The organism is Bacillus sp. BC08 (assembly GCF_054326875.1).
This window is the reverse complement of sequence record NZ_JBTGPA010000019.1, coordinates 115,343-161,642: the sequence shown is the minus strand read 5'-3', so window position 1 is coordinate 161,642 and position 46,300 is coordinate 115,343. Positions and strand designations below refer to the sequence as shown.

Sequence of the window (46,300 nt, the reverse complement as noted above, 5' to 3'; positions counted from 1 at the left end):
GGCAGTAAGACCCCCACCTCAAAATGCAGCGAAAGCAAAGAAGTTAGGTGGGGGATCAACTGCCCATAAAAGTCCGATTGGTGAGGGCTAATAATCAGTGGGGGATGAAGAAAACCCCCACTGATTAAAGTTTCACTTTATCTCTCTTTATTAAGCCCCAATCTCTCGGTAAGTAAACGATGGCAGTAAATCGCCATCATTAACAAAATACCACCTACGCAATAACCAGCTAAAATATCAGTTGGATAATGTACATTTAAAATAACTCTGCTTAACCCAATCGATACAATGACTATTCCCATCAAAATCGTGATAACATATTTCCCAGTTACACTCTTCAAATTTGCCGCAATGATATAAGCAAGAAATCCGAATGTCATAATAGATAACATTGCATGCCCACTAGGGAAACTATACCCAAGTGCATCCAATGCTTCATTTAACGACGGACGATCTCTTTTCACAATTTCTTTTATCCCTTTATTCACAAGATGTGTTATTAAAATCCCCATTGGATACACGATCATCGCAGCATAATAACGTTTTCTCCAAAAAACAAGTAAACTTATAACGAGCGTAGTTACAATCCCAATGGCAGAGCCTAATTTTGTATAGTGTGAGAAAAATGTAAGCGAATCTTCTGTTTGTAATCCTTTTACTAATGCTCGGACATATGTATCCATCACTGTAACGCCACCCGCATGTACGCGCCAAGCAATAATGCCAAATACAGCAAGTAATAAAATGATACATACTACCTCATATTGATGCAACTTCTTTTTCAAGCGATTTCCTCCTACTATGAAAAAATGCGATTTCTATTTTAGAAACCGCATTTCCTTACTTATTTACCTTTTGTTTTTAACTCTGTCCAGTAACGATCATAGTCTTTTAGCTTATCGTCTACATCAACAAGCCATTCTGTACGATCTAATTCTTCTTTCGTTAAGAAGATCATGTGGTTTTCACGATATTCTTTACTATGAAGAGGATGAGCTTTTTCATTTGGATTACTGTATCCAATTGATTCGTAGTTTTTCACACTTACTTTCTCATCTAATAAGTAGTTCATAAACTTCTCTGCAAGCTCTTTGTTTTTCGCACCTTTTGGAATTGCTAACGTATCAGCCCAAATTGTGCCGCCTTCTTTTGGTACAACGTACTCTACATCTTTATTATCTTTTGCGATAAATGCTGCATCTCCAGACCAAACTGTTCCGATCCAAGCATCTTCTGTAATGAATTTTTGCTTAATATTATCTGTATCAAATGCTAATAAGTTTGGAAGCAGCTTCTTTAAATCATCTGCTGCTGTCTTTAACTGTGCATCGTCTTTCGTGCTGTTTGAGAAACCATGCTTCTTAAGACCCATACCTAATACTTCACGAGAATCATTTAATAAAGTTACATGCCCTTTATATTTCTCATTCCATAGGTCAGCCCAGCTTGTAGGAGCTTCTTTCACATACTTTTTATTGTATGCAATCCCTGTTACGCCCCAAGTATATACTAAAGAATATTTATTCTCTGGATCAAACGCCGGTGTTTTGAAGTTAGAAATCATATTTTCGATATTCGGGATATTCTTTTTATCTAACGGCGCTAATAAATCCATTTTCGCCATTGTTTTAACCATGTAATCAGACGGCTGAATTAAATCATACTTAGCGCCACCTGCTTGTAATTTCGCAAGCATTTCTTCGTTACTTGCATACTTATCATAGTTAATTTTCACGTTATATTTCTTTTCAAAATCTTTTAGCACTTGCTCATCAAAATTGTCAGCCCAGCTATAAATGTTTAACTCTTCTTTCTTTTCACCACAACCAGCAAGTACACCAGCAACAAGGCTAAAGCTAATTGCTGCGCCAGCTAATCTTTTCATTAATTTCATCGATTTATTACCCCCTCGTACTTTCTATATCGTTCGTATTATAAAGGAAGGTGTCCTCCAGAGTTTTCTTCACCATCTGCACCTTTGTTACGGAAGATTTCAGATAGAACCATTAATCCTACGATAGCCACAATTAAAATTGTAGAAAGTGCATTAATTTCTGGTGATACTCCGCGCTTAACCATACTGTAAATGTATAATGGCAATGTTGTTGATCCTGGTCCTGATACGAAGAAACTAATCACAAAATCATCAATTGATAATGTAAATGTTAATAATGCGGCTGAAATAACTCCTGGCGCAATTGCTGGGAACGTTACATAACGAAACGTTTGCCACGGCGTTGCTCCTAAATCATTCGCAGCCTCTTCTAAATCACGTCCCATACCAGAAAGACGTGCTGCTAAAATAACGACAACAAATGAAATACTAAATGTAATGTGCGCAATAATAATTGTTGTTTTGCCAAGCTCCATACCTAATTGACTAAATAAGATAAGTAAAGATAATCCCATTAAAATATCTGGAATTAAAATTGGTAAATACACAAGACCGTTAATAGCCCCTTCATAACGATATTTATAACGATGTAATGCAATCGCGAAAATCACACCAAGAACTGTCGTTACAATCGTCGTTACGATCGCAATCGTCATACTATTTACAAACGCATCAATAACATCTTGCTTTTGAAATAAATCTGTATACCAATGGAATGTAAAACCTTCCCATTCCGCATTAATGCGAGAATCATTGAAGGAATATACCATTAAAACCATCATTGGAAAATACAAGAATAATAAAATTAACCAAGAATAAGAAACTAAAAACTTCTTCATCTTTGCTTATTCCCCTCCGTTCCCATCATATTTATATACTTTCGTTGCACGATAATATAAGTAAATTAACAGAACAGAGAATAGAACAACAATCATAGATAACGCAGATCCAAACGGCCAGTCACGCGCTCCTAAGAATTGATTTTGAATTACGTTTCCGATTAATGCTACTTTCGATCCACCCATAACGTCTGATACAACAAACATTCCGATAGAAGAAACAAACACTAAAATAGAACCAGTAGCAATTCCTGACATTGTCATTGGTACTGTTACATTCCAAAATGCCTTTGCTGGTGTTGCTCCTAAATCATAAGCTGCTTCTAGCTTACGCTTATCAAGCTGCTCAATCGCTGCATACACCGGTAAAATCATAAATGGTAATAAAGAATAGACCATTCCGAGTATTACAGAAGGTGTATTATATAGTAAATTTAAAGGTTCACTAATAATACCTAGTTTCAATAGCAATGTGTTTACAAGACCTTGTGAACGTAAAATAACAATCCATGCGTATGAACGAACAAGGAAGTTAATCCAAAACGGGATCGTTGCCAATAATAAAAGAATGGAACGGTATTTACGATCAACAATTGTAATTGTATAAGCAAATGGATAACCAATTACTAAACAGATTACTGTTGTAATAACTGCAATCTTAACAGTTTCCCATAACGTTCCCATGTATAGTGGATCAAACACACGAGCTATATTCTCTAACGTAAATTGCATTTCCACTGTTCCGTATGCTCCGCGTTGCATAAAGGCAAATGCCAATACAAACAGAAGGGGAATTAGGAAGAAGATTAACAGCCACGCAACTGTAGGTAGTGCGAGTAATTTCCCTTTTTTCAATTTAAGGTCACCTCGTCCTCTTGCTCCCAGCCTACGTATACATTATCTCCAATGCTCCACTGCGCTGCTTCTTCAGCAGTTTGATATGCCATTAGTAATTCTGATGTTTTTTCGTCACGTACATACAGCTTTTCCATATTTCCAACAAACTCAACGTCTTCAATATGTCCAAGATGGTATTCTTTTAAAATCGGCTCTTCAACCGAACGTACCTTTACGTTTTCAGGGCGAATTGCTACATAGCCTTCCCCGTTTTTCACAATATTATTTTCACCGATAAATGTCGCAACGAACATTGTTTTCGGCTTATTGTAAATTTCTTTCGGCGTTCCAATTTGTTCAATATGTCCTTTATTCATAACGACAATACGATCACTCATGCTCATCGCTTCTTCTTGATCGTGCGTTACGTATATGAACGTAATTCCTAAATTACGTTGTAAGTTTTTCAATTCACGTTGCAAATCTTTTCTTAACTTAAAGTCTAACGCCCCAAGTGGCTCATCTAGTAATAATACACGTGGATTATTTACAATCGCTCTCGCAATTGCTACACGCTGCTGTTGTCCACCAGAAAGCTTTGCAGGTTTACGATTACGGAACTCAAGTAACTGCGTTAAACGCATTGCCTCTTCAGCACGCTCTTTCTGCTCTGCTGCCGGTACTTTCTGCATTTTCATACCGAAACAAATATTTTTCTCCACATTCATATGTGGGAATAGCGCATAATGTTGGAACACTAAGTTCATATGACGCTTATATGGTGGCAAATCGTTAATCTTTTCATCATCTAATAAAAGATTCCCTTTAGTTGGCGTTTCAAAACCTGCGATCATGCGAAGTAACGTTGTTTTCCCGCAACCACTCGGCCCTAAAATCGTTAAAAATTCCCCTTCTTTAATGTCTAAAGAAAGAGGTGGGATAATCACTTGATTTCCAAAATGTTTTTCTACTGCTTCAACTTTAATAATCTTTTTCATTTTCCCGTCCTATCTACCTTAAATTTTAATTTTTATATTCATGAATACATATTTATGTTCTATAGACTATTTTTTGTTTCGATCCAAACAAAAATGATTGTTTAGCAGCGTTCTCTTCTACTCTTTATGTAGTATGTTTGATTCATTTTCGCACGATACATGTGTCGAACAGAAAAACCCCTTCCATTGCGAAGGGGCTATTATCATACGGCTACGCCTACTGATAAACACCATCATCATTTTAACAACTTTCGTATGAATTTTAAAGCACTTTTTGTAGAAGAGTAACGAATTTTCATATCGAATGCCGTAGATTGGGCTAAAATGCTTTTATAATGTGAAAAAGTCCGAAAACTTTCTTCCCCATGATAACTACCTAATCCACTACTTCCAACACCACCAAAAGGTAAGTATGGCGTTGCAAGATGATAGACAACATCATTAATACAGCCTCCGCCATATGAAATATTACTCGTCACTTTCTTTTGTACTTCTTTATCTTCAGAAAATACATATAACGCTAATGGCTTCGGATGTTGCTGAATTGTGGTAATTACTTCTTCTATGTTGTCGTATTCTATAATTGGTAAAATCGGACCAAAAATTTCATCTTCCATAACAGTACTTTGCCATGTAACATTCGTTAACACTGTTGGTTCTATATGTAAAGTTTCTTTTTTATAGTTCCCGCCGATTACCGTTTTACCATCTTTCAAAAATGTACATAAACGTTCAAAATGACGTTCAGTCACAATTCGTACATACTTGTCGTTGTTCAGTGGATTTTTTCCATACTGCTCCGCAATCTCGTGTCGTAATGCCTCGATTAACTGTTCTTTCACCGAAGCATGCACATACATATAATCAGGTGCTACACACGTCTGCCCTGCATTTAAAAATTTCCCCCACACAATTCTTCTTGCTGTTACATCTATTTTTGCATCTTTATGTACAATACATGGGCTTTTTCCGCCAAGTTCTAACGTGAGTGGTGTCAACCGTTTCGCTGCTGCTTCCATCACAACTTTTCCAACACCGACACTACCTGTAAAGAACATATAATCAAACGGTTCCTTTAACAATTCCGTACTCTCTTCTACACCGCCTTCTACTACCGCTACAAGCTCTTCTTCGAATAATTCCTCTAACATTCTCGTAAGCACTTTGGAAACGCTCGGCGTTAGCTCTGACGGCTTTAAAACAATTGTATTTCCAGCCGCCAACGCTCCTACAAGAGGTGCAATTGCTAATTGAAACGGATAGTTCCACGGTGCAATAATAAGTGTCACACCGTACGGTTCAGGCACGACTTTCCCCTTTGATCCAAAATGAGTGAGTGCTGTTCGAACTCGCTTCGGTTTACTCCACGATGAAATATGCTTCAATTGAAAAGAAATTTCTTTTAATACATATCCAACTTCCGTTGTAAACGACTCATGAACTGACTTATTTAAATCTAATTTCAATGCCTGAAATATCTCTTCTTCAAAGCGCTGAATGCCTTCATAAAGCTTCTTCAAATTATTCTTTCTCACTTCTATACTTCTCGTATGGCCATTATAAAAATATGCCTTTTGTTTATTTACAATAGAAGAAACACTCATTCATTCACCTTCTCCCACTATTTTTATCCAATTCTTTCATTATTTATATAGACTTCATATATAATAAATTTCTATTCGTAAAGTTACATTATATATAATTTCTTCTTTTATATAAAATTCATTGCTCACAAAAAAACTACCGAAAGAAAATCTCTCGGTAGTTTTACTGTATTAACGATATAAACGAACAGCACCTGCAGAATTATCATCAGCTTGTCCTACTACTTCAAACTTCAGGCCAAGATTCGGTAAAATACGTCCTGCATCTGGAATCTGTTTATTAATATACGTTTTTGAATCATCAAACTTTGGTACGCCCGCTAAGCCATTATACTTATACGTTCCGCGTGTTGGAGATACAACTTCCCAAGCTGGCGTTTTATCGAATGAGAACGCCGCATCAGCAATTTGGAATCGTGTACTACTTGCCACTGTTGGTTTACCATTTAAAGTTCCAATAATTGCTTCTGGATGAGAATCAACTACGCCAAGGAAACCATGTCCTGGATGTAAGCCAACCCAGTTATCTGTATAAGCTGAGTCTGCATACCATACAACCATACCTGTGTTGTATTCTGGACCGCGAGCATATTTCAATGCGTTATCTGAACCAGCATAGTTTCTCCACTCTACATAATAGTTATGTTTTTTCTTCTCTGTTCCATTAGATACAGCGAATCCATCTAATTTGAACTGCGGTGTACCTTCTGCATCATCAGAGAATACTACTTTACCGTCTACATTTAGTGATGCATTATCAAGTAGGAAACCGTTTAATGCTAAACCACCATCTGTAATGTACTCAAATGTTAATTTTACTTTCTTACCTTTGAATTGGCTTAAATCGTATGATTTGTCAATCCACTTTCCATTTGTTGAATGTGCATTTCCACTATTTGCTTTCTCGCCAAGTTTTTCAATTAATGTTTTTTGGCCATCTTCTGTTACAGCATGTACTTCAAGGAAATCATACTCTGCTTCAATTTCATACAATGACTTGAAATCAAATTTCGCAGTCGTTGCATTTGTCAAATCGAATAGTGGCGTCTCCATTTTTGTATGAAGATTGTCACCTTTTGTGCTGTAGTAATACTGTTTACCAAAGGCTGGAGCAATTGTTTTTATATCTTTATCTGGTAAGTTAACACGAATCATACCTGGACGGTTAGATTTCGTAACACTTTGGTCTAAATATGTTGCTAGACCGATACCTTTATTTAATTTCTCGTAATCTACTTCTACGATATTTGCCCAGTTACCACCAATTGTTTTTTGGAAAAACTCTTTATTTTGTGGTGAGAAACTCGTTGGCGTCGTTCCTGCAATATTACCAGCCCAGCTTCCGCCACTCATAACAGACCAAGCTTGAATTGGTTCACCGTCGCCAGTATAGTCTGTATCATACTCATCTGGAAGACCTAAATCATGACCATATTCATGCGCGAATACACCAACTGCGCCATCTTCTGGTTCAATTGTGTAATCGAATGCTGCAATCTTTCCGCCCCAATATGGAACTTTCGCTTGTGTGCCTTCAATTGGGAATGGTTTTGGTCCAACTGTCCAGCGATGTGACCAAATTGCATCGTCACCTAATTTACCGCCGCCAGCTTCTTGTCCAACACCCGCATGAATAATCATTAAGTGATCGATTAAACCGTCCGGTTGTTTTTGATTTCCATCGCCATTTACATCGTATTGGTCGAATTGGTCAAACTCTGATAAATCAATACCGCTATCTACAGCAGCTTTTAATGCATCTTTTACTAGATCACGTGGTCCTTTTGGTCCTTTATTATCATGACCTGTAGCAGCATCTGCACCGTAATCAGCAGCTTTACCAGGAACTGTTAACCATTTTGTAACTGTTCCGTCTACTGTATAACTACCGCCAGATTGCTCTTCGTAATATTGTTTAAACGTTTCGATTTTGCTGCCATCCTCTAATGCGAATGGCTCATTACCGAATAACATTTTTTCATAATGTTCTTTGTTAAAATCGTCAGTATACATATAACCAGGTTCTTTATCAATATTGTTATGTTTAAAGTCAGCGTACTCTACAAGTAAAACGAGTACTTTATCTTTACGAACTTCACCGTTATATTCTTTTCCCTTTGCTGGAGAAGTTGGTACTTTACCATTTAGACCACCCTTAACTGGGCCTGTCGCTGCAGGTGTTCCTGTTGCTGGTTTGTCTAACTTTTCTTTCGTATCTGCTTTCGCATCTTTCACTTTCTTTAAAAAGTCAGATGCTTCTTTCGTAAGTGGGTCCCCATTTGATACTTCTTTCCCAGGATTTTCACCCTTCTTGTTCTCTACATATTTTTCGACAGCTTTCTTTGTTTCTGTCTCTGAAGCTTTCGAATCAATTACCCCACGGTTTTTTAGCGCATTTGCTAAACGTTCTTCTGGAATTAAATGATCATCAACTGGGCTCGTAGCTGTCTTATTCACAGGTGTTTCAGCATATGCAGACTGGCCACCCGCTCCGAATGAAAGACCTAATACAGCTGTCAAAGCGATTGATGACAAAACTTTGAATGGTTTCTTGTTCATCCCTTATTTCCTCCCCTAATAAAAAATATGTATTACAAATTGAATTTTATTAAAAATTCAATATTTTTTCAATATTTAGTCATATTATGTAATGTTTTTAATATATTTGTAAAAATTCCATAGTTAGCATACGAATATATCACAATTCAACAATGTTTTCTGAAAATATTGAAAATATTTGTCAGAAACTTTATAATCGCCATAGAGGGAATTTAATGGGGATTTTATCTTTGTTTTATCTACAAAATATTTGATAATTCACTATATAAAACACAAAATGCAATTGCATTATCATATATTCTGTAGCAGCAGTTATGACCGATAATTAGGGAGGAATTACATTTGTACAAAGATAAGACTGACGCACTGGACCAAGAATGGATTGATTTAATACTTGAAGCTCTAGACGCTGGTATCGCCCTGCAAGATATCGAACATTTTTTCCAACGTATGAAGCCATCCAGTCAGGCTCAATAGGTTTGTTCTTTTTAACGAAGTTTATGTTATAATAATGACATCATAAGACGACGACATATTGATAGAAAGGTGCGCAAATATGATTGGAGAACGTATAAAACGCCTTCGCTTACAAAAAGGTATTTCATTAACTGAACTTGCCGAAAAAGCTGGTGTTGCTAAATCTTACATTAGTTCTATAGAACGAAATTTACAAAAAAACCCTTCCATTCAGTTTCTTGAAAAAATCGCAGCAGTTCTACAAATTCCAGTTGATACTCTACTTCATGATGAAACAACAAAGGAAAATCATTTAGACTCCGAATGGACACAACTCGTTAAAGATGCGATGAGCTCAGGTGTCTCCAAAGAACAATTTCGTGAGTTTCTTGAATTTACACAATGGAAGAAAAATCAACAATAATACATATAAAAGAGTGCTTAATACGGGCACTTCTTTTTTTCTTTATAAAAAAAAGCGGGGATTCCCCGCTTTTTTTATTTATTATTTTTCTTCGCCATCTGTTTGGTTAGCATTGAATGTCCATTCTAAGTTCAATGAATCACCTTGGAATTTATTTTGATCTTTACCATCATCTTCGAATACAAATTGTACCCATAGGTAGTCTTCTGTTCCAGCTTCTAAGCCACCTTTTTCTCCCCACTCAGGAGCAAAGATATCTTTAGCAACAAGATCAGGATCAGCATTTTGTAAATCCGCTAAAGTTGTTTCATATACAGGTTCACTTTGCTTATCCCAGTTCCAAAGGAATTTCACTTTAATATGCTTACCAAAATCTTCACCGGCATTATCACCTTTTGCATCTGTAATACTATACTTTGTCGCTAATTTAACGTCTTTAATTGCTAAAGTACCACTGTTCTTTAATAAGAACTCTTTCTTAACAGAATCCCCTGGTTTTAAATCTTTAATATCTACAAGCGTTTTAGGGTTCAATGTAAGATCTAGCGTCCCAGCTGCAAATGTATTATTTGATACTTCTTTATCACTAAAGAATGCAAATGTTCCTCCACCAATTAAAGATAACCCCAATGCTGCTGATGCAACTCCCATACCTAATTTCTTTTTCAGACTCACAATCAATTCCCCCTAGCTGTTTTTTATATTTTCACCCCTTATTTTTCAATAAGGGACATAAAGAAAACTATATTAGCTTAGCTAACGTTCGTTCTCTTTTAAAAACCTTAAGTTCATTATAACGAACGATACTATATAAATACAACAATTTTTTATTAATATTTTCAGTTATTTTCATTTCTCAATATTTTTTGGAAATTTCTAAAAAATATTGAGAAATAAAGAATAACATTACTTAATTTTCCCTATCTATACTAATTATTATACTTCACCATTATGCTGCCAACTCGTTTGCTCATATCTGCTTTTTGACGTGCACTGTTAAAATAACAAGAACACGCCAAATAGGTGAGTCGCAATACTCTCTCACCTACTCAGCTTTATAACCTCTATTCAATCTAAATGTTGCTGTATTTTACTTGCTATTCTTGTTTCTTACTCTCTTCTAGCTTTTTGGCTTCCTCTTGTTTCTTCTTCTCTTCTAGTTTTTTCGCTTCTTCTTGTTTTTTCGCTTCCTCTTGTTTCTTCTTCTCTTCTAATTCCTTTTGCTTCTCAACCTCACTCACTTGTTTTGCTGTTTCATCTACTAGTAACTTCTCAAAATCTTGAATTTGTTTATCAATCGCCTGTAAATTTACTTCTTTATCAACATACTCACAGTTGTCTTTTACTATATGGAATCCAGCATTCACATACGAGAATACTTGCTTATTCGATTCAGTTGTATTTCTTTTTAACTCTTCTTGCACTTGATTATAAGGGGTTTCTATTGAGCCATATAATTTTTGTAACAATTCTCTTTCCGCAACTATTTTCTCACGCCCTTGCTTCCACGTAACAAGCGCCTGTTCTAACTCTTGCGTGGAGGTGAAGGTTACTTTTGATTTCATCCCTTCATACTCATGCAAAATAACTTCCTTATGTTGCTTAGCTTGTTCTATTAATTGATCAACAGTTTTTGGAAAAATACTTGCTGTAGAAATAGTAGCCTCTACTTTCGTTTCATGAATGAAAGCTGCTTCTGTATAAGTCATCATCTGAGAGCCTAAATAAAAAGTAATAGAACACAAACATGGCAAGATAAGCATCTTTTTGAATTTCCAAGGTGGCTTCAGCATTTTAATCTCTCCTATCGAACAACTTGTTCTTTATCAAGAACTATACCTTTATTATAATAAAGGTAATTAAAAAATGATATAAAAATTATGTTTCTTTTTACATTTCTCTTTTAACACAAAAAGAGACTACCACTTTTGATAGTCTCTTTTTGTTGTCATTATTATTTCGTTTCACCATCGCCTTGCTGTGCATCAAACGTCCAAGTCAATTGTAACTTATCGCCTTGGAATTCATTTTGATCTTTTTTATTATCAACGAATTCAAATTTCACTTTGAATTTATCAGATTTACCTGCTGAAATACCTTTTTCATCCCAGAACCAAGCAGCTAAATCATTATTTACTGCTGTAAGTGTATCGCCCTTCAATTTATCTAATGTAGTTTCTTTCACAATCGTTTCATGCTTATCTACATTTTTTAAGAATGTTACTTTAATATGTTGACCAAAATCTTCTTTATTATCTTTCTTCATATCTTCTACACTATAGTCTGTTTTTAATAGAACTTTTTTAATATCTAATGTACCTTTATTTTCTAATTTAAATTCTTTTTCAACTGTATCACCAGGCTTTAAATTCGATACATTAACAACTGTTGATGGATTTAATGATAAATCAAGCGTACCAGCCGCAAATGTATTATTTGACACTTCTTTATCACTAAAGAATGCAAATGTTCCTCCACCAACTAATGCTGCTCCTAGTACTGCTGATGCGATACCCATCCCTAATTTTTTCTTTAAAGTCATGTCCAAATCCCCCATAATATATATTTGTTAATTTCCTAGTAGGAACTTATAACTAAGATAACTAGACGGATTGTTCTACTTTTTTATCTTTCTTTTCTCCGTCGATGCTACGAATAGCGCCAAAAATAGAAATCGCGGAATAGCCAAGTAAAAAGACTCCTGGAATAATAAGAAGTAACGCTGCTCCCGCTTTTGAACTCGCATAATTCAGTCCATAACCAACGTATGGAACTGTAATATCTGCATACTTTCCGATTACATTCTCTGCAAGTACTGGTGCTAAATCTGGTCCGTTGTTATTATCACCTTTTGTTTCATACATTACTTTTCCATTTGCATCTTTCACACCGATAATACGGTGAGTGACAATTTTGTCATCTTTCTCTTTAAACGTAATAACATCACCTTTTTTATATTTAGAACCATCTTTCGTTGGCTCTATCGCAATGATTGACCCTGTCAAAAATGTTGGTTCCATCGATCCTGAAAGAACGCTCTTAAATTGATATCCCATCAATGTTGGATCCCCACCACTCGCTTTTGAAGAAATAACTACAAAAGCTAAGAAAACCATTACTGCAAATAAAACAAATGAGATAACGTTGCTAATAATCTTCCAAACGAATTTCATCATTTCTCTCCCTCTCCGTTGTTTTATATTATTTGAAGTATATAATACACATCTCGTTCTTTAACAAGAACACAACTAAATAATATAACGAACAATACATAAATGCAATAAGAAAATTTACAATTATTAGTTATTTTAAACATATAAAAAAGACTGTGACAAAGTCTCTTCACAGCCTTTTAACTAGTAATTTATTTTTCTTCTGATTTCATTCCTTTTGTATTTCGGCGTAGCACTACAAATAAAATGGCTCCCAATAATACAACGGCACCTATCCCAATACTTATTATTTTCACATTTGATTCGTTTACTTCAGGCTCAGCCGTATCTTTTTTAGGCATCGCAAAAGTAACATCTTCTTTAGAAAGAACATTTACCGTCGCAATTGTTTGATTATTTTTCGTAATATCAACTGCCCCAACTACCTCACCACGATGAATTCCTTTATGATATAAAGAATCTTTATCTAATGAGGCCGCACGGAAAATCGTCCTCACATTCTTCCCTTCATCTTTCTTAAGCATAAGCTCTGCACTTTTTTCAAGCTCGCTATCAATATCTTTATTTAAATACGTTGCCTTTTGATGCCAACTATGTTTATCTAGTACAGTTTGCTTCACAAATTGACCGAAAGAATAGTCCGCCATCTGCTTCAAATCTTCATAAATTTCAGGTCTTTGAGAAGCCATTACTACATTTATAATACGATTTCCATCCTTCTCATTTAATAAAACGAGCGTATTGCGCGCTTCATTTGTAAAACCCGTCTTACCGCCAATGCTATATGGATTTTCAAAATAAGTAGACTTGTTAAAAATAGACACCGTCTGTCTAGATGTCGTAACTGTCGTTCTTTTCGTATTCATCGCTTGCAAAATTTCAGGATACTTTTGCACACCTCTCGTAATCATAGCCATATCAAATGGTGTTGTATAATGATTCGGATCATGCAATCCATTTGGTGTGACAAAGTGACTATCTGTAGCCCCTAATTGCTTCGCTCTCTCATTCATCATATGAGCGAAATTCTCAACACTTCCGCCAATACGCTCCGCAATCGCATACGACACATCATTTGCACTCAGCACCATTAAAATCATAAGCGCAGTATTTCTATTAATCGTCTCACCAGGTTGAAACTCAATTTGATAATTACTCTTCTCTTGATCTAATGCTAATTGTGAAAACGTAAACTGATCCTCTGGCTTCGTATGCTCCATAAGTAAAATCGCCGTTAACACCTTCGTCATACTAGCTGGAAACGCGCGATGATGTGCATTTTTGTCATACAAAACATCTCCTGTTTTCGCATCAATCGCAGTTGCAAACTGACTAAAAACATTTGGTCCTTCCGCAGGTGGTGGTGCCACTTGCTCTGGATTCACTCCAACATTCGTCTCAGCACGTAACGTCATAGGTGTCAAAAAAAATAAACAAATAACGGTAATAAAAGCCAAAATTTTCTTAAAATTTACCATATGACTCTCCCTTTTCACTATACTCTCATAGCTAAAAAACTGAATCTACCAATTCATATGTAATTTGTATTAAATTGGAAGAATATTCACTGTTTTTTACTATATCATACTTTTACGATAAAGAACATAAATATACAACAAAAAATAAGAAGGAATTACTCTTTCTTATCCTTCTCATCAATCAATGAATCTATTAAATTTTGACTAGCTTCCTCAGGTGTAATCTCATCTGTCATCCCCATAAACGACCAGCCTTTAGAATCGACCCACTCAACAAACTCTTGTAAAAACTCATCATGTGTAACATCCACATCAAGAATCGAGCCATTAATCGAAATCGTTCTATTTCTAGATACACGCATCTTGAACGTTTTCCTTACCATTACAATAATTCTCCCTCTGCTTCTGAATAATTATAAAATAATCTTGTATCTCTGTTATACATGATTTTAAGTAAATTGTAAAAAGGATATATTGGCCAATTTGCATATTGCAACTAAAAATCTATCATCCTGCAAAAATAGACAACGATATGTAATTGATCATAAATGACTAAATAAATCCATATAAAAACAAAACAACTTCCATTTTATCACACCAAATACAAATGACTTTCGTACAATAGAATGGAATATACTAGAAGAAACCTTAACATGAGGAGGAACTCTATGGCGCGTTGTACGTATTGTAAAACGAAATGGAAAGTAAAAGATATATGGTCGATACTCGTGACATTTGAAAAAGATTGTCCGTATTGTTTTGGAAGGCAGTATCTATCAAAGAAAACATTGAGCGCTATGCCAGAACTGATTAGCTTACCTTTACACTTCTTATTCCCTTTTCTTGTTGATTTAAGTGACGAGGGTCCTTTGGATTGGTATCGAAACAAATAATATAACCGCTTTATTCGAAATTACTTTTCACTACATTCTCTACCTATGTATTCCTTAATATACGACTAGCACCATTCCAACTACTTTCCCTTCAAATTCAATATAAAATATTGTAAAATTTCAGTTAATTTTATATAATTACTTTAGCATACAGATTAAAGATGCTGTTACATACGCATTTTTGAAGATCCCGTAGCTCAGCAGGGAGAGCGCCACCTTGACAGGGTGGAGGTCGTGAGTTCGAGCCTCTCCGGGGTCATAAAACCTAATAGTATCAAGGCTTGATAGAGTATTCTCACAAGCTAAACTTGTGGTGATCTCTATCAGACACCATAAGTAGTCCTCTTTTTTGTTTTCATAAAACTAAGAAAGGGCTGAAAAGAAAATGCTACTTAAGTTTGTATAGTAATTAAAATTATAGTTTTTACACTCGTTGAAATCAGTAAGATAACTCTTAAGACTACTGTTTATTTAACTCAGATCCCTATCCCCCTCAGATATCCTAATTTAACGATACTCTACTTAATAATTCTATACAAAAATAAAGCAAGGATTTCTCCCTGCTTCTGTTAATTTCTTTTATTGAGAAGATTAGCCACCAATATTCTTATCTGCCATTCTATACAATTTATATCTATTTTGCCCTCTTCTTTTTTCGATTTCTAAATATTACCTCTAACACTACTACTGCGATGAATCCTACAGTTAGTTGTAAACCTGTAAACAGAAGTTTATCATTTAGAGGAATATCAGGTGCACTCCACAGTAACGCTGGAGGAATAATGATACCAATAATTACAATAATTCTCATTATCTTCCCCATTTTGTTTCTCCTATCATATCTTTAAGATTTACGTTTCTTTTTACAATTCTACTAATTTCTCACGTAGAACCAATTCACTCTCAGTCATATACCCTTTATGCATTTCCTCTACAATTTTATCATGATTAAAACATAATACTTTTTCCTCACCCAAATAGCCAACTGGGTAAGGAACACCTATATAATCGAACTCACGATTATCCGCTGAAGTAACCATTCTTCCAATAATCATCACAAATTGTTCTATATCTTCTAGCTTAACTACTGTTCCAATCGGTAAAAGTTTCATTTATTTATTCCCCCTTTTTTTATTGACTTTTTCCATAAGATTTATAACAAATGAGTTCCACACTAGAGAAAATCCAGTAAATATAAGAACAGCCAGCGAAATAACAATTTTATCTTTCCACGTTTCTCCATTTATCATAGCTAGTGTAATTAATAGTACTGCTGCAATACATATTACTATTTGTGTGACTCTACGCATTTTAACCCCATCCTCACTCTTCCTTCTTAAATTTAAATGAGAATCCTCCACCATAACCATTAGGTGCTGTTGCGGAAAATCCCGATTCTTCACCTGCACGGATTTTATAACCATATCCACCCAGTATGATTTCACCTTTAACATCTATATCATAGTCACCTAATACAGGGATATAATTAGGTATCTTAATCTTCGTAATTTCCGCTTCGTATACTTGCAAAGCTATCATGTTTTCACTTTTAAAAGAAAATCCCTCAATCCCCTGTACATAAGAAGCTACTCCTTGTTTGCTAGTAAGAGTTAATTCCTCCCCAAAACCTTTAGAAGAATTATATTTATAGGCTATAGTCTCTTCTGCAACAGCGCCTTCTATTTTTACCCCTATAATATTTCGTTGTAAAACATCTTCTTTAGCAGCCTCGATCGTATATGGTATGTTGAATTCTGCTGAACCGTTTAATGCTTTAAAGGTAAAGTTTGCATTATCAAATAACTCATGTTCGGCATTCATCACAGTTCCACTACCTTTAAGTGACACTCTACCATCACCAAAATTCGCGTCCATACTACCTTTTAAATATTCTACATTTTTTTGGGACTTCGCCTTCGCAATCATATAATTCATTTGATCTGCTTCACGGAATTTCTTAGCAGAATGTTGGAGTTCTTCTGAAATTTTATCCAATAGATTATTAACTTCAAAAATCTTTGGTTTAGCTTCATTAAACATTTGATAGAAATTCTGACTGGTTGCACCTGTCCACTGAGACGCTATGTACTCTGTTTGATTATAAAGATCTTTGTGCATATTGTCTAAAGTTTGTTTAACATCTTGTACCAACTTAGCTGACTGATCCAAACGTTCTGGAGTAATTTTTATTAAACCCATAGGCCCTTCCCCTTTTAAATATTTATATAGAATATTTTACCACAACAGAATTGTTGCAAATATGAATATTTTATATAATCTTAAAACTCCAAAGACTTCTTCTCCTCTGGGTTACCCTTACAGCACTTGTAATTATAACTTATACATTCGCGCTAACTCTATAATATCACCTAGTCCAATTCTACGAAATTATTTCTACTATAAACATCTACTATCGAATACGCATATCTACCCTATCCTTATCTTTCTAGGTAAAACTAAAGAGGTAGCTTTGGATTGCTACCTCACGAGACACAACCATCCAGTGTGATTTGCTGGAGGAACCTCAATTCAGCATCTTCCTCAGCTCTACCTGCTTGGTACTCCAACTCAATTACCTCAGTAACATTAATCCCCTCGAGGTAGACTAATTTATCAAACACATTACTAAACATGTGTAACACATCATTTTTAACTTGCTCGATATCTTCCTCAGGTGTTACCTCTCTATAGTGTGCCTGTTTGTACATTTCCCCCTCAGGTTTAAACTTATAAGCAATAGCCCAGTTTTACCTACAGTAATCCCTTCGGATATCCTAATTTAACGATACTCTACTTAGCAATTCTATACAAAAAATAAAGCAAGGATTTCTCCCTGCTTCTGTTAGCTTCTTTTATTGAGATGATTAACCACCAATATTCTCATCTGCCATTCTATACAATTTATATCTATTTTGCCCTCTTCTTTTTTCGATTTCTAAATATAACCTCTAACACTACTACTGTGGTGAATCCTACAGTTAGTTGTAAACCTGTAAACAGCAGTTTATCATTTAGAGGAATATCAGGTGCACTCCACAGTAGTACCGGAGGGATAAGTATACCTATGATTACAAGGGTTCTCATTATCTTTCCCATTTCGTTTCCCCTATCGTGTTTTTTAAATCTATATGTATTTTTCAATCTTTTTACAATTCTACTAACCTCTCACGTAAAACTAATTCACTCTCATTCAAATACCCGCTATGTATTTCCTCTACAATCTTATCATGATTAAAGCATAACACTTTTTCATCACCTAAATAACCAACCGGATAAAGAACCCCTACATAATCAAAATCACGTTTATCTGCTGAAATGACCATTCTTCCAATAATCATAACAGGTTGGTTTAGATCTTTTAGCTTTACAACTGAACCAATCGGGAAAAGCTCCATCGTCATTCTCCGTTCTTTTTAGATATATTCTTCGACTTGTTACTCAAAATTTCTAATAGATAGGAAATTCCAATACCTATTCCACCAATAATCAATGCTGCAATAGCTGTTAAAAACCTTTTTTCCATTGGCTGCGGAAAAAAGAATGAAGAAAAAAATAAAACTGCGGTAAAAATATACATCAAAATACGTCCTTGTTTAAACATGTGTGATTACTCCTTTTTTTCAGGTTTCAAGAAAAAACCTCCTCCAAAACCTTCGTATGATGCATAAAAACCTTTCTCTTGACCCATGTGAAGCTTATACCCATAAGTCCCTACTCCCAATTCTAAGCGGATTGTTATATCGTGATCACTGAAATACGGAATAATATCCGGAACATCAATTTTCTCTAAAAGCAATTCATACTTGCGCGAACTATATTCCGCACCTACCTTCGCTGTATACTCATCATAACCTACAATACTACTAAAATCGTGCATTTTTTGAGTTACAGTTATATCTTCCATATAAGGAATATCCGTTCTTACATAAGATGTTTCTTGAGCGCGTGCCTCCACTTTTCCACCAATCAAGTTACCACTAGAAGCATCTTCGCGGAGTGTTTCTTTACTATACGGAATATTTAGCTCTGCAGAACCAGTACCAAACTTTGTATTTATTTTACTATCCTTACTTAATTCAAACTCACCATTTACTACTGTACCTTCTAATTTCCCTCCAAGTCGATCTCCTTCAGCACCTTCTGCCTTACCTGTAAGATATTCGACTTTATCATTATTTTTATTAAGAATACCAGAAGCCATCGCAATAGCAACATCCATATTATCTACCTGTTCGAATTTATTAGCAGAATCAAGTAGAAACTTCTCAAGTGGCTCTAATATGATTATAAATTGTGCCATCTTAAAGGATGAATCGCGGAAATCCGTATTAAATTTCATATAGGTTGAGCCCAACCAATTACTAGAAATCATATCAATATCTCGTTTTAGTCGCTCCTGTGTTGCAGTTGCATTCGTGATAGTTGATCTAATAGTCCCTGCCACTTTTCGCAACTGTTCAGGAGTAACTTTTATATCCCCCATAGCCATTCCCCTTTTAAATATTTATATAGAATATTTTACCACAATAGGTTTTTTTCAACTATGAATATTTTATATAATCTTAAAAATCTGTATTCTGCGTATAACTACATCAGTCCATCTCACAGGCAAAACTCTAAAAGAGTTCCCCTAATAGATCCCAGCTCAGTGAAAAAGATAAATACAAATGACTACTGAGGAATATTAATTGGTTGTCCTATATAGGTTTACTACTTGGTGAAACCAAGAGAAAGACTATATAACTATTCTCTAAGAGATTATCCTTCTCTAGGTTTTAAGTATTTAAATGCATTTAAAACAAATAACTACCCGAGGTAGAACTAATTAGTTGAACTTAATAGTTTTAACTACAGAGTATCAAAATAAGCACTTTTAGAAGGAACTAACGAGGATAGTCAGCGGAGATGTAACTATAAGGGCACATGTTGAGAGAATAAATTTTATAAAATTGACTGAGAAAATAAAACTCGGGAGGTCGATTTTGTGTCTGTATAGTAACTCTGTATGGCAGTATGACACCATCCGATATGTGCACCCATCCCTATGCCTGTAATATGTGGCGCTAAGGAGGTAGGACCAAGAAGTATCCCCCTCAACAGTCACAGAAAGGTAGCTAACGAGGGCAACTACAAGTAATATACCAATTGCAACATATAATCCCGTTTCTTTTCCTAATTTAAAGTCATGGCCAAATGTTCCCAAACCCAATTCCCCTTTTACGACGCCATCTTTATCTTCGCGAATGGCACTAGCAAAGACCATTCGCATAAAACTTCTTCCATCTATCAATCCGTATCCGTAGCACAAACTAACCACATTTTATGCTCCGTACTATCTAGCACCATCCAAGTAATATCCCACGCAACATCGTAAAACCAATCTGTCCAAGGGCGGTAGCTTTCGAACACTTTTATATCTTCGTATCGATCTTGAAACATATATTGACATACATTGACCGCTAATTGCTTTGCGATAACTGGTCGTTCCTTAAATCCTTCATATGCCCCGCCCCACAAAATTTGAGCGGCAATGCTTCCATCAAGCATGACTGCCAGTTGCTCTTTAAAACGAAACTTATATTTTTCTGACGTATGTATTTTTAATTCCTCTAAGTCTTTGATTATATCTAAAGAGTTGAAGATTCTTCTAAAGAAGTGTTCGTTTCCCTCTTTCGAATGTGGTATTTCTTTGAAAAAATTTTCGTTATGTACTTTAAAACAGCTTATAACCGCTCCGCCATTTACGTTTTGCTCCTTGAATGTATGTATGAGTTGCTCAACAGATGAGTCATTCGCTTCTATTTTTTCAAACGTTCCCTCTTTCCATCTCATAACGCCCACTACTCTCTATTAAAAATTTGTTTCTTCATTATAAATAGCAAAATAAAAGCCAGCAACTTTAAGGTTGCTGGCCTATCTATTATTCATATTCGATAAAACAATAACAATTGCTCCAAGCATATAATGCCCCGCTACCATCCACGTACTCCGATCAAAGATCATAAGTGATAACCAAAGCGATATATTAATAGCAGCAAATAATACATATAAAATGAAGTCTCTCTTTTGTAGCGCCTCTCGATTCATCAAAATATAAATTGCACCGATTGGCGGAAGGATGAAGCAAAGGAAAAAAACAAACATTTTTCTTAACGACCATGGATATGAAGTTACTGTCTGCATATAAGTCTCCTTTTCACTTTATAATACATGTAACATCGGTCTTACTACTCTATATTCGTCACTATAAGGCTTCTTTATGATTAAAGGTGAGTGAGGTTCTCCCTCTTCTTCTATCATTGTGAATACTTCTGTTTTTTCTTGTAATGTGTTGGATTCACTGTTTTTAGTAGGTTTTTTACTTGTTTCGATTTTCTTCGTTACTTCTCCGAGCCTTTGTCCAATTTTTTCAGCTTCGGCAGGTTCATTCGTAACGTAGTATTCCTGATCCTCCCATACTAACATGGGTGGCACTGGTTCGCGTTTGTTACATATTATATAAGTAATACTAGCTATAAGTAGTAGACATGTTAATAAAAAGAAGATAGTTTTTTTGTTCATATAGTATGCTCCCTATCTATCATTTTATTAAATTATATAATATCGATTATATGTAGTAAATGGATTTAGTGGGAATTTTCGGATTTTATACAAAAAAGAAAAACCTTACTCAAGTAAGGTTCATTCTATAGTGACTGATTTATTAAAACGATCATTACGATGATCGCTATAAACATAACGACTAAACAGCCGATCATTTTATAAAAGCCTCTTTTCGTTAGCGTCCCACCTTGAACGTCTTTCCGAATAAATAAGAATACGGCTAAAAATAATACAAGTCCAATGCCAAAAGCATACATCATTTGCATATGTTAATCTTCCTTTCTCTCTTCCATCTTAATATCTTTTCGATAAAACAACAAATGAGATAAAAACTGTACTCATCGTAAGTGCCATTAATATGTTTAATAGTTCAACCGCAGATAGTGTAATTACTTGTAGATTTAAACCGAAAGAGAAAAGAAGATAATATGCTGTTAATGCAAAAAAGCTGAAGAACATTCCTTTATAACGAATAAGTTTCATCCGCTCATCTTTTTCTTTAAATTGTGGGTGTAAGTAACTTAAGCAGAAGCACATTATCATCATCGCAAGTACTGTATAAGTTGGAGCCGGTGGTGCGGAATGTGTCATTATGCCTGCTAATACCATAGTTCCACTCATAAATAGAAAGATAATTCCCATGATAACGAAGTACTTTTGTGAATAGTTCATCTTTATTCCCCCTCTTCTTTTCCTTCATAAATAAATACATGTTCTATCGTTGTCTGAAATGTTTTCGCTATTTCAAATGCTAACGGAAGTGATGGATCATATTTTCCTTTTTCAATTGAAATGATGGTTTGTCTGGAAACTCCAAGTTTCTCAGCCAATTTTTCTTGAGATAGTCCAAATTTTTTTCGGTATTCGACCATTTTATTTTCCAAGGAAACTTCTCCCTCCTCCCTTATAGCGAGTATATGTGTAAAGCAAGCTTTACGTCAAGTTTCCTTTACATTCGTTTTATTCATTTTTCGTTCTATTTATATAGAAGAAACTTTTTCATTTTTAGCAAGTCTATTTTGAAATAAAACGCGGAACACTGTAAATAACCGTTACTATATCTCCTCCTCTCTTTTTTTAAAATTTAATATCTCCCTATTTGTTTTATCCTTTTAAAATATTTCATTTATCTCTTTATTCCACGAAATACGTTATTGGTTTTACCGTGTTTTTCGTCATATTTATAGAAACTAACTGTTTATGAAGCATTTTTTATGTTTAGCAACTTTTTTTGTAGAAATCCTTCACTTTCCTTTCGATATTTAACACTATCTAAATAAAGTTTACGATAAATTCATAATTTTTTATTTTTTATACTATATTCCGTTATATTGTTGTATAATATCAATGAAAGCGCTTATTATTTCAATATACATAATTCGAACTCATTTTTATCGAAACATTCTAACTATTATACTTATATTTACATGCAACAATTTTAGTTATCCGTATAGGTATACCAAATATATCCACACCATTTTTCTGTAAAATTACTTTATAACATGAAAGATTAACTTGGGTGATAAGTTATTGTGAATGTTTTTTTACAAAACAGATAAGTAATAGTGTTTGGTATTATGTAAATTATTGTAATAACATAAGAGTAAAGAAAACATTTACATTGATTATTGGTTCATCAATTATTGAAAAGAGCAAAATGCACCTTTTTGTATGGAAAAAGGATTATATGCATTGGGAGGTTTAAACAAATGACGAGGAAGAATACAACGACAAACCCTTGGGCCAAGTTCCACGGTCCGAACCTTGGTTATGTTATTGAGCAGTATGATCTTTACGTAACTGGAGCAGGTTCTGTTGATCCGGAATTACAAGAGCTTTTTGAAATTTTTGGAGCTCCTTCGTTTCAAGATGATGTCGTAACAGGGGACAACACAGCAACACATTTTTCTCCTCAAAACACAGGGAACATTGAAAAAATTCTTAAAGTCGTTCAGCTTGTTGAACAGATTCGTTCTTTCGGGCATACGTTGGCTCACATCAATCCGATGGAAGATGCTGCAAATGGACAATCTCTTCTTGAGAAAGCAATGAACGAATTGAGCGATGCTGACTTGAAAGCGATTCCAGCTAAGTCAGTATGGCAAGATGCACCAGAAGGTATTCACACTGCACTTGATGTAATTCATAGATTAAAAGACGTTTATACAAAATCTTTAGCTTATGAATTTTCTCATATACAAGATAGTGAAGAACGCGCGTGGTTGCATCAAATGGTGGAATCAAATTCATTGCGTCAACCACTATCAAATAAAAAACGAACTGCTCTTTTAAAACGTTTAACAGCTGTTGAAGGTTTCGAGCAATTCTTGCATAAAACATTCGTTGGGCAAAAGCGTTTCTCTATCGAGGGCGTTGATATGCTTGTACCTGTTCTAGATGAAATTGTGCTAGAAGGTGCTAAAAGCGGCGTAGAAGATGTCATGATTGGTATGGCTCACCGCGGTCGTCTAAGCGTACTTGCACACGTATTAGAAAAACCATATAGTCACATGTTTGCTGAGTTCAAACATGCAAAAATAGAAGGCGCAGTGGCTAACTCTGGCTGGACTGGCGACGTAAAATACCATTTAGGTAGAGAACAAGTCGTTAGTAACGAAGAAGTTAGCACGCGTGTTACATTAGCAAATAACCCAAGTCACCTTGAGTTCGTTAACCCTGTTGTCGAAGGTTTCGCACGTGCGGCTCAAGAGAATCGTAAAAAATCTGGTCTTCCAGAACAAGACACTTCAAAATCATTCGTAATTTTAGTTCATGGTGATGCTGCATTCCCTGGTCAAGGTATTGTATCTGAAACGTTGAACTTAAGCAGATTGAATGCTTACCAAACGGGTGGAACGATTCATGTTATCGCAAACAATGCAGTTGGTTTTACGACTGATAGCTATGATTCTCGTTCTACGAAATATTCAAGTGACCTTGCAAAAGGTTTCGATATTCCGATTGTTCACGTGAACGCTGATGATCCAGAAGCTTGTCTTGCTGCTGCTAACCTTGCGATTCAATATCGTACATTGTTCAAAAAAGACTTCTTAATCGATTTAATTGGTTACCGCCGCTACGGTCATAACGAAATGGATGATCCAGCAGTTACGCAACCACAAGTATACAAAAAGATTAAAAACCACCCAACTGTAAGAGCGATTTATGCAGATCAATTACAAGCTGCTGGTGTTCTAAATGCAGATGAGGTTGAAACAATTACTCAGTTTATACAAGAACAATTAAAATCTGACTATGCACAAGTACCACCAGCTGATACGAGCGATGCAACAATTCATGTTAAAGTGCCAGATGTTGTTGCAAAAGGCATTCAGCCAATTGATACTGGTGTTGAGATTGACTCACTTCGTGCAATTAATGAAGGTCTACTATCTTGGCCAGAAGGCTTTAACGTATATCCAAAAGTGAAGAAAATTCTTGAGCGCCGTAAAGATGCTCTTGAAGAGAACGGTAAAATTGAATGGGCACTTGCTGAGTCATTAGCATTCGCTTCTATTTTACAAGAAGGTACGCCAATTCGTTTAACTGGTCAAGATTCACAACGTGGTACATTCGCGCACCGTCATATCGTATTACACGATACTGATACAAATGAAACATATTCACCATTACATCGCTTACCAAATATTAATGCATCCTTCTCTGTTCATAACAGTCCGTTATCAGAAGCTGCTGTTGTTGGTTACGAGTATGGTTATAACGTATTCGCTCCAGAAACTCTTGTTATGTGGGAAGCGCAATATGGTGACTTCTCAAATACTGCGCAAGCATTATTTGATCAATATGTTTCAGCTGGAAGAGCAAAATGGGGTCAAAAATCTGGTTTAGTTCTTCTATTACCACACGGTTATGAAGGTCAAGGGCCAGAGCACTCTAGTGCACGTCCAGAGCGTTTCTTACAGTTAGCTGCTGAGAATAACTGGACAGTTGCAAACTTAACGAGCGCGGCACAATACTTCCATATTTTACGTCGCCAAGCATCTATCTTAGGAACAGAAGCTGTTCGACCATTAGTATTGATGACGCCGAAGAGTTTATTACGTCACCCACTTACGCTTTCAACTGCTAGTCAGTTAAGCGAAGGACGTTTCCAGCCTGCTCTAGAGCAAGAAAACCTTGGTACAAAACCAACTAAAGTAAAACGTCTTGTTTTAAGCACAGGTAAAATGGCGATTGACTTAGCAGCAGAAATTGAGTCTGGTAAACATGAGTACAACTTAGATGAAGTTCATGTTGTCCGTATTGAACAGCTGTACCCATTCCCTGCTGAGAAAGTTCAATCTATTATTAAACGCTTTAAAAACTTAGAAGAAATTATTTGGGTTCAAGAAGAACCTCGTAATATGGGCGCATGGCATTATATGGCTCCAATTCTGTTCGAACTTGCTGGAGATAAAGTGAAAACAGGTTACATTGGACGCCCGGATCGCTCTAGCCCATCTGGCGGCGATCCATTCGCTCACAAAGCTGAGCAAGAACTAATTGTTGCACACGCTTTAGATGTGAAGTATAACTTCCGTCAAGATAAACAAGAAATTGAAGTTTTCAGCAACTAAAAGTAACAATGAAGGTTTCTAGCTTGTTCCCCGGACAGATACTCTGCCGGGGGGCAGGCTAACAAATGGAGATTACCGAAGACAAAAGAATAAAAAACACACCGTTAGGCAAATAAGGGGAGGACATTTAAAATGATCGAAATTAAAGTACCTGAGCTTGCAGAATCTATTACTGAAGGAACTATCTCACAATGGCTTATCAACGTAGGCGACAAAGTTGAGAAAGGTGGCAGCGTTGTTGAGCTTGAAACTGATAAAGTCAATGTAGAAATCATTGCAGAAGATTCAGGTATTGTATCGAAGTTACTAGGCGAACCTGGGGATACAGTTGAAGTTGGCGCAACGATCGCAATTTTAGATGCAAACGGAGCACCAGTTGCAGTAAGTACACCTGCACCAGTGGCTGAGCAACCAAAACAAGAAACAACTGAAGCACCGAAAGCTGCGGCTCCAACTACTGAGCAAGCTGCAACTTTACAAGGTTTACCAAATACGAACCGTCCTATCGCATCACCAGCTGCTAGAAAAATGGCTCGTGAATTAGGAATTGACTTAAACGACGTACGTAGCACAGATCCACTTGGACGTGTGAGACCACACGATGTACAAGCTCATGCTACAGCACCAAAAGAAGCACCAGCTGCTCCAAAAAGTCCAGCTCCTGCTCCAGTTGCAAAAACGGAATTCGAAAAACCAGTTGAGCGCGTGAAAATGTCCCGCCGCCGTCAAACAATTGCAAAACGCCTTGTAGAAGTTCAACAAACATCTGCAATGTTAACAACATTTAACGAAGTTGATATGACTGCAATCATGGAATTACGTAAAGAGCGTAAAGATGCTTTCGAGAAAAAACATGATGTACGTCTTGGCTTCATGTCATTCTTCACAAAAGCAGTTGTTGCAGCATTAAAACAATTCCCATTATTAAATGCTGAAATTCAAGGCGACGAGCTTATCATTAAAAAATTCTATGATATCGGTATTGCAGTAGCAGCTCCAGATGGATTAGTTGTACCAGTTGTACGCGATGCTAACCAATTAAACTTCGCCGAAATCGAAAGCGAAATTCGTAATTTAGGTATGAAAGCACGTGACAACAAACTTTCATTAAAAGAACTACAAGGTGGTACATTCACAATTACAAACGGTGGTGTGTTCGGTTCTCTAATGTCAACACCGATTCTAAACAGCCCACAAGTTGGTATTTTAGGAATGCACAAAATCCAAGTACGTCCAGTTGCAATTGATGCAGAACGTATGGAAAACCGTCCAATGATGTATATCGCTTTATCTTACGATCACCGTATTGTTGATGGTAAAGAAGCAGTTAGCTTCCTTGTTGCTGTTAAAGATATGCTTGAAGATCCAAAATCATTATTATTAGAAGGTTGATAGATTAATAATCTATTTAAGGCTGTAGAATGAATCATTCTACAGCCTTTTTTTATTGCGTTCATACGGGACAAATTCCATAACATAAGCTAATAATGTATGCCTAAAACGTAAGGAGGATTAAAATGAATAACCTTCCAATTGATGCAAAACTTAAAGTAAATAAGGATACTTTTTTCCTCCCCGATTCAAACGGGGGTGTCTATTTTCGAAATAACGCCAGTTCATTTCGTATGGACGGTGATGGAATTTACAACTGGATTGAAAAATTAATGCCAATGTTTAGCGGTAATTACTCTTTAGCAGAAATAACCGACGGTCTCCCTCTCCCCTACCAAAATCGTGTATTGGAAATCGGAGAGATTTTATATGAAAATGGTTTCGTTCGGGATGTAAGTCAAGATGCACCTCATGAATTAAATAGCGCATTACTTGATAGATACGCCTCACAAATTGAATTTTTAGAAGCTGATTCTCATTCAGGTGCTCTAAAATTCGAAACGTACCGCGGGGCAAATGTCCTTATAATTGGTTCTGGAGATATGCTTACTTCCTTAGTTTCCTCTTTATTAGAATCAGGATTACCTACCTTTCATTACCTTGTGACAGATTATGCGGAAACGAGTTATGAACGCATTCATGAGCTAGTAGAACTTGCATATGAAGTTGATGATACTGTACTTGTTCAAGAAATAGATACGACAATTGATCGTCCCCTGCATGAAGTGTTCGAGCCTTTCGACTGGATTTTGTACGTTTCTCAAAATGGAGATATTGACGGTTTAAGAGCTGTTCACACGATTTGTAGAGAGATAGGGAAGAACTTCATACCAGCCGTCTGTTTATCAGCACTTGGTATAGCTGGTCCTATCGTAACAGCTAATCATGAAAAATGCTGGGAGTCCGCATGGCACCGGCTACATGAAACGACTTTACAAAATGAACATTCATCAGCATCATTTTCACCACTTCCATCTGCAATGTTAGCAAATATAATCGTATTTGAATTACTTAAGCATGTCGCTGATGATTCTTACCGAGAAAAAGAACCACAATTCTTTTTATTAAATTACGAAACACTCGAAGGAGCATGGCATCCTTTTATAAAACATCCGCTCGCAACTGATGAAAGTTTTACAATTGATACGATAGAAAATCTTTCTGAACAACTTGAGCATCGGTCCAGCCAACATACCTCAACGGATTTATTCCGCTTTTTCGACTCATTAACTTCTAAAGAAGCTGGTTTATTCCATGTATGGGATGAACAAGATTCATATCAATTACCGCTATCACAATGCAATATTCAAGTAGCTACTCCATTATCAGATGGTCCTGCTTCCCTCCTGCCTCTTATGACTTGTGGTGGTTTGACTCATAATGAAGCGCGCCGAGAAGCTGGTTTAGCAGGAATTGAAACATATATAGCAGAAATTATGCACCGCCTTATTCCTGAACATAACGATATCGGTATTGGCGCTGGGGAGACAATGACAGAAGGTGTATACCGGGCGCTACAACAACATTTAAATAACAAATTGTATGAGCGACAATCACATATGCTAGAAGAAATTACGACGGTCGACTTAACCGAAATTCATGATGAACATTGTAGATTTTATTACGATGCTCTCGCTACAATTCATGAAACACCTAAAATAGCAGTAAGTGAAGAGATTCTCAGCTTTCCAGTCGTTTGGGTCGGTATAAATGATCGATGGTACGGCGCATCTAATATTAATACCACGTTAGCATTACGAAACGCACTACAACTATCCCTTCTTCATATTCAAAATGAAGAGACTCCATACAGAGCTAATATCTTGCCGGAATCCTCTATTATTTTATATGACACGGATTCTTTTAGGTTAGAAATACAAGTGGAAGAAGAAATTCCAAGCACGCAATCTGTACAGCTTGCCTTGCAACATTTAGAAGAACATAATTTTTATCCATTCGTGTTTGATTTAGCTATTGAACCATTCTTGAAAGAAAACTTAGATGGTGTGTACGGGGTATTAATTGCAAAGGAGGACAGTCTATGACTCAAAATATATTGCTTATAGGAGATGGCCTACTTGCAAACTATGTACATGATCAACTATGCAAACAATATTCTATCATTCGCCAACATGGCCTTACAGACGAACTCCCTGAAAATATTCAATTCGCTCTCGTATTACATGATGGCTCTCCTTCTTCCATTCATCATGATGCCGAACTAATTTTCCGTTCCAATCAGATTCCGTGGTTACGCGGGTTTACTTCATTTGGTGAAGGTATTATCGGTCCTTACATTCATCCTCTTGCAGCTGGATGTACCCATTGTGCCGATGGACGACGCTTTATCGCTGGCTTTGATCAAAAAGAAATGTGGGAGTTACAACGAAAATATGCGGTAAAAGAAGATAACGTAACGAGGCGTGATGTACGTGCCACCCAAAATGGTATGTTACAAATGTGCCATCTTATTTGCGCAGAAACAGAGAAATTATTAGCTCAGCACCATTCTTCTTTAGAAAATAAACTCATTTTACTAGACTTACAAACACTGCAATGTACACGTCATTCTTTTCTTGCAGATCCCCTCTGCCCTGTATGTAGCAATTTGCCTGATGATACGGCAGATGCAGCAGCAATTTCGTTACAACCAAGCTTAAAAACAAGCGAAGCAACGTATCGTTGTCGTTCCATTCATGAACTAAACACATTTTTAGCGAGAGATTATTTAGATTACCGAGTCGGTATGTTAAACGGAAAAATGCAGCATTCTTTATTACCGTTTGCTGACGTTATTATAAACATGCCATTAATGTTTGGAAATGAAGGTGTTGCAGGCCGAACTCTTTCATTTGCAATGAGTGAAGCGACTGCTATTTTAGAAGGTTTAGAACGATATTGTGGTATGTCACCTCGAGGAAAAAAGACAAATGTACACGGCAGTTTTCGTGAGTTAGAGGATCATGCACTGAATCCCCTCTCGCTCGGTGTACATACAAATGAACATTATAATCGTAATAGTTTCCCGTTTAAACCGTTTGATCCTGACTATGAACAAAATTGGGTATGGGGCTACTCTTTACTACAAAATCAACCAATTTTAGTTCCTGAATCAATCGCTTATTATAGCCTCGGTCATCGAGATGCTTACGTATATGAAACATCAAATGGATGTGCTATTGGTGGTAGTTTAGAAGAAGCGATTTTTCACGGCATTTTAGAAATTGTAGAGCGTGACGCCTTTTTGCTCACTTGGTATGCCGAATTACCTCTCCCCCGCCTTGATCTTAGTTCAGCAAATGATACAGAATTACAATTAATGATTCAGCGGCTATACACGATTACCGGCTATGAATTGCATGCCTTTAACGCAACGATGGAACACGGCATCCCAAGCTTATGGGTAATCGCGAAAAATACGCGTGAAAATGGAATGAACGTCGTTTGTGCGGGAGGCTCTCATTTAGACCCTGTCCGCGCTTTAAAGAGTGCCATTCATGAAATAGCAGGCATGTTACTAATAGCAGACGATGAACTCGAACAAAAAAGAGAGCACTACGAAAACTGCTTGCAAGACCCTTATCTCGTAAACAAAATGGAAGACCATAGTATGCTGTACGGATTGAAAGAAGCGGAAGAACGTCTTCACTTCCTTTTACGTGACGATGCACCGGTGCAAACGTTCCAAGAAATGAATGCATTACAATCAGTTGATCTAGATTTAACATCCGATCTTCATCAACTTTTAAACCGTCTAGAGCAAGCTGGACTTGAAGTAATCGTTGTAGATCAAACCGTACCTCTTATAGAAAAAAACGGATTACATTGTGTAAAAGTCATTATTCCAGGCATGCTACCGATGACGTTCGGTCACCATCTCATTCGGGTTACAGGACTAGATAGAGTGTATACCGTACCGATGACACTTGGATATAGCGCTGAGCCTTTAACGAATGAACAATTAAATCCACATCCGCACCCATTTCCATAGTAAAGGAGGGGATTCTATGCAGCTGGATACTTTTTTACATCATCTTCATTTTTCGATCGATGAAATTATGCCGAATCATGAAGTGGACTGGGAAGATGCACCGCTTCCTTATAAATTATATCGAAATGCACCTATCATCCCTCTCCCTTTAGAAATACCATTATCTTTACCTAACTCTTCTACTACACCTACTTTGAAGGAGATTGGTCATTATCTTTGGGCCTCATTTGGTTTAACACAATTATGTCAGCTAAATAGCGAGAAAATTTTATTCCGAAGAGCTATCCCTTCAGGCGGCGCTTTATATCCAAATGAATTGTATATATATTTAAAGATTGACGATTATCCAGATGGTATTTACCATTACGACGCTGCGCACCACCGACTTATTTTACTTCGCGAAGGAAATTTCGATTCTTATCTCTCGGAAGCACTCGGCTATCGTTGTAACATACAGTCTTGTTTTGGTGCTGCATTCGTATCCACTATGTTTTGGAAAAACTTCTTTAAATACAATAATTTTTCATATCGTCTTCAAGGACTAGATAGTGGTGTTCTCATCGGTCAATTACTTGAATGTGCCAAACAATTCGGTTACACAAATGGCGTATATTTTCAGTTTCTAGACCGTGCAATTAATCATTTACTCGGACTGCCAGAAGGCGAAGAAAGCGTGTATGCTGTTGTTCCTTTAAGTACAGAACCGCAAAATGATTGGTTTCACAATGATGATCATCATAATAACACGGTTACTTCTCATGAATTACTACAGCAAATTCCGCCATTAACACACGAACATTTCGTTCGATCAAAGCAAGTAGATAAACATCCTATGATATCAAAAATAAATGCAGCTTCTATGATCGAATCGACAGCACACTTCCACACACTACATCATGAAGAGCACTATCAACATTATGCGCACGCTGTACAGTTGCCGCAAGTAGAACGGCTATCGTATGATTTTTTACAACTTTGTAAAGAACGGTATTCCCCTGATGCTGACTTCACTTTAACGAAATGGGATGCAGCAGGGCTCGCTACCTTACTACAAGAAGCGAGCCTCGCCTTTCCTTATTACAACGACCTTGATGGTCAGTATGTAAATGAAAATGCGCGCGTCTCCTTATATGGATGTTTTTATAACGTAAAAGATATAGAAAACGGCGCTTATTCTTATAGCAGCAAAAATCATTCCATACAGCCACTTCGATATGGAGACCTTCGTTATCCCCTTCAATCCAGTATGACGATGGATAACGTAAATCTTTTTCAAGTACCGCTTTGCCTACATGTGGTCGGAAAGAAAGATTACTATACAAATGCATTAGGCTATAGAGGGTACCGTATTCACCAAATGGAAGCTGGTATACTCGTTCATAAACTCGTTTTTGCAGCGACCGCGATGGGAATGGGCGGGCATCCTTTACTTAGTTTTGATACAAATTCATGTGATCAGTTGTACGGGATAGATGTGGGAAATGAAACGTCTCTCATTCAAATTCCTGTCGGGGCGTATCGAGCGCGGAATTGGTTAAAAGGGGATTTGCGTAATTAGAAGCACGCCGATATACGGCGTGCTTTTTTTAAAGGACTCAATTTATAAAAAGCGAAATGAGTATATATTCTTACATAAAAGGAGAGTTTAACTTGAGTATTTTACAACGATTAATCCAGCAAGCAAAAAATCCTCGCGGAACAATTGGTTCTTCCATGCTTTGTATTATGAACAGTGCACATACGAGACTAACAAATTGGGGATTACAGAAAGTACATATAAAGAAAGATGCAATCATATTAGATATCGGTTGTGGCGGCGGTAAAACGATACACACTCTTTCTAAACGAAATCCGTTTGGGAAAATATACGGGATTGATTACTCCGATCAAGCTGTAAAAAATTCTATACAGACGAATATAAAAGATGTTCAAAACAAAAAAGTCATTGTTCAACAAGCAAGCGTTTCTTCTATTCCCTATCATACGAACTTCTTCAATCTCATAACCGCTTTTCAAACACACTACTTTTGGCCTGATGTGGAACAAGATATAAAAGAAGTATTTCGCGTCCTACAACCGAACGGATCCTTTTTATTAGTGGCTGAAACTTTCAAAATTCAATATCATATGGAGAAATGTAAAACGACTGAAGAATTAATAAACCTATTTTATAAAACAGGATTTAAAAGTGTGAAATGTTATGAAGAAAGAGGATGCCTTTGTGTAATAGGAAACAAATAAAAAAGCAGACCTTGAAAGGTCTGCTTTTTTACTAGATTAACTTAAAAATACTCTTAATTTGTCTCGCAAATAACCAGTTTTTCGTACCGTAGTTATCATTTAAACTATCTAAATTGATAGATTGTCCGTTAGCAAACTTTAATTCTAACGTTGTATTTTTGTCATTTGTTTTTAAGTTGCTATGTGTAATGGCATCATACTTTAATTTTTCAATTTCAATATATTCATCTTTTTCTTGTCCGATCACGACATGGTCTTGGAAGAAGAAGAATACTTCTACTTTCTTACCGAAACAAAATACGTTTTTCGTATAAATTAATGTCGCATTATCAAGTCCGACGCATACTTCTTTCATCTCTTCCACAACATGTCCAAAGTCTTCTTCTTGTCTTGCGTTTGATTCAGCAATCCATTCTTCGATTGTTTTCATATTAATTGCCATACTGTGCCCCCTGGTTCGTTCATTGCTTTATTTAAAAATAAATACTATATGAAAATATAAGCGATAAGTACTATGTTTTCAAGGGTGAACGGTATATTCGCAATAAAGTTAAATTTCAAAGTAATATACTAGGAGCATCGATTCCATTATATTTTAAACGTTTGAACGAGACATTCTTCATCATCGATTAACTGTTTTTTCTCATCAAATTCGATGTTTAGCTCCCTATATACTTTCTTCCAAAAAGAAACTGCTCGTACATTTTTCACAAGTTCAATAACGAAATATTGTCCTCGTTTCTCTTTTAATACATTCTCAACAGCTTGTTTACCGATTCCTTTTCCTTTGTACTGATTCAATATGAAAATGTCATTTATGCCAAAGTCGTTTTCCTTCTTCAAAAAGGGGCGTTCCAACAATAATAAAAATCCTACAATACTATTTTCAGCTTTTATAAAATACGGAGTGATTCCATCATTTTCCCAAAACATGTGCAAATCTTCGTATTCAAAAAATCCATTTTCCCCAATCGTTATATTAGGAGTGAATGTAGAGAGGTCATGAAGATATAGTGCATACAAATTACGTAATATTTCTTTTTCTGATTCTTGAACTATTTGAAGTGTTACAAACATTTTTTATGATCCCCTTCCCTATATGTAACTGTTTCTCCCTCTTTATTATTCGCTAAAAAAGTTTACCTACCTTTGCAAAAAAAAATAGCACTTAAAAAGTGCTATTCTGCTCTCCTTGCCGCTTGCTGAATTGGATCCCAAACGCTGTTATATGGTGGTGCATAACTTAAGTCGACATCTTCTAACTCGTGAATACTCATTTTATTGAAAAGTGCCATTGCGATCACGTCAATTCGTTTATCTACACCTTCTTCTCCAATTACTTGTCCGCCTAATAATTGTTTCGTGTCAGAGCGATATAATAATTTCAAATAAAGTGGTTTCGCATTTGGATAATAGCCCGCCATATTTGTAGAATCTACTTTGACTGTTTTATACGGGATATGTAACCCTTTTGCTTCTTTTTCATTTAAGCCTGTTCTTGCGAGCGTCAAATCCATAAATTTAATAATACCTGTACCTAACGTACCTTTAAAGGCTCTTCGCTTATCCAGCATATTCAGTCCAGCGAGTCGCCCTTGTTTATTCGCAGTCGTTCCAAGCGGGATGTGGTCATGAATTTCTTTTATAACGTGGTAATGTGTTGCGCAATCACCAGCTGCATATACGTCCTGCACATTCGTTTGCATATATGCATTTACTTCAATTGCTCCTTTATGATTTGTACGTATATTTGTTCCTTCAAGAAAATCAGTATTTGGCTTCACTCCAACCGACACTAAAACAAGATCTGCCTTATACGTTCCTTTATCCGTTTCAATTTGTTCCACTCTTTCATTTCCTTTAAATGCTTTTACATTTTCATTCGTTAAAATTTCAATATTATGCTTACTTGCTTCTTTATGTATATATTCAGCCATATCTGCATCATAAATCGTACCGATATGATCATTTCGCTCAATCATTCTTACTTTCTTACCAAGTTCGACGAATGTTTCTGCCATCTCCAGTCCAATCGCACCGCCGCCAATAATGGTTACATCTTCAACTTTATTCGTTTCTAACGTTTTTAATATGCGCTCAGCATCCGGAATTGTTTTTAAAAGGTGAACACCTTGCAAATCTCGGCCTTCCCATTCTGGCATAACAGGATGCACTCCAGTCGCAATTAATAAACGATCGTACGGAAATTCAAAAATATCTTTCGTCTTCGTATGCTCTGCGTACACCATTTTCTTTTCCGTATCTACTTTCGTTACTTCATGTCGTACTTTCGCATCAATTCTGTATTTATCACGAAACGTCTTTACATTACGCGCGATTAATTTTTCCGTTGAAGCGATAGCACCACTAATGACATACGGTAATCCACACTGAGCATACGAATAAATTTCACCTTTTTCTAACGTTACAACATTTGCATTTTCATCGTTTCTAACAATTTGCATCGCTGCACTCATACCAGCTGCATCTCCGCCAATAATGACATAGTTCACTTTACCACTCCTTCTTTTTTACACACTCTTTACGTTTTCCATATTTTATAGAAATAACACCTACTTCCATTGTAAAGAAAGAGAATTTCATCTTCAAATTTGGTGCACAAACCTATACCTTACTAGGTAGCCGTCGTGTCTTATAAACAACATATTTAATATGCTATAACAGTAATAATCGAAAGTAGAGGTGAAACATGTATGTGTGCCGGCCTTCTCGCTCAAACTCCAGAGGAACCGCAAGAACCGAAACCCGCCGTGTCGCTTGATCAAGAATTTTCTATTAATGCAACATTATACAGCGCTCGCGCTTGGTTATCTAATGATGAGACTTTCGCACAAACGATTTGGAAAGGCTCTCACTTCGCTTCAGCATCGCACGCTGGCAAGTCCATCTTACCAATCGGTACTGTAAAGATTTTGAACTTATCTGATGATACAATAACAGTTACTGCATCATCAGATTCAGATGATGCTCTCAAAATAGTGGTACCGCCTCATTCTGAAGGTGTGTTAACATCTAGTGCATTATCTGATGTGCAAGCAAGTACATCAGGTGGAGCAAGTAAAGTCACATTCCTCTTTCATATCTTTTTCTCAAGGGATCCTGGTCCAGCTAAAAAACCATAGAAAAGGTACAGTTATGCACTGTACCTTTTTCACATGTTTATTCTCTTGCTTTAATCAGTTCCACATTATAAGTTTCAATATCTGTTAGCTTTCCTGTAAAATACGGATTTTCTCTATACCAAGACTGTTTTGAAAAATACGCCTGCATATCTTTCGTTTGAAAAATATGTCCATGCCTTGCATATATTTCGTTTCTAGCAATTTTCAAATGCTCTTTCGATAAATATGTTAAGTCCGCACTCGTTAGTTTCCGAATATCACTATCAGAGAAGATGAAACCATTATATACATACCGAGTCGTAGGTGGTGGAGTAACATTATAAACAACTGTTTTTTCTGTACTTTTCTTTTGGAATGGAAGATTATAAGAAGGAAGTGCCGTTACCGTTTCTACCTTCGTCGTTTCCCTTCCATTTTCTCCATTTCGTTCTAAATAAATCGTCGTACTTCCATCAGTTGCTACCGGTCCCCACGTAATTTCTTCTCCAGCCAGAGCTGTAACTGGCTTTTGATTCACATACAATGTTGCACCAGGTGCATTCGTTTGGACAGTAATATATTGCCCTTGCAACGTTAAATCTATCGTTACGTTATTTTGACCTTGTTTCATAAGTACAACCTTTTCTTCACGTGATAGTTTTACATAATCATTTTTATATTCTGATTGAAACACTTGAGTCCCTGGAAGAAACGGTCCATATTGCTTCTCAAACTTTTTATCATCTGTTTTATCAATTTCTTTTCCGTTCATTTTTAAAGATGTACCTTTTTCACTTGAAAGTAAAGTCGTATAATACGTCTTCGCTTTCAATTTATACCGATCAAATAAAAAGAAATACTTCCCGTCTTTCGTTAACGAAAAATCTGCTCTTTCGGTTCCGTCCCCTCGTTTTTCATCTTGCCTCAAATATTCTTTCAATTCATTCACGTAAGATGGATTTTCTTTTATATACGAAAATAGTGGCATTAAACTTTCTCCCGTGACAATAATGGCTGGATCATCTGCTGTGATGATTTCGGCTAACTTCTCCCCGTCCCGCTCTTGTACAATAGTAATCATCCGGTCTACTTGCTCAGCCCGCGTATAATACGACGATCCATATACATACAAACCGACAATCGCTATAAAAAGTAGTACTAAAAGTGTAATGCCAACTTTTGTACCGCTGCTCATTTTCTTCTTTACTACACGACTTTCCATCTTCTTACCGCAGTTTTGACAAAATTGCACACCTTCTTCAAAATGAGTCCCACACTTTGTACATACATTCATCCATTCAACCACCTTTTCATTAGAAGCCAGTTAATCCCTGTGTAAAGGTTTGAATTATCGTGCTAATGTAAGACCAAAGTACAATGAATGTTGCGATTCCAATTAAAACATTTGCGATAATAAGTGTGTAAACAAGATCTAATCCGCCGTTGTCTAATTTTAATATAGCAACAGTTATACTAATCCCTATATAAGTTGTAGCTACAGATAGTAATATCGGTAAGAAAAAGATTAATAGAAAACTAAAAAGAAATGTAAGAACTAATATAGCGATAGCCGGCGTTGCTATCGTTCCCCATACGCCGAATACTTCAAGAAATGAAAAAGAAGATTTCATCATCTTTCCACTTACAAAAATAATAAATCCGACAAATAAAGTTAAAATTAATAAAAATAAAAAGACCGTTACAGAGTCCAAAAAGAATGTAGGAGTAGGTATATCTGGTGCAAATGTTTTCGTAACAGCTGCTGCAGTACTCATCATTCTATAAAAAATACATGCCCCTAAAAAACAAATAAGAACAAGACTTACAATTCCATTTCGTACTTCAACCTTGCCGCTTTTCATAATCACTGTCGGTGCTTTGAAAGCATGTTTAAAGAACTGAAAATAGCCACTTGCAAACCGCTTCGCTTGCTCTACCGTTTCATTTGGTCGAGTTTCCTTTGCTGGTGCTACGCGTGTTTGTTGCTCCCCTTCTTCCTGTGCACCACTCGCTACTGCTTCCTCCGTCAACGAATGTCCACAATTCCCGCAAAACTTTGCCTCTGCTGCATTTTCCGTCTGACACGCCGGACATTTCATTCTCTCATCCCTCCTTGAGCATATACCATATAGGGTGTTACAAATTCAATATATGACTTTGGACATAAAACATGACTACAAGAAAAAGATTATGAAATCCTTCTTTCAAATGGAAATATATATGCTAGCAATCTTGAAAAATAATGCTATTATGAAACAGAACAAATAACATTTTTAACAGATTGGATGAAAGACAATGGAATTGGTAAACTCAATTTTTCAAATACTCCTTACAAGCGTAATCCAATTATTTTCTTTAATTGGCGTTATCATTGTAATTGGATTTCTATTAGGTTATTTAGAATCTCTCACACGCATGTATTGGTCGAGAGCTTTCGGAAGAAAAGGATTCCTTTTAACGGCGTGGATTGGTGTTCCAATTCACGAACTTGGACATGCCATTATGTGTGTACTATTTCGTCATAAAATTGTAGCAACGCAGTTTTTCCCAACAGATACAAGTCAAGGTGCTTTAGGCTACGTACAACATCAATACAATCAAAAAAGTGTATATCAACGAATTGGGAACTTCTTCATTGGAATCGGTCCTATTATTTCTGGTATTACTGCGTTAATCCTTTTAATGCGCTATTTCGTACCAAATTCATATTTCTTATTTAATACAACTCTCGAAAAAACAATTGCTTCTACTTCTATTAATATAGAAATGGTTCAAAACATGCTCTTGTCGACGTTTGTATTATTGAAAAGCTTATTTACAATAAGTAATGTATTGAACCCTTCCTTTTGGTTATTTTTATTTATCGCCATTTGTATTTCTGCACATATCGCTTTAAGTAAACCAGATATTAAAGGATCAATAGACGGTGTGATCGTCATGTTTATCGTATTATTTTTATTCAACATAATCGCAGGACTATTTCAATACGACAGTAATCAGCTACTCGGCAAAGTGATGAAGTATAATATGTACCTCATTGCGTTTTCTAGTGTGGCTCTGCTGTTCTCTTGCATTTCTACACTTGTTAGTTTTGGGTTTTATAAAATAAGAAGAGGGCGTTCATTTTGAACGCCCTCTTCTCCTCAATTATTCCGCTTATAATCACAATGCTCAACCGGAACACGAGCATGTCCTTCTTCATCTGTACACCATGACTGCGACTGGAAGGCAAGAAAAATACCGATCCATGATTCTTCCTTTTCGAAGTGAATGAGTATACCTCCGTCTTGCCATATACCATTATCACCTTTCCATTTCTCTACATTCCCTTGGTTCATATGAATATCGTGTATACCGTTTCCTGGTTCGAAATGGAAGTAAGAATCGGGTGTATTTTCTTCTGGTCCCCATCTTTCACCGAACGCGTAAATAATCGCTTTTTCTTCTATTGCTCGTTTTATATAACGTTCTATTTTTTCATTTAAATCATTATCCACTCCTGCTTTTTCAGCAGGTAAAGGAATCATTTGTTTCGATTCAAATACATTACCTCTTACGTAGTCTAAAGCTACTTTCGGTTCATTGTTTTTTATTTCTGTAAAACCGAATGGTAATGTCGGTAAAATGTGAATCGCCTCTGACCGAATATTGTCGCTCGCAAAATATAAAACTTCTGACGGATAACTTTGCGATTTCACATTAATTGCAATACGATAATTTACTTCTGCTTCGCCTTGTAAATGAACTTGATAATGAGGTGTTCTCCCTTTTCCAATCTTTGATTGTATAACTGTACCTTTTAATACACCGTAGTTTTTTAGGGGCATACATTTCATCTCCTATTCATTTAGTAGAAGCTTTACATATTTAAAACATTATCCAATCATAAAAAAAATCCTCCTATGTTAGGAGGATTTTTAATTTCTCAACATATACCAAACAATAACCTCTACTACTACGAGCAACACCGCACCAAAGATCATTAACGTCGTCTTCTTTAATAGTTCATTTTCACGATACGGGATATTACATAAATACGCACCTAGTGTAATCCGTGACGGACAAGCGATTGTCGCTACTGACGATGCTGTGTTTTGCAGTGTTGTGACGTATTGCCACGGGAGTGCTACGTTTTGCGCCGTTTGCATTTGTAGTTTTATAAACATCGCATTTGATCCTGCATTACTACCTGTTAAAAAGCCACCAATAGCGCCAATAAACGGAGCAACGAAAACGAAAAACGTTCCAAATGTTTCACCAGCTGTTTTTGCAAGCAATGAATGCATACCAGATGCACCCATTAGTTCTGAAATAGCGATAAACATTGTCGTCGTAATTGCAAATGGAATCCATTGCTTTATCGTTTGCGAGAGTGATTGTTTAATAATATGATATGGAATGCGGAAGAAGATAATAGTAAATAAGCACGTCATACCGAGCCAAAATCCTGGTGAATATAGCATTTCTAATTTGTAAGAGTATGATTTTAAATCAAGGACTGCATATGATCTGAATACATCATGTAATGCTGGTACGAGGCGAGAAAGCAAAATACAAACAGTTAAGAATATATAAGGGCTAATAATTTTTATAATAGATACTTCTCTTTCCGTTGCTGCAGCATGTTCTGTCATTACATTTTGCTCACTTTTTCCTTTTAATTTAATGATAAGAAAGCCAAATGTAATTGTAACGATAGAACTTAATATACCTGCTAGTTCAACACTTACATATGCGTTAGAAAGATAGATTCCGAGAGAGAATAATAGAAAGAAACCGAATCCTTCCTTCCACTTTTCCATAACGGCCTGCCAGCCTCCAACAACATGTAAAGAAAGAATGACGAAATAAGCAAACATCGGAATGCTTAGTAGTGCCGTATTTGTACCAAGTGTTGTAAGCGGCATATTTATAAGCTGCGAACCGATAATCGTACCAGTTGCCATTGCGCCCCATGAACTAGCTAGTAAACCAATAAATGAAAGTAGTACAGCTTGAAACGGTTTATAGCCTAATGATAGAAAGATAGGTGCTGCAACCATGAAACCAATTCCGAATCCACTTACTGATTCGATTAGTGGACAAATACCAAAACACATAAGAAGCATTTGTAATAAACGATCGTGCGTCACTTCTTCTAAAAAACGCGCTACTTGATCGATGTATCCCATTTTGTTCATGAGGTGAAATAAAAAAATACCGAAAAACAACACGTACCCGACAATAAAACAAATTAACCAACCTTTAATCGTTGCGTGCACAGTTTCACTTATCCCTAGTTGAAACGTTGGCGAGAGTAAAACGATTCCAACAGACACAACGTAAGCAATTAACGAGGACCGTAATGACGTTTGTTTAAATAAAAACAAACAAATGAAAATCATCATAATTGGGATAAGTGCCAACAATATGGCCATGTTATCATCTCTTTTCATTAAAAATACAATTTTTAACTATTATATAACAGATGTCGTAATTTTCAATTGTTTTTACAACAGATTCAAAAAAGGAGCCAAATGACTCCTTTTCATTCCCATTTTCTATTATCATGAAACACGTTCTGCTGCCTCATTATTTTGTCTAACACAACAAACACAATATAAGCACATATTACTTGCAATACAACATTCCCAAATTTCATTAATTCAAATGAATGGATCCAGCGAAATAATTCGTTTAATAATACAATCGAAACGATACTAAATAGTTCTATACTAATCGAAAATATACATATTTCTAAAATAGATTGCTCTTGAATGCGATTTAAGTTGGAAAAGATGAATACATATCCTAAAAATAGAGCCATCAATTCTATTTTCGTCATGCTAATGAGCCAAGCGTATAGTGGTACAGTTAAAAGAAGATATAGTAGTTTCCGTCTTAGCATGCTTTCTCACCCTTTGAGTTGTATGTATTTTCTGTATATTTTAACATTTATTACGTAAAACAAAAAGAAGAGACTTATGCCTCTTCTTTTTGTTTTGTTGCCTGTATTAATTCACATATTTCTTCTCGCTTTTCATTTTCTAACAGCTCAATGACTTTGCTTCCAACAACTACCCCATCACATATTGTAATCATTTCTTCTACATGTTCCTTCGTTGAAATACCGAACCCTGCGACTACCGGTAAATGTGTATGTGATTTTACTTTTTCTAAGTAACTATGAATCTCACCTTTAAAATTTTGACGTACTCCTGTTACGCCCGCTACTGTAACAGCGTAGACGAATCCTTCTGATTCACTCGTGATTTTTTCGATTCGCTCAATTGGGCTCGTTACTGTAACGAGTGGAATTAGCGCAATGTTTGCCTCTCGAAGTAACGGAGCAATAATATTTTGTTCTTCATACGGTAAATCCGGAACGATCATACCGTCTACCCCTGCTTCTATACAGTTTTCGATGAATCGTTCTTTTCCGAATGCGAGTACTGGATTTAAATATGTCATGAGTACAAATGGAATTTGTACTTCTTTCCTTACCTCTATTAATGCTTGAAAAATGCCCTTTAATGTTACACCGCTATCTAGCGCTCGTTTCCCTGCTCTTTGAATTGTTGGACCATCTGCGACTGGATCTGAAAACGGAATGCCGATTTCAACGATGCTTGCTCCTGCTTCGTCTAAAAAACGAATTCTTTCTTTTAATTTTTCAAGGCCACCATCTCCGCCCATTACGTACGGAATAAATGCTTTCTTACCATTTTCAAACGCTGCTGTAATTTTTTCTACTCCCATTTTTTACACCTCTTCCATATAACGTTTTATACTCTCTACATCTTTATCGCCGCGGCCAGATAAGCAAATGACAAGTCCTTCGTCTTTCTTCATTTGCGGCGCTAATTTTAACGCATATGCGACAGCATGCGAGCTTTCTAATGCCGGGATAATCCCTTCTTTTTTCGTTAATAATTGAAACGCTTCTAACGCCTCATCATCTGTAATGGAATGATAAGAAACGCGGCCAATATCTTTTAGCAAGCTATGTTCTGGCCCAACACCTGGATAATCAAGCCCTGCTGAAATAGAATGCGCTTCTTGAATTTGTCCTTCTTCATTTTGCAGAAGGTACATCATCGATCCGTGTAAAACACCAACGCTTCCTTTCGTTAAAGTCGCTGCGTGCTGTTCTGTATGAACGCCTTTCCCTGCTGCTTCTACGCCGTAAAGAGCGACTTCTTCATCGTGTACGAACGGATAAAACATTCCCATCGCATTACTACCACCGCCAATACAAGCAACGACTGCTTCCGGTAACTTTCCTTCTAACGCCTCATATTGTTTTTTCGTTTCTTTCCCAATTACACTTTGGAAATCACGAACAATTTGCGGGAATGGATGCGGTCCGAGAACAGATCCCATAATGTAGTGCGTATCGTGCACGTGTGAAACCCAGTAACGAAGTGCCTCGTTCACCGCATCTTTTAATGTGCCGCTACCTGCCGCTACACTTTCTACTTTCGCTCCGAGTAACTCCATTCGGAACACATTTAATTTTTGACGTCTCACATCTTCTTTTCCCATAAAGATGACGCATTCTAATCCGAGTAGGGCACATACAGTAGCGGTTGCCACTCCGTGTTGTCCTGCTCCTGTTTCAGCGACAACTTTTTTCTTGCCCATTCGTACTGCAAGAAGTGCCTGACCAATTGTATTGTTAATTTTATGAGCTCCTGTATGGTTCAAATCTTCACGTTTTAAATAAATCTTTGCACCGCCGCAATACTTCGTCATATTTTTAGCGAAATAAAGTGGTGTTTCTCTTCCGACATACGTTTTTAAATAATGATTTAATTCCTTTTGAAACGCTTCATCTTGCATCGCTTCTTTATATTCTTCTTCTACCTCTAATACAGATTGCATTAACGTTTCTGGAACGTATCGTCCCCCGTATATACCGTAGTGACCTTTTTCATCTGGATATGCGTAGTTCATTTGGAACACTCCTTCGCTTTTATAATAAATTGTTTTATTTTCTTTAAATCTTTCTTTCCTTCTGTCTCCACTCCACTACTTACATCGACCATGTATGGCTGAATAGTTCGAATCGCTTCTTCTATATTAAGAGCGTTTAATCCACCAGCTAATATCGTTTTCTCTCGCAATTCTTTTGGCATATGCGTGAGTAACTCCCATGAAAATGTCTTTCCATTTCCTCCGTGAAACTTTTCTTTCGGGCTATCAAACAATATATAATCCGTTTCATATGTTTGAGCGTTTTTCATATCATCCTCTGAAACTACTCCAAGCGCTTTTATAGACGGAATATTCAATCTTCTGATTTGATGATTATCTTCATCCCCATGTAGTTGCACATGCGTTAACCCGCATTCATCTGCAACTTTCTGGATTTCTTCTACTGATTCATTTACGAAAACACCGACCTTTAATACGTTTGCTGGAAGCTCCTGAATAATTTCTTTCGCTAGCCTTGGAGTGATTTTTCGCTTACTTTCTGCAAAAACAAATCCGAGTGCATCTGCTCCGTATTCGCAAGCACGTTTTGCCGTTTCAACATCAGTGATGCCGCAAATTTTCACTTTCATATGTTCACCTTACAGTCTTCGAAAAAGGTACTTATAGAAGATGATGTCATAAGTGCTTCTCCAACTAATACACCTTTTGCTCCAGCTCGTTTGACGCGAATAATATCTTCTTTTGAATGAATCCCGCTTTCACTAATCCAAAGTAAATTTTCCTCGTTTAATCGTCTTCCAAGCTGTTCTGTTTGGCTTAAATCGACTTCGAATGTTTTTAAATTACGGTTGTTAATACCGATAACGTGCGGATTTAATTGGATCGCAATTTCTAATTCCTGTTCATCATGAACTTCAACAATTGCTTCTAATCCTTTTTCTAGTACGTAGCTATACAGTTCTTTTAACTTCTCTTTCGTTAACGCCGCTACGATTAGTAAAATAATATCTGCGCCAGCTTCATACGCTCTATCAATTTGAATCTTATCGATTATGAAATCTTTGCATAAAAGCGGAATGTTACTTTCTGCTCTTGCCGTTTGTAAATCATGAAACGACCCTTTAAAAAATTGACCGTCTGTTAAAACAGAAACTGCTCCTGCACCGCATTCTTCATATGTTTTTACTTGTTTTCGTACATCAACGTGTAAATTGATATCTCCTTTTGATGGTGATGCTCGCTTTACTTCTGCAATGACAGTAAACTGCTGTAATGCTTCTACAAGTGAATGTGTCTTTCTAC

At 36.4% G+C, this 46,300-nt stretch carries 51 protein-coding genes and 1 tRNA gene (1 of these 52 only partly in view); 12 read left to right on the top strand and 40 right to left on the bottom strand.

Features of this window, described 5'->3' with window-relative positions; genetic code table 11:
• Nucleotides 1-137: 137 nt before the first annotated feature.
• The 7 genes from ACXVYO_RS04390 to inhA1 form a co-directional block, all read right to left on the bottom strand.
• On the bottom strand, nucleotides 138-785 hold the full coding sequence (locus ACXVYO_RS04390) for a phosphatase PAP2 family protein (protein ID WP_458466143.1): 648 nt from the start codon (nucleotides 783-785) through the stop codon (nucleotides 138-140).
• Nucleotides 786-844: 59 nt separating this feature from the next.
• Complete coding sequence (potD, locus tag ACXVYO_RS04385; RefSeq protein WP_063261875.1) at nucleotides 845-1,894, bottom strand: spermidine/putrescine ABC transporter substrate-binding protein PotD; 1,050 nt, start codon at nucleotides 1,892-1,894, stop codon at nucleotides 845-847.
• Nucleotides 1,895-1,932: 38 nt separating this feature from the next.
• On the bottom strand, nucleotides 1,933-2,733 hold the full coding sequence (gene potC / locus ACXVYO_RS04380) for a spermidine/putrescine ABC transporter permease PotC (RefSeq protein WP_000714199.1): 801 nt from the start codon (nucleotides 2,731-2,733) through the stop codon (nucleotides 1,933-1,935).
• A 6-nt stretch (nucleotides 2,734-2,739) separates the two neighbouring features.
• The gene (gene potB, locus ACXVYO_RS04375) at nucleotides 2,740-3,588 is read right to left on the bottom strand and encodes a spermidine/putrescine ABC transporter permease PotB (RefSeq protein WP_000715495.1); all 849 of its coding nucleotides are present in this window, start codon (nucleotides 3,586-3,588) and stop codon (nucleotides 2,740-2,742) included.
• Nucleotides 3,585-4,568, bottom strand: a complete 984-nt coding sequence (gene potA / locus ACXVYO_RS04370; protein ID WP_000720323.1) for a spermidine/putrescine ABC transporter ATP-binding protein PotA — start codon at nucleotides 4,566-4,568, stop codon at nucleotides 3,585-3,587. Before potA ends, potB begins: the two co-directional genes overlap by 4 nt.
• 236 nt (nucleotides 4,569-4,804) lie before the next feature.
• Entirely contained in the window at nucleotides 4,805-6,172 is a 1,368-nt protein-coding gene (locus ACXVYO_RS04365; RefSeq protein WP_458466142.1) for an aldehyde dehydrogenase, read from the bottom strand.
• 171 nt (nucleotides 6,173-6,343) lie between these two features.
• Nucleotides 6,344-8,731 (bottom strand): M6 family metalloprotease immune inhibitor InhA1, encoded by a 2,388-nt coding sequence (inhA1, locus tag ACXVYO_RS04360; RefSeq protein WP_458466141.1) that lies wholly within the window; start codon nucleotides 8,729-8,731, stop codon nucleotides 6,344-6,346.
• A 342-nt stretch (nucleotides 8,732-9,073) separates the two neighbouring features.
• Here inhA1 and ACXVYO_RS04355 point away from each other — a divergent pair, with 342 nt between their 5' ends.
• Together ACXVYO_RS04355 and ACXVYO_RS04350 are read left to right on the top strand one after the other, a co-directional pair.
• The gene (locus ACXVYO_RS04355; RefSeq protein ID WP_000276217.1) at nucleotides 9,074-9,208 is read left to right on the top strand and encodes an anti-repressor SinI family protein; all 135 of its coding nucleotides are present in this window, start codon (nucleotides 9,074-9,076) and stop codon (nucleotides 9,206-9,208) included.
• 79 nt (nucleotides 9,209-9,287) lie between these two features.
• Entirely contained in the window at nucleotides 9,288-9,611 is a 324-nt protein-coding gene (locus tag ACXVYO_RS04350) for a helix-turn-helix domain-containing protein (RefSeq protein ID WP_097816659.1), read from the top strand.
• A gap of 81 nt (nucleotides 9,612-9,692) precedes the next feature.
• On the opposite strand, the gene calY is transcribed toward ACXVYO_RS04350, so the two are convergent.
• The 6 genes from calY to ACXVYO_RS04320 form a co-directional block, all read right to left on the bottom strand.
• Nucleotides 9,693-10,286 (bottom strand): biofilm matrix protein CalY, encoded by a 594-nt coding sequence (gene calY / locus ACXVYO_RS04345; protein ID WP_336181020.1) that lies wholly within the window; start codon nucleotides 10,284-10,286, stop codon nucleotides 9,693-9,695.
• 422 nt (nucleotides 10,287-10,708) lie between these two features.
• Nucleotides 10,709-11,404, bottom strand: coding sequence for a DUF4047 domain-containing protein (locus ACXVYO_RS04340; RefSeq protein ID WP_458466140.1), 696 nt, complete (start codon nucleotides 11,402-11,404; stop codon nucleotides 10,709-10,711).
• A gap of 161 nt (nucleotides 11,405-11,565) precedes the next feature.
• Nucleotides 11,566-12,153, bottom strand: a complete 588-nt coding sequence (locus ACXVYO_RS04335; protein WP_097816656.1) for a CalY family protein — start codon at nucleotides 12,151-12,153, stop codon at nucleotides 11,566-11,568.
• Between the two features lie 61 nt (nucleotides 12,154-12,214).
• A complete protein-coding gene (gene sipW, locus ACXVYO_RS04330) occupies nucleotides 12,215-12,784 on the bottom strand; it encodes a signal peptidase I SipW (RefSeq protein WP_097816655.1) in 570 nt (189 codons plus the stop codon).
• A 191-nt stretch (nucleotides 12,785-12,975) separates the two neighbouring features.
• Nucleotides 12,976-14,262: a D-alanyl-D-alanine carboxypeptidase family protein gene (locus ACXVYO_RS04325; RefSeq protein WP_000247006.1), complete on the bottom strand. Its 1,287-nt coding sequence runs from the start codon at nucleotides 14,260-14,262 to the stop codon at nucleotides 12,976-12,978.
• 155 nt (nucleotides 14,263-14,417) lie between these two features.
• A complete protein-coding gene (locus ACXVYO_RS04320) occupies nucleotides 14,418-14,645 on the bottom strand; it encodes a hypothetical protein (protein ID WP_000251865.1) in 228 nt (75 codons plus the stop codon).
• A 285-nt stretch (nucleotides 14,646-14,930) separates the two neighbouring features.
• Between ACXVYO_RS04320 and ACXVYO_RS04315 the strand changes: the two genes are divergently transcribed.
• Both ACXVYO_RS04315 and ACXVYO_RS04310 read left to right on the top strand, forming a co-directional pair.
• Nucleotides 14,931-15,155, top strand: a complete 225-nt coding sequence (locus tag ACXVYO_RS04315; RefSeq protein ID WP_458466139.1) for a hypothetical protein — start codon at nucleotides 14,931-14,933, stop codon at nucleotides 15,153-15,155.
• 186 nt (nucleotides 15,156-15,341) lie between these two features.
• A tRNA-Val gene (locus ACXVYO_RS04310) sits at nucleotides 15,342-15,414 on the top strand.
• A 375-nt stretch (nucleotides 15,415-15,789) separates the two neighbouring features.
• Here the strand turns inward: ACXVYO_RS04310 and ACXVYO_RS04305 are convergent.
• The 15 genes from ACXVYO_RS04305 to ACXVYO_RS04235 all read right to left on the bottom strand — a co-directional run bounded on the left by ACXVYO_RS04305 (nucleotide 15,790) and on the right by ACXVYO_RS04235 (nucleotide 22,642).
• Nucleotides 15,790-15,978: a hypothetical protein gene (locus ACXVYO_RS04305; RefSeq protein ID WP_458466138.1), complete on the bottom strand. Its 189-nt coding sequence runs from the start codon at nucleotides 15,976-15,978 to the stop codon at nucleotides 15,790-15,792.
• Between the two features lie 40 nt (nucleotides 15,979-16,018).
• Nucleotides 16,019-16,267 (bottom strand): DUF4176 domain-containing protein, encoded by a 249-nt coding sequence (locus ACXVYO_RS04300; RefSeq protein ID WP_458466137.1) that lies wholly within the window; start codon nucleotides 16,265-16,267, stop codon nucleotides 16,019-16,021.
• On the bottom strand, nucleotides 16,268-16,465 hold the full coding sequence (locus ACXVYO_RS04295) for a hypothetical protein (RefSeq protein WP_440165137.1): 198 nt from the start codon (nucleotides 16,463-16,465) through the stop codon (nucleotides 16,268-16,270).
• 13 nt (nucleotides 16,466-16,478) lie between these two features.
• Nucleotides 16,479-17,354: a WXG100 family type VII secretion target gene (locus ACXVYO_RS04290; RefSeq protein WP_458466136.1), complete on the bottom strand. Its 876-nt coding sequence runs from the start codon at nucleotides 17,352-17,354 to the stop codon at nucleotides 16,479-16,481.
• A gap of 284 nt (nucleotides 17,355-17,638) precedes the next feature.
• Nucleotides 17,639-17,863 carry a hypothetical protein gene (locus tag ACXVYO_RS04285; RefSeq protein WP_458466135.1) on the bottom strand — a complete coding sequence of 75 codons (225 nt, stop codon included), beginning with the start codon at nucleotides 17,861-17,863 and terminating at the stop codon, nucleotides 17,639-17,641.
• A gap of 199 nt (nucleotides 17,864-18,062) precedes the next feature.
• Nucleotides 18,063-18,251, bottom strand: a complete 189-nt coding sequence (locus tag ACXVYO_RS04280) for a hypothetical protein (protein ID WP_000516419.1) — start codon at nucleotides 18,249-18,251, stop codon at nucleotides 18,063-18,065.
• 50 nt (nucleotides 18,252-18,301) lie between these two features.
• Entirely contained in the window at nucleotides 18,302-18,550 is a 249-nt protein-coding gene (locus tag ACXVYO_RS04275; protein ID WP_098200835.1) for a DUF4176 domain-containing protein, read from the bottom strand.
• A gap of 2 nt (nucleotides 18,551-18,552) precedes the next feature.
• On the bottom strand, nucleotides 18,553-18,756 hold the full coding sequence (locus ACXVYO_RS04270; protein WP_000476182.1) for a hypothetical protein: 204 nt from the start codon (nucleotides 18,754-18,756) through the stop codon (nucleotides 18,553-18,555).
• Between the two features lie 6 nt (nucleotides 18,757-18,762).
• Nucleotides 18,763-19,638 (bottom strand): WXG100 family type VII secretion target, encoded by an 876-nt coding sequence (locus ACXVYO_RS04265; protein ID WP_458466134.1) that lies wholly within the window; start codon nucleotides 19,636-19,638, stop codon nucleotides 18,763-18,765.
• Nucleotides 19,639-20,441: 803 nt separating this feature from the next.
• Nucleotides 20,442-20,987: a hypothetical protein gene (locus ACXVYO_RS04260; RefSeq protein ID WP_458466133.1), complete on the bottom strand. Its 546-nt coding sequence runs from the start codon at nucleotides 20,985-20,987 to the stop codon at nucleotides 20,442-20,444.
• Between the two features lie 81 nt (nucleotides 20,988-21,068).
• Nucleotides 21,069-21,338 carry a hypothetical protein gene (locus tag ACXVYO_RS04255; protein ID WP_458466132.1) on the bottom strand — a complete coding sequence of 90 codons (270 nt, stop codon included), beginning with the start codon at nucleotides 21,336-21,338 and terminating at the stop codon, nucleotides 21,069-21,071.
• An 18-nt stretch (nucleotides 21,339-21,356) separates the two neighbouring features.
• Entirely contained in the window at nucleotides 21,357-21,716 is a 360-nt protein-coding gene (locus ACXVYO_RS04250; RefSeq protein WP_458466131.1) for a hypothetical protein, read from the bottom strand.
• Between the two features lie 125 nt (nucleotides 21,717-21,841).
• On the bottom strand, nucleotides 21,842-22,024 hold the full coding sequence (locus ACXVYO_RS04245) for a DUF3976 domain-containing protein (protein WP_001178300.1): 183 nt from the start codon (nucleotides 22,022-22,024) through the stop codon (nucleotides 21,842-21,844).
• A gap of 28 nt (nucleotides 22,025-22,052) precedes the next feature.
• Complete coding sequence (locus ACXVYO_RS04240) at nucleotides 22,053-22,430, bottom strand: permease (RefSeq protein ID WP_458466130.1); 378 nt, start codon at nucleotides 22,428-22,430, stop codon at nucleotides 22,053-22,055.
• A gap of 2 nt (nucleotides 22,431-22,432) precedes the next feature.
• The gene (locus ACXVYO_RS04235; protein WP_000428506.1) at nucleotides 22,433-22,642 is read right to left on the bottom strand and encodes a helix-turn-helix transcriptional regulator; all 210 of its coding nucleotides are present in this window, start codon (nucleotides 22,640-22,642) and stop codon (nucleotides 22,433-22,435) included.
• A gap of 825 nt (nucleotides 22,643-23,467) precedes the next feature.
• Here ACXVYO_RS04235 and odhA point away from each other — a divergent pair.
• From odhA to ACXVYO_RS04205, 6 genes are all read left to right on the top strand, one after another.
• Complete coding sequence (odhA, locus tag ACXVYO_RS04230; protein ID WP_458466129.1) at nucleotides 23,468-26,335, top strand: 2-oxoglutarate dehydrogenase E1 component; 2,868 nt, start codon at nucleotides 23,468-23,470, stop codon at nucleotides 26,333-26,335.
• 132 nt (nucleotides 26,336-26,467) lie between these two features.
• Nucleotides 26,468-27,727 (top strand): 2-oxoglutarate dehydrogenase complex dihydrolipoyllysine-residue succinyltransferase, encoded by a 1,260-nt coding sequence (gene odhB, locus ACXVYO_RS04225; RefSeq protein WP_088095603.1) that lies wholly within the window; start codon nucleotides 26,468-26,470, stop codon nucleotides 27,725-27,727.
• Nucleotides 27,728-27,852: 125 nt separating this feature from the next.
• Nucleotides 27,853-29,772 (top strand): putative thiazole-containing bacteriocin maturation protein, encoded by a 1,920-nt coding sequence (locus tag ACXVYO_RS04220; RefSeq protein ID WP_458466128.1) that lies wholly within the window; start codon nucleotides 27,853-27,855, stop codon nucleotides 29,770-29,772.
• Nucleotides 29,769-31,718: a TOMM precursor leader peptide-binding protein gene (locus ACXVYO_RS04215; RefSeq protein WP_458466127.1), complete on the top strand. Its 1,950-nt coding sequence runs from the start codon at nucleotides 29,769-29,771 to the stop codon at nucleotides 31,716-31,718. The genes ACXVYO_RS04220 and ACXVYO_RS04215 overlap by 4 nt, the downstream gene beginning before the upstream one ends.
• A 16-nt stretch (nucleotides 31,719-31,734) precedes the next feature.
• Entirely contained in the window at nucleotides 31,735-33,276 is a 1,542-nt protein-coding gene (locus tag ACXVYO_RS04210; protein ID WP_458466126.1) for a SagB family peptide dehydrogenase, read from the top strand.
• 92 nt (nucleotides 33,277-33,368) lie between these two features.
• On the top strand, nucleotides 33,369-33,959 hold the full coding sequence (locus tag ACXVYO_RS04205; protein ID WP_458466125.1) for a class I SAM-dependent methyltransferase: 591 nt from the start codon (nucleotides 33,369-33,371) through the stop codon (nucleotides 33,957-33,959).
• A 31-nt stretch (nucleotides 33,960-33,990) separates the two neighbouring features.
• On the opposite strand, the gene ACXVYO_RS04200 is transcribed toward ACXVYO_RS04205, so the two are convergent.
• The 3 genes from ACXVYO_RS04200 to ACXVYO_RS04190 all read right to left on the bottom strand — a co-directional run bounded on the left by ACXVYO_RS04200 (nucleotide 33,991) and on the right by ACXVYO_RS04190 (nucleotide 36,472).
• Nucleotides 33,991-34,401: a DUF3908 family protein gene (locus ACXVYO_RS04200; protein WP_458466124.1), complete on the bottom strand. Its 411-nt coding sequence runs from the start codon at nucleotides 34,399-34,401 to the stop codon at nucleotides 33,991-33,993.
• Between the two features lie 146 nt (nucleotides 34,402-34,547).
• Nucleotides 34,548-35,036, bottom strand: a complete 489-nt coding sequence (locus tag ACXVYO_RS04195) for a GNAT family N-acetyltransferase (RefSeq protein ID WP_458466123.1) — start codon at nucleotides 35,034-35,036, stop codon at nucleotides 34,548-34,550.
• A 101-nt stretch (nucleotides 35,037-35,137) separates the two neighbouring features.
• On the bottom strand, nucleotides 35,138-36,472 hold the full coding sequence (locus ACXVYO_RS04190) for an FAD-dependent oxidoreductase (RefSeq protein ID WP_458466122.1): 1,335 nt from the start codon (nucleotides 36,470-36,472) through the stop codon (nucleotides 35,138-35,140).
• Between the two features lie 201 nt (nucleotides 36,473-36,673).
• Here ACXVYO_RS04190 and ACXVYO_RS04185 point away from each other — a divergent pair, with 201 nt between their 5' ends.
• Nucleotides 36,674-37,102, top strand: coding sequence for a hypothetical protein (locus ACXVYO_RS04185; protein ID WP_458466121.1), 429 nt, complete (start codon nucleotides 36,674-36,676; stop codon nucleotides 37,100-37,102).
• 37 nt (nucleotides 37,103-37,139) lie between these two features.
• On the opposite strand, the gene ACXVYO_RS04180 is transcribed toward ACXVYO_RS04185, so the two are convergent.
• Together ACXVYO_RS04180 and ACXVYO_RS04175 are read right to left on the bottom strand one after the other, a co-directional pair.
• Nucleotides 37,140-38,375 (bottom strand): TcaA 3rd/4th domain-containing protein, encoded by a 1,236-nt coding sequence (locus ACXVYO_RS04180; RefSeq protein WP_458466120.1) that lies wholly within the window; start codon nucleotides 38,373-38,375, stop codon nucleotides 37,140-37,142.
• A gap of 19 nt (nucleotides 38,376-38,394) precedes the next feature.
• Nucleotides 38,395-39,180, bottom strand: coding sequence for a zinc ribbon domain-containing protein (locus tag ACXVYO_RS04175; protein WP_458466119.1), 786 nt, complete (start codon nucleotides 39,178-39,180; stop codon nucleotides 38,395-38,397).
• Nucleotides 39,181-39,376: 196 nt separating this feature from the next.
• Between ACXVYO_RS04175 and ACXVYO_RS04170 the strand changes: the two genes are divergently transcribed.
• On the top strand, nucleotides 39,377-40,210 hold the full coding sequence (locus ACXVYO_RS04170; RefSeq protein WP_458466118.1) for a hypothetical protein: 834 nt from the start codon (nucleotides 39,377-39,379) through the stop codon (nucleotides 40,208-40,210).
• A gap of 14 nt (nucleotides 40,211-40,224) precedes the next feature.
• On the opposite strand, the gene ACXVYO_RS04165 is transcribed toward ACXVYO_RS04170, so the two are convergent.
• From ACXVYO_RS04165 to trpC, 7 genes are all read right to left on the bottom strand, one after another.
• Nucleotides 40,225-40,908, bottom strand: a complete 684-nt coding sequence (locus tag ACXVYO_RS04165) for a DUF2278 family protein (protein ID WP_458466117.1) — start codon at nucleotides 40,906-40,908, stop codon at nucleotides 40,225-40,227.
• A gap of 90 nt (nucleotides 40,909-40,998) precedes the next feature.
• Nucleotides 40,999-42,498 carry an L-lactate permease gene (locus tag ACXVYO_RS04160; RefSeq protein ID WP_458466116.1) on the bottom strand — a complete coding sequence of 500 codons (1,500 nt, stop codon included), beginning with the start codon at nucleotides 42,496-42,498 and terminating at the stop codon, nucleotides 40,999-41,001.
• 110 nt (nucleotides 42,499-42,608) lie between these two features.
• Nucleotides 42,609-42,968 (bottom strand): DUF4029 domain-containing protein, encoded by a 360-nt coding sequence (locus ACXVYO_RS04155; protein WP_458466115.1) that lies wholly within the window; start codon nucleotides 42,966-42,968, stop codon nucleotides 42,609-42,611.
• Nucleotides 42,969-43,042: 74 nt separating this feature from the next.
• Nucleotides 43,043-43,819 carry a tryptophan synthase subunit alpha gene (gene trpA, locus ACXVYO_RS04150; protein WP_262740944.1) on the bottom strand — a complete coding sequence of 259 codons (777 nt, stop codon included), beginning with the start codon at nucleotides 43,817-43,819 and terminating at the stop codon, nucleotides 43,043-43,045.
• Nucleotides 43,820-43,822: 3 nt separating this feature from the next.
• Nucleotides 43,823-45,016 carry a tryptophan synthase subunit beta gene (gene trpB, locus ACXVYO_RS04145; RefSeq protein ID WP_458466114.1) on the bottom strand — a complete coding sequence of 398 codons (1,194 nt, stop codon included), beginning with the start codon at nucleotides 45,014-45,016 and terminating at the stop codon, nucleotides 43,823-43,825.
• Nucleotides 45,013-45,627 carry a phosphoribosylanthranilate isomerase gene (locus ACXVYO_RS04140; RefSeq protein ID WP_458466113.1) on the bottom strand — a complete coding sequence of 205 codons (615 nt, stop codon included), beginning with the start codon at nucleotides 45,625-45,627 and terminating at the stop codon, nucleotides 45,013-45,015. Before ACXVYO_RS04140 ends, trpB begins: the two co-directional genes overlap by 4 nt.
• Nucleotides 45,624-46,300: the 3' portion of an indole-3-glycerol phosphate synthase TrpC gene (gene trpC, locus ACXVYO_RS04135; RefSeq protein WP_458466112.1), read on the bottom strand. The gene runs 85 nt beyond the window's last position; 677 of the gene's 762 nt are visible here — the last part of the coding sequence; the start codon falls outside the window, past its right edge — the gene reads right to left on this strand; the stop codon is at nucleotides 45,624-45,626. The genes ACXVYO_RS04140 and trpC overlap by 4 nt, the downstream gene beginning before the upstream one ends.

What these genes read in the sequence shown, in the direction of transcription:
- sipW (WP_097816655.1), bottom strand. Translation starts at nt 12,784, where the DNA reads ATGAAATTCGTTTGGAAGATTATTAGCAACGTTATCTCATTTGTTTTA.
- ACXVYO_RS04275 (WP_098200835.1), bottom strand. Translation starts at nt 18,550, where the DNA reads ATGGAGCTTTTCCCGATTGGTTCAGTTGTAAAGCTAAAAGATCTAAAC.
- ACXVYO_RS04195 (WP_458466123.1), bottom strand. Translation starts at nt 35,036, where the DNA reads ATGTTTGTAACACTTCAAATAGTTCAAGAATCAGAAAAAGAAATATTA.
- ACXVYO_RS04260 (WP_458466133.1), bottom strand. Translation starts at nt 20,987, where the DNA reads ATGAGATGGAAAGAGGGAACGTTTGAAAAAATAGAAGCGAATGACTCA.
- potA (WP_000720323.1), bottom strand. Translation starts at nt 4,568, where the DNA reads ATGAAAAAGATTATTAAAGTTGAAGCAGTAGAAAAACATTTTGGAAAT.
- potC (WP_000714199.1), bottom strand. Translation starts at nt 2,733, where the DNA reads ATGAAGAAGTTTTTAGTTTCTTATTCTTGGTTAATTTTATTATTCTTG.
- ACXVYO_RS04340 (WP_458466140.1), bottom strand. Translation starts at nt 11,404, where the DNA reads ATGCTGAAGCCACCTTGGAAATTCAAAAAGATGCTTATCTTGCCATGT.
- ACXVYO_RS04295 (WP_440165137.1), bottom strand. Translation starts at nt 16,465, where the DNA reads ATGCGTAGAGTCACACAAATAGTAATATGTATTGCAGCAGTACTATTA.
- ACXVYO_RS04350 (WP_097816659.1), top strand. Translation starts at nt 9,288, where the DNA reads ATGATTGGAGAACGTATAAAACGCCTTCGCTTACAAAAAGGTATTTCA.
- ACXVYO_RS04210 (WP_458466126.1), top strand. Translation starts at nt 31,735, where the DNA reads ATGCAGCTGGATACTTTTTTACATCATCTTCATTTTTCGATCGATGAA.
- ACXVYO_RS04255 (WP_458466132.1), bottom strand. Translation starts at nt 21,338, where the DNA reads ATGCAGACAGTAACTTCATATCCATGGTCGTTAAGAAAAATGTTTGTT.
- ACXVYO_RS04245 (WP_001178300.1), bottom strand. Translation starts at nt 22,024, where the DNA reads ATGCAAATGATGTATGCTTTTGGCATTGGACTTGTATTATTTTTAGCC.
- inhA1 (WP_458466141.1), bottom strand. Translation starts at nt 8,731, where the DNA reads ATGAACAAGAAACCATTCAAAGTTTTGTCATCAATCGCTTTGACAGCT.
- ACXVYO_RS04250 (WP_458466131.1), bottom strand. Translation starts at nt 21,716, where the DNA reads ATGAACAAAAAAACTATCTTCTTTTTATTAACATGTCTACTACTTATA.
- ACXVYO_RS04165 (WP_458466117.1), bottom strand. Translation starts at nt 40,908, where the DNA reads ATGCCCCTAAAAAACTACGGTGTATTAAAAGGTACAGTTATACAATCA.
- ACXVYO_RS04325 (WP_000247006.1), bottom strand. Translation starts at nt 14,262, where the DNA reads ATGGTAAATTTTAAGAAAATTTTGGCTTTTATTACCGTTATTTGTTTA.
- ACXVYO_RS04220 (WP_458466128.1), top strand. Translation starts at nt 27,853, where the DNA reads ATGAATAACCTTCCAATTGATGCAAAACTTAAAGTAAATAAGGATACT.
- ACXVYO_RS04280 (WP_000516419.1), bottom strand. Translation starts at nt 18,251, where the DNA reads ATGGGAAAGATAATGAGAACCCTTGTAATCATAGGTATACTTATCCCT.
- trpA (WP_262740944.1), bottom strand. Translation starts at nt 43,819, where the DNA reads ATGGGAGTAGAAAAAATTACAGCAGCGTTTGAAAATGGTAAGAAAGCA.
- ACXVYO_RS04335 (WP_097816656.1), bottom strand. Translation starts at nt 12,153, where the DNA reads ATGACTTTAAAGAAAAAATTAGGGATGGGTATCGCATCAGCAGTACTA.
- ACXVYO_RS04315 (WP_458466139.1), top strand. Translation starts at nt 14,931, where the DNA reads ATGGCGCGTTGTACGTATTGTAAAACGAAATGGAAAGTAAAAGATATA.
- ACXVYO_RS04155 (WP_458466115.1), bottom strand. Translation starts at nt 42,968, where the DNA reads ATGCTAAGACGGAAACTACTATATCTTCTTTTAACTGTACCACTATAC.
- ACXVYO_RS04290 (WP_458466136.1), bottom strand. Translation starts at nt 17,354, where the DNA reads ATGGGTTTAATAAAAATTACTCCAGAACGTTTGGATCAGTCAGCTAAG.
- ACXVYO_RS04140 (WP_458466113.1), bottom strand. Translation starts at nt 45,627, where the DNA reads ATGAAAGTGAAAATTTGCGGCATCACTGATGTTGAAACGGCAAAACGT.
- ACXVYO_RS04215 (WP_458466127.1), top strand. Translation starts at nt 29,769, where the DNA reads ATGACTCAAAATATATTGCTTATAGGAGATGGCCTACTTGCAAACTAT.
- ACXVYO_RS04320 (WP_000251865.1), bottom strand. Translation starts at nt 14,645, where the DNA reads ATGGTAAGGAAAACGTTCAAGATGCGTGTATCTAGAAATAGAACGATT.
- ACXVYO_RS04270 (WP_000476182.1), bottom strand. Translation starts at nt 18,756, where the DNA reads ATGTTTAAACAAGGACGTATTTTGATGTATATTTTTACCGCAGTTTTA.
- ACXVYO_RS04175 (WP_458466119.1), bottom strand. Translation starts at nt 39,180, where the DNA reads ATGAAATGTCCGGCGTGTCAGACGGAAAATGCAGCAGAGGCAAAGTTT.
- trpB (WP_458466114.1), bottom strand. Translation starts at nt 45,016, where the DNA reads ATGAACTACGCATATCCAGATGAAAAAGGTCACTACGGTATATACGGG.
- ACXVYO_RS04240 (WP_458466130.1), bottom strand. Translation starts at nt 22,430, where the DNA reads ATGAACTATTCACAAAAGTACTTCGTTATCATGGGAATTATCTTTCTA.
- ACXVYO_RS04285 (WP_458466135.1), bottom strand. Translation starts at nt 17,863, where the DNA reads ATGTACAAACAGGCACACTATAGAGAGGTAACACCTGAGGAAGATATC.
- ACXVYO_RS04365 (WP_458466142.1), bottom strand. Translation starts at nt 6,172, where the DNA reads ATGAGTGTTTCTTCTATTGTAAATAAACAAAAGGCATATTTTTATAAT.
- odhA (WP_458466129.1), top strand. Translation starts at nt 23,468, where the DNA reads ATGACGAGGAAGAATACAACGACAAACCCTTGGGCCAAGTTCCACGGT.
- ACXVYO_RS04305 (WP_458466138.1), bottom strand. Translation starts at nt 15,978, where the DNA reads ATGGGGAAGATAATGAGAATTATTGTAATTATTGGTATCATTATTCCT.
- ACXVYO_RS04170 (WP_458466118.1), top strand. Translation starts at nt 39,377, where the DNA reads ATGGAATTGGTAAACTCAATTTTTCAAATACTCCTTACAAGCGTAATC.
- ACXVYO_RS04300 (WP_458466137.1), bottom strand. Translation starts at nt 16,267, where the DNA reads ATGAAACTTTTACCGATTGGAACAGTAGTTAAGCTAGAAGATATAGAA.
- odhB (WP_088095603.1), top strand. Translation starts at nt 26,468, where the DNA reads ATGATCGAAATTAAAGTACCTGAGCTTGCAGAATCTATTACTGAAGGA.
- ACXVYO_RS04180 (WP_458466120.1), bottom strand. Translation starts at nt 38,375, where the DNA reads ATGAATGTATGTACAAAGTGTGGGACTCATTTTGAAGAAGGTGTGCAA.
- ACXVYO_RS04185 (WP_458466121.1), top strand. Translation starts at nt 36,674, where the DNA reads ATGTGTGCCGGCCTTCTCGCTCAAACTCCAGAGGAACCGCAAGAACCG.
- potD (WP_063261875.1), bottom strand. Translation starts at nt 1,894, where the DNA reads ATGAAATTAATGAAAAGATTAGCTGGCGCAGCAATTAGCTTTAGCCTT.
- ACXVYO_RS04265 (WP_458466134.1), bottom strand. Translation starts at nt 19,638, where the DNA reads ATGGGGGATATAAAAGTTACTCCTGAACAGTTGCGAAAAGTGGCAGGG.
- ACXVYO_RS04160 (WP_458466116.1), bottom strand. Translation starts at nt 42,498, where the DNA reads ATGGCCATATTGTTGGCACTTATCCCAATTATGATGATTTTCATTTGT.
- ACXVYO_RS04200 (WP_458466124.1), bottom strand. Translation starts at nt 34,401, where the DNA reads ATGGCAATTAATATGAAAACAATCGAAGAATGGATTGCTGAATCAAAC.